This is a genomic window from Chryseobacterium aquifrigidense (genome assembly GCF_006716485.1).
GTDB lineage: Bacteria > Bacteroidota > Bacteroidia > Flavobacteriales > Weeksellaceae > Chryseobacterium > Chryseobacterium vietnamense.
On sequence record NZ_VFPD01000001.1, the window covers coordinates 202,103 to 259,773 of the forward strand.

Annotated in this window: 54 protein-coding genes (2 of these 54 running past the window's edge); 18 read left to right on the plus strand and 36 right to left on the minus strand. The window is 35.9% G+C overall.

Annotated elements, in window-relative coordinates:
- The 4 genes from FB551_RS00950 to FB551_RS00965 all read right to left on the minus strand — a co-directional run.
- Window positions 1-2,496, minus strand: the 5' portion of a protein-coding gene (locus FB551_RS00950; RefSeq protein ID WP_142014107.1) for a M1 family aminopeptidase. The gene continues 747 nt to the left of window position 1, outside the view; the window shows 2,496 of its 3,243 coding nt (coding positions 1-2,496); it begins with the start codon at window positions 2,494-2,496; its stop codon lies beyond the left edge, outside the window.
- A 2-nt stretch (window positions 2,497-2,498) separates the two neighbouring features.
- On the minus strand, window positions 2,499-3,371 hold the full coding sequence (locus FB551_RS00955; RefSeq protein ID WP_142014110.1) for an ABC transporter ATP-binding protein: 873 nt from the start codon (window positions 3,369-3,371) through the stop codon (window positions 2,499-2,501).
- Window positions 3,372-3,555: 184 nt separating this feature from the next.
- Complete coding sequence (locus FB551_RS00960; protein WP_002980904.1) at window positions 3,556-3,759, minus strand: helix-turn-helix domain-containing protein; 204 nt, start codon at window positions 3,757-3,759, stop codon at window positions 3,556-3,558.
- Window position 3,760: 1 nt separating this feature from the next.
- Window positions 3,761-4,276, minus strand: coding sequence for a DUF2975 domain-containing protein (locus FB551_RS00965; RefSeq protein WP_142014113.1), 516 nt, complete (start codon window positions 4,274-4,276; stop codon window positions 3,761-3,763).
- Between the two features lie 335 nt (window positions 4,277-4,611).
- Here FB551_RS00965 and FB551_RS00970 point away from each other — a divergent pair, with 335 nt between their 5' ends.
- Window positions 4,612-4,953, plus strand: a complete 342-nt coding sequence (locus FB551_RS00970; protein WP_047432686.1) for a TfoX/Sxy family protein — start codon at window positions 4,612-4,614, stop codon at window positions 4,951-4,953.
- A gap of 128 nt (window positions 4,954-5,081) precedes the next feature.
- On the opposite strand, the gene FB551_RS00975 is transcribed toward FB551_RS00970, so the two are convergent.
- From FB551_RS00975 to FB551_RS00995, 5 genes are all read right to left on the minus strand, one after another.
- Complete coding sequence (locus FB551_RS00975; RefSeq protein WP_142014116.1) at window positions 5,082-6,179, minus strand: nucleotidyltransferase domain-containing protein; 1,098 nt, start codon at window positions 6,177-6,179, stop codon at window positions 5,082-5,084.
- 315 nt (window positions 6,180-6,494) lie between these two features.
- Window positions 6,495-7,538 (minus strand): reverse transcriptase family protein, encoded by a 1,044-nt coding sequence (locus FB551_RS00980; protein WP_142014119.1) that lies wholly within the window; start codon window positions 7,536-7,538, stop codon window positions 6,495-6,497.
- A gap of 159 nt (window positions 7,539-7,697) precedes the next feature.
- Entirely contained in the window at window positions 7,698-8,024 is a 327-nt protein-coding gene (locus tag FB551_RS00985; RefSeq protein ID WP_142014122.1) for a hypothetical protein, read from the minus strand.
- Between the two features lie 9 nt (window positions 8,025-8,033).
- Entirely contained in the window at window positions 8,034-8,972 is a 939-nt protein-coding gene (locus tag FB551_RS00990; RefSeq protein WP_142014125.1) for a phosphoribosyltransferase, read from the minus strand.
- Between the two features lie 20 nt (window positions 8,973-8,992).
- The gene (locus FB551_RS00995) at window positions 8,993-9,742 is read right to left on the minus strand and encodes a nucleotidyltransferase domain-containing protein (RefSeq protein ID WP_142014128.1); all 750 of its coding nucleotides are present in this window, start codon (window positions 9,740-9,742) and stop codon (window positions 8,993-8,995) included.
- A 266-nt stretch (window positions 9,743-10,008) separates the two neighbouring features.
- Between FB551_RS00995 and cobT the strand changes: the two genes are divergently transcribed.
- Entirely contained in the window at window positions 10,009-11,016 is a 1,008-nt protein-coding gene (gene cobT / locus FB551_RS01000) for a nicotinate-nucleotide--dimethylbenzimidazole phosphoribosyltransferase (protein ID WP_142014130.1), read from the plus strand.
- A 55-nt stretch (window positions 11,017-11,071) separates the two neighbouring features.
- On the opposite strand, the gene FB551_RS01005 is transcribed toward cobT, so the two are convergent.
- The gene (locus FB551_RS01005) at window positions 11,072-12,079 is read right to left on the minus strand and encodes a hypothetical protein (protein ID WP_142014134.1); all 1,008 of its coding nucleotides are present in this window, start codon (window positions 12,077-12,079) and stop codon (window positions 11,072-11,074) included.
- A 164-nt stretch (window positions 12,080-12,243) separates the two neighbouring features.
- Between FB551_RS01005 and FB551_RS01010 the strand changes: the two genes are divergently transcribed.
- Together FB551_RS01010 and FB551_RS01015 are read left to right on the plus strand one after the other, a co-directional pair.
- A complete protein-coding gene (locus FB551_RS01010; RefSeq protein ID WP_226798591.1) occupies window positions 12,244-13,026 on the plus strand; it encodes an adenosylcobinamide-GDP ribazoletransferase in 783 nt (260 codons plus the stop codon).
- Entirely contained in the window at window positions 13,011-13,565 is a 555-nt protein-coding gene (locus FB551_RS01015; protein WP_142014137.1) for a histidine phosphatase family protein, read from the plus strand. The genes FB551_RS01010 and FB551_RS01015 overlap by 16 nt, the downstream gene beginning before the upstream one ends.
- Window positions 13,566-13,930: 365 nt before the next feature.
- Here the strand turns inward: FB551_RS01015 and FB551_RS01020 are convergent, their stop codons facing one another.
- Entirely contained in the window at window positions 13,931-15,685 is a 1,755-nt protein-coding gene (locus FB551_RS01020; protein WP_142014139.1) for a hypothetical protein, read from the minus strand.
- A gap of 295 nt (window positions 15,686-15,980) precedes the next feature.
- The gene (locus FB551_RS23645; RefSeq protein ID WP_374709946.1) at window positions 15,981-16,781 is read right to left on the minus strand and encodes an RtcB family protein; all 801 of its coding nucleotides are present in this window, start codon (window positions 16,779-16,781) and stop codon (window positions 15,981-15,983) included.
- A 738-nt stretch (window positions 16,782-17,519) separates the two neighbouring features.
- Between FB551_RS23645 and FB551_RS01030 the strand changes: the two genes are divergently transcribed.
- The 3 genes from FB551_RS01030 (at window position 17,520) to FB551_RS23140 (ending at window position 19,186) form a co-directional block, all read left to right on the plus strand.
- Complete coding sequence (locus FB551_RS01030) at window positions 17,520-17,855, plus strand: HopJ type III effector protein (RefSeq protein ID WP_047432665.1); 336 nt, start codon at window positions 17,520-17,522, stop codon at window positions 17,853-17,855.
- A 67-nt stretch (window positions 17,856-17,922) separates the two neighbouring features.
- On the plus strand, window positions 17,923-18,942 hold the full coding sequence (locus tag FB551_RS01035) for a helix-turn-helix transcriptional regulator (RefSeq protein WP_142014142.1): 1,020 nt from the start codon (window positions 17,923-17,925) through the stop codon (window positions 18,940-18,942).
- Between the two features lie 106 nt (window positions 18,943-19,048).
- Complete coding sequence (locus tag FB551_RS23140; protein WP_167497810.1) at window positions 19,049-19,186, plus strand: hypothetical protein; 138 nt, start codon at window positions 19,049-19,051, stop codon at window positions 19,184-19,186.
- Window positions 19,187-19,537: 351 nt separating this feature from the next.
- Here FB551_RS23140 and FB551_RS01040 read toward each other — a convergent pair whose 3' ends face one another.
- The gene (locus FB551_RS01040; RefSeq protein ID WP_142014145.1) at window positions 19,538-20,722 is read right to left on the minus strand and encodes a DUF1501 domain-containing protein; all 1,185 of its coding nucleotides are present in this window, start codon (window positions 20,720-20,722) and stop codon (window positions 19,538-19,540) included.
- Between the two features lie 160 nt (window positions 20,723-20,882).
- A complete protein-coding gene (locus FB551_RS01045) occupies window positions 20,883-22,262 on the minus strand; it encodes a DUF1800 domain-containing protein (RefSeq protein ID WP_167497811.1) in 1,380 nt (459 codons plus the stop codon).
- A 394-nt stretch (window positions 22,263-22,656) separates the two neighbouring features.
- Here FB551_RS01045 and FB551_RS01050 point away from each other — a divergent pair, with 394 nt between their 5' ends.
- The 7 genes from FB551_RS01050 to FB551_RS01080 all read left to right on the plus strand — a co-directional run bounded on the left by FB551_RS01050 (window position 22,657) and on the right by FB551_RS01080 (window position 29,532).
- Complete coding sequence (locus FB551_RS01050; RefSeq protein WP_034692268.1) at window positions 22,657-23,220, plus strand: hypothetical protein; 564 nt, start codon at window positions 22,657-22,659, stop codon at window positions 23,218-23,220.
- A 116-nt stretch (window positions 23,221-23,336) separates the two neighbouring features.
- Window positions 23,337-24,386: a glucokinase gene (locus FB551_RS01055; protein ID WP_047432653.1), complete on the plus strand. Its 1,050-nt coding sequence runs from the start codon at window positions 23,337-23,339 to the stop codon at window positions 24,384-24,386.
- A 142-nt stretch (window positions 24,387-24,528) separates the two neighbouring features.
- On the plus strand, window positions 24,529-25,095 hold the full coding sequence (locus FB551_RS01060; RefSeq protein WP_047377096.1) for a YceI family protein: 567 nt from the start codon (window positions 24,529-24,531) through the stop codon (window positions 25,093-25,095).
- Window positions 25,096-25,173: 78 nt separating this feature from the next.
- The gene (locus FB551_RS01065) at window positions 25,174-25,800 is read left to right on the plus strand and encodes a YceI family protein (RefSeq protein ID WP_047432647.1); all 627 of its coding nucleotides are present in this window, start codon (window positions 25,174-25,176) and stop codon (window positions 25,798-25,800) included.
- Window positions 25,801-25,919: 119 nt separating this feature from the next.
- A complete protein-coding gene (locus tag FB551_RS01070; RefSeq protein ID WP_142014148.1) occupies window positions 25,920-26,585 on the plus strand; it encodes an alpha/beta hydrolase in 666 nt (221 codons plus the stop codon).
- 84 nt (window positions 26,586-26,669) lie between these two features.
- A complete protein-coding gene (locus FB551_RS01075) occupies window positions 26,670-28,013 on the plus strand; it encodes an ammonium transporter (RefSeq protein WP_142014151.1) in 1,344 nt (447 codons plus the stop codon).
- A gap of 100 nt (window positions 28,014-28,113) precedes the next feature.
- Window positions 28,114-29,532 (plus strand): L-serine ammonia-lyase, encoded by a 1,419-nt coding sequence (locus FB551_RS01080; RefSeq protein WP_142014153.1) that lies wholly within the window; start codon window positions 28,114-28,116, stop codon window positions 29,530-29,532.
- Window positions 29,533-29,641: 109 nt separating this feature from the next.
- Here FB551_RS01080 and FB551_RS01085 read toward each other — a convergent pair whose 3' ends face one another.
- From FB551_RS01085 to FB551_RS01120, 8 genes are all read right to left on the minus strand, one after another.
- Entirely contained in the window at window positions 29,642-30,484 is an 843-nt protein-coding gene (locus FB551_RS01085; RefSeq protein WP_142014156.1) for a prephenate dehydrogenase, read from the minus strand.
- A gap of 374 nt (window positions 30,485-30,858) precedes the next feature.
- The gene (locus FB551_RS01090) at window positions 30,859-32,103 is read right to left on the minus strand and encodes a hypothetical protein (RefSeq protein ID WP_142014159.1); all 1,245 of its coding nucleotides are present in this window, start codon (window positions 32,101-32,103) and stop codon (window positions 30,859-30,861) included.
- 105 nt (window positions 32,104-32,208) lie between these two features.
- Window positions 32,209-32,949, minus strand: coding sequence for a hypothetical protein (locus FB551_RS01095; protein WP_142014162.1), 741 nt, complete (start codon window positions 32,947-32,949; stop codon window positions 32,209-32,211).
- A gap of 13 nt (window positions 32,950-32,962) precedes the next feature.
- Entirely contained in the window at window positions 32,963-34,099 is a 1,137-nt protein-coding gene (locus FB551_RS01100; protein ID WP_047432626.1) for an SH3 domain-containing protein, read from the minus strand.
- Window positions 34,100-34,225: 126 nt separating this feature from the next.
- Window positions 34,226-35,140, minus strand: coding sequence for a hypothetical protein (locus FB551_RS01105; protein ID WP_142014165.1), 915 nt, complete (start codon window positions 35,138-35,140; stop codon window positions 34,226-34,228).
- A gap of 5 nt (window positions 35,141-35,145) precedes the next feature.
- Window positions 35,146-37,665, minus strand: coding sequence for a M23 family metallopeptidase (locus FB551_RS01110; RefSeq protein WP_142014168.1), 2,520 nt, complete (start codon window positions 37,663-37,665; stop codon window positions 35,146-35,148).
- Between the two features lie 3 nt (window positions 37,666-37,668).
- Complete coding sequence (locus FB551_RS01115; protein ID WP_142014171.1) at window positions 37,669-38,520, minus strand: DUF4280 and LysM peptidoglycan-binding domain-containing protein; 852 nt, start codon at window positions 38,518-38,520, stop codon at window positions 37,669-37,671.
- 1 nt (window position 38,521) lies between these two features.
- On the minus strand, window positions 38,522-39,544 hold the full coding sequence (locus FB551_RS01120; RefSeq protein WP_142014174.1) for a LysM peptidoglycan-binding domain-containing protein: 1,023 nt from the start codon (window positions 39,542-39,544) through the stop codon (window positions 38,522-38,524).
- Between the two features lie 206 nt (window positions 39,545-39,750).
- Between FB551_RS01120 and FB551_RS01125 the strand changes: the two genes are divergently transcribed.
- Window positions 39,751-40,398: a hypothetical protein gene (locus tag FB551_RS01125; protein WP_142014177.1), complete on the plus strand. Its 648-nt coding sequence runs from the start codon at window positions 39,751-39,753 to the stop codon at window positions 40,396-40,398.
- A 7-nt stretch (window positions 40,399-40,405) separates the two neighbouring features.
- Here the strand turns inward: FB551_RS01125 and FB551_RS01130 are convergent, their stop codons facing one another.
- The 9 genes from FB551_RS01130 to tsaE all read right to left on the minus strand — a co-directional run bounded on the left by FB551_RS01130 (window position 40,406) and on the right by tsaE (window position 47,962).
- Entirely contained in the window at window positions 40,406-40,945 is a 540-nt protein-coding gene (locus tag FB551_RS01130; RefSeq protein ID WP_047432610.1) for a hypothetical protein, read from the minus strand.
- A gap of 20 nt (window positions 40,946-40,965) precedes the next feature.
- A complete protein-coding gene (locus FB551_RS01135) occupies window positions 40,966-41,463 on the minus strand; it encodes a hypothetical protein (protein WP_142014179.1) in 498 nt (165 codons plus the stop codon).
- Between the two features lie 109 nt (window positions 41,464-41,572).
- On the minus strand, window positions 41,573-43,846 hold the full coding sequence (locus FB551_RS01140) for a cation:proton antiporter (RefSeq protein WP_082001995.1): 2,274 nt from the start codon (window positions 43,844-43,846) through the stop codon (window positions 41,573-41,575).
- Between the two features lie 102 nt (window positions 43,847-43,948).
- Entirely contained in the window at window positions 43,949-44,338 is a 390-nt protein-coding gene (locus FB551_RS01145) for a hypothetical protein (protein WP_142014182.1), read from the minus strand.
- A 110-nt stretch (window positions 44,339-44,448) separates the two neighbouring features.
- Window positions 44,449-45,159, minus strand: a complete 711-nt coding sequence (locus tag FB551_RS01150) for a LytR/AlgR family response regulator transcription factor (protein WP_047432602.1) — start codon at window positions 45,157-45,159, stop codon at window positions 44,449-44,451.
- The gene (locus tag FB551_RS01155) at window positions 45,134-45,907 is read right to left on the minus strand and encodes a histidine kinase (protein ID WP_142014186.1); all 774 of its coding nucleotides are present in this window, start codon (window positions 45,905-45,907) and stop codon (window positions 45,134-45,136) included. Before FB551_RS01155 ends, FB551_RS01150 begins: the two co-directional genes overlap by 26 nt.
- An 18-nt stretch (window positions 45,908-45,925) precedes the next feature.
- Complete coding sequence (locus FB551_RS01160) at window positions 45,926-46,297, minus strand: DUF4258 domain-containing protein (protein WP_142014189.1); 372 nt, start codon at window positions 46,295-46,297, stop codon at window positions 45,926-45,928.
- Entirely contained in the window at window positions 46,297-47,487 is a 1,191-nt protein-coding gene (locus FB551_RS01165; protein ID WP_047432597.1) for an alanine dehydrogenase, read from the minus strand. The genes FB551_RS01160 and FB551_RS01165 overlap by 1 nt, the downstream gene beginning before the upstream one ends.
- Before the next feature lie 67 nt (window positions 47,488-47,554).
- The gene (gene tsaE / locus FB551_RS01170; RefSeq protein ID WP_142014192.1) at window positions 47,555-47,962 is read right to left on the minus strand and encodes a tRNA (adenosine(37)-N6)-threonylcarbamoyltransferase complex ATPase subunit type 1 TsaE; all 408 of its coding nucleotides are present in this window, start codon (window positions 47,960-47,962) and stop codon (window positions 47,555-47,557) included.
- A gap of 239 nt (window positions 47,963-48,201) precedes the next feature.
- On the opposite strand from tsaE, the gene dnaG reads away from it, so the two are divergent.
- From dnaG to FB551_RS01185, 3 genes are all read left to right on the plus strand, one after another.
- Complete coding sequence (dnaG, locus tag FB551_RS01175; protein WP_047432594.1) at window positions 48,202-50,190, plus strand: DNA primase; 1,989 nt, start codon at window positions 48,202-48,204, stop codon at window positions 50,188-50,190.
- 113 nt (window positions 50,191-50,303) lie between these two features.
- Complete coding sequence (gene clpP / locus FB551_RS01180; RefSeq protein ID WP_027373257.1) at window positions 50,304-50,990, plus strand: ATP-dependent Clp endopeptidase proteolytic subunit ClpP; 687 nt, start codon at window positions 50,304-50,306, stop codon at window positions 50,988-50,990.
- A 306-nt stretch (window positions 50,991-51,296) separates the two neighbouring features.
- Entirely contained in the window at window positions 51,297-52,565 is a 1,269-nt protein-coding gene (locus FB551_RS01185) for an esterase-like activity of phytase family protein (RefSeq protein ID WP_142014195.1), read from the plus strand.
- Between the two features lie 74 nt (window positions 52,566-52,639).
- Here the strand turns inward: FB551_RS01185 and tpiA are convergent, their stop codons facing one another.
- From tpiA to FB551_RS01210, 5 genes are all read right to left on the minus strand, one after another.
- Window positions 52,640-53,398, minus strand: a complete 759-nt coding sequence (gene tpiA, locus FB551_RS01190; protein WP_047432589.1) for a triose-phosphate isomerase — start codon at window positions 53,396-53,398, stop codon at window positions 52,640-52,642.
- Window positions 53,399-53,534: 136 nt separating this feature from the next.
- The gene (locus FB551_RS01195; protein WP_142014198.1) at window positions 53,535-55,661 is read right to left on the minus strand and encodes a S9 family peptidase; all 2,127 of its coding nucleotides are present in this window, start codon (window positions 55,659-55,661) and stop codon (window positions 53,535-53,537) included.
- A gap of 29 nt (window positions 55,662-55,690) precedes the next feature.
- Complete coding sequence (locus FB551_RS01200) at window positions 55,691-56,038, minus strand: tellurite resistance TerB family protein (RefSeq protein ID WP_047432580.1); 348 nt, start codon at window positions 56,036-56,038, stop codon at window positions 55,691-55,693.
- A gap of 136 nt (window positions 56,039-56,174) precedes the next feature.
- Complete coding sequence (locus tag FB551_RS01205; protein ID WP_142014201.1) at window positions 56,175-57,284, minus strand: BT_3928 family protein; 1,110 nt, start codon at window positions 57,282-57,284, stop codon at window positions 56,175-56,177.
- Between the two features lies 1 nt (window position 57,285).
- Window positions 57,286-57,671 carry the 3' portion of a DUF1599 domain-containing protein gene (locus FB551_RS01210; protein WP_142014204.1) on the minus strand. It continues 181 nt past the right edge of the window, so 386 of the gene's 567 nt are visible here — the last part of the coding sequence; its start codon lies off the right edge, out of view; it ends in the stop codon at window positions 57,286-57,288.

The following is a 57,671-nucleotide window of genomic DNA, read 5'->3' on the forward strand; positions in this document are numbered from 1 at the left end:
GTGTTTCTGATGATAAAAAATATTGATGATAATTCCTTTATAGTTCTCACTTTTGATCTCATATTCTGCTGATGAAACGGCAAACCGGAAAGGAATCTGATCTGCTTTATATTTAAAATAATGACGGATGGATTGTGACCATTTCTTTACCAGATCTCCTGTGCCTATGGCTGTTTGGTTACCTTCGGTAGAAACAGTCATAGTAAGATTGATAAAATTCCTTTTTTGTGCTTCAGGAGCTTCCGGTTTCTTCAATTCCGTAAGTTTTCCAAGGTTGAATTGGCTGCGTTGCTTTTCATCCTGAATTTCATTATCCTTTTCGTAACCAATCGTAGGATAATATCTGCTGATCCTCATAAAAGATCCGTTTTCAATAATGGCATTGAAAGACTGATGACCGTTGACAGCAAACCATTGATAAGAGAGTGTAAAATTAAGAGAAGCTGTTTTACCTGGTTGAAGAGGCTGTTGTAATGATACTTCGGTTATATTTTTATGAATCTTTGTCATCTCATTACCAGACCTCATTACAGCAGATTCAATTTTTAAATCCTCATTAAAATTGATCAGAATCTTATTGATGGGCTGGTTAGTTTGATTTTTAAGGGTATATTTTCCAATAATCTGATAAGCATTTTTTGAAGGATACAGTTTAATTTCTGTAGCAATGTCAGTGATGTCAGGTTGTGGAATATTCTCATATTTCCTGTATTTTTTTTCATAGTCTACAGAGTGCAGAATGGCCTGGTTTTCATTTTTTGGAACATAACCTTTCATAAACAATACTCCGGCAAAGATTCCTGAAACGAAGAGAAGAATACTAAAACCAGATGCAATTGCAGGTGTTTTTTTGAATTTTATAGTGCTGTTAAGTATCCATAAAATACTGATAATACCAGTTCCGAATAATAGTCTTTGAGCAAAGGCTTTTTCGTAGATTCCATAGCCGCTGAAATCACTGTAAGTTCCTTTAAAATCTGAAAATATTCTGAAGAGAGGATAGGTGATTAATTTTGCGGAAACGAGACCTGATAATACAAAAACGGCAAGAACAGAAACTCCAAGAGCAATGAATTTATTGGGAATCCTGTCATTAATTAAAAGAATCAATCCTGAAAAGAGCATTAAAGGGAAAGTATTGAAAAGAAAAACACCGAGATAAGCATTCCAGTCGATATGAAAATACTGGTAAGCAGCCTGAAAAACAATTCCCTGAACAATTAAAATTCCGGTAAAGAAAAACAGGAGGAAGCTGATGGAAAGAAAATGTCCGGTTAACCGGTTTTTGGAAAAATAAGTGCTGTTTTCAATAAGATAAAATCCTGAAGATTGGCTTCTCCAATACATATCATTCAGAAAATAAGCTGAAATCAGTAAACCAAGCAGATGAAAGTTTTCCGAGATGGTTGTTGCCATAAGTCCAGACCCGGCATACTTCTGCGGAAGACGGATTCCCTTTTCAATTTCGGCATACATTTCCATCCCAACGCAAAATAACAGCAATATGGAAACAGCAGGAACAGCAACACTTTTAAAGAGATAGGTAAGATCTGTTTTGGCAAAAGAAAGTACAGACCGGAATGAACTCTTCCAGCTAAAATCTGGGTTCACTGTGGAATAATCCGCTTTATTGGTTTCAGATAATGACAGAGCAATTCCTGATATTTTTACTTTTCGTCCGGAAATACCGGAGAAAGAAAACAATCTTAATGAAAGAAGGAGAAGTCCTGTTGAGATCATGAAAAATAGGAGCCTGTTGAACAAAAGATATCCTGTAAAAGGAACCATCTGACTATTTTTATGATGTGCTGTAAGACCACGGGCTTCCATGAAATAAGCAGATAATCCAAACGGATCAATCAATGCTGAAAACTGCTGTGTTTCCAATGACTGCGGAAGACTTCCGGCCATAAAGGGCGAATTGGAAAACAGTAAAATGATCATATAAAAAACATATAGAAGCAGTCCGCCTACGACAACCAGCAGTTTCCTTTTTACAGTGAATGCAATGAAAAACAGAAAGCTACAGACAACCAGACTGTTGATGAAACCAAATATAAACAAAGGATACACATAGTGGATGATCGCAAAACCTTCCTGCATTTCACTTCCGGTGCGCATCACCTGACCTGTTATAAATCCGGTTATCAGTAAAGAAAAGCTTAAAAATGTCTGTAGAAAATACACATAGAATTTCCCTTTCAGATAGGCGGATTTTGACAAAGGAAATGAAAACAGAATACTGTCAAATTTTGAATCCTGATCTTTAAAAAGCAGCTGTAATGCGTAAACAGTCGCTAAAAAAATCACGGCAAGGCTCAGCATTCCGGTCATAAAACCGATGGTGTAAGGAGAGTTTAAATAAATACCTTCTCCTACCGAAAGATTGAACTGGCTTCCGCAAAAAATACCGACAGCTACTAAGAGTAAAGCCACAAGATAGGCGAGCCAGTGCTTGGAAGAGCGTCCGGCTTCGAATAAAAATATCGTATTCATGATTAAGGTTTTTGGGTAAGTGTATGGAAATAAACGTGCTCCAGCAGAGGGGTTACGGCGCTGAAGTCTTTTGGATATTCTTCTGAAAATACAGTGATATGAAGCGCTCTTTCCAATAATTGTCTGCTGATGATTTCATAGCTGGAATCATAACTTTCCAGTTCATTTTTATCAATGGGTTTTGACCAGATTTTATTTTCCAGCTCTGCAATCAGTTTTCCGGGATTTCCTTTTCTGAGAATCTGCCCGTGATTCATCACTGCCATTTCTGAGCAAAGGTTTCTGACGTCTTCAACAAGATGCGTAGACAGAATAACGATAACCTCCTGGCTGATGTCATTGAGCAGAGTATTGAAGCGGTTGCGTTCCTCAGGATCCAGCCCTGCAGTTGGTTCATCTACAATGATTATTTTCGGATCACCTAACAAGGCTTGAGCTACCCCGAAACGCTGTTTCATTCCGCCCGAAAAAGTATGAACTTCTTTTTTAGCAAAATCGGAAAGGTTAACCTTTTCCAGCAGGCTCAGGATTTGATTTTTACGTTGATTCTTATCATTAATTCCTTTCAGAATGGCAATGTGTTCCAACAGATCGTAAGCAGAAACTTTGGGATAAACTCCGAAATCCTGAGGCAGAAATCCAAGATTCTGTTTAATATAATCAGGATTTTTGATGATATCCACTTCATTGAAAAGTATCGTTCCGGAGGTTGGTTTCTGAAGTCCGACAATAGTTTTCATTAAAGAAGATTTTCCGGCTCCGTTCGGACCAAGCAGCCCGAACATCCCGTTTTTAATGTCCAGTGAAATGTCTTTAATAGCCTGGAAGCCATTTTTGTAGGTAAGGCTAAGGTTGTTGATAGATAATGTATTCATAACGTTGTGTTTAGGGAATAGAAGGACAGGCGGCCTTTCAGCAGCTGGTGTAGGGTTTTAAAGTTTAAAGTTTAAAATTTAAGGTTTAAAGTTTAGGATTGGGTATTAGCTGGAAGTTAGAAGCGGGATTTTTACACACCAACCCTCAAACTCTCTAACACGCAACTCGTACCCCGAATCTCGTCTACTCTTTAAATTCAAGAATATCTCCCGGCTGGCACTCCAGGATTTTGCAGATGGCTTCAAGGGTATCGAAGCGGACACCTTTGGCTTTGCCGGTTTTCAGGATAGAGAGGTTGACGGGGGTGATCCCCAGTTTTTCTGCCAATTCTTTACTCTGCATTTTTCGTTTGGCAAGCATCACATCTAAGTTGACTATAATTGGCATTTTAAATAAATAAGTCTTGTTCGTTTTGCAAATGTAGTCCTTGCTTAAAGATATTCGCAAGAAACAGACAGAAAATTCCAAGCATAAAGTGAATAAACACCAGTCCCCATATGATACTTTCTACTTCCACAAAGAAACTCGCGATCATCACCAGTGGAAACGGGATGAAAATATTGTACAGGTAAAATTTCTTAAGCCGCATGATATTTTCCTCAGTAAACAGTTTTTGCTGGAAAAATACTTTGAAAACCCTGGCCGATAAACAGAAAAAGATTCCATAAGCGATAAGAACCGACATAAAAGAAAATATCATGTAAGGGTAATTGTTTTCGATATTCAGAAACGGCTGTTCTGTCAACGGATAATTGATATGAAGGAACTGTCCTTCTTTATAAGGAGTAACCGAAAATCCTGTGATCAGACAGAATAGGGAATACCCAAAAGTGATCAAATATCCCGCCGAAAGTATGGCACAGATATAAAATAAAATCCTTGAAATAATTTTGGTCTGGTTCATGGTAAGAATAGTATAACTATTGCAAATGTATAATTAATTATCGTAAAACAATAATTTATTTAAATAAAATTTTAATTTTTGAATTCTGAATTCATCAATAATATTAAAAAAATAAGGTGTTAATCACAGTTTTTAATTAATTTTAAATAACAAAAAAGTTGATTAACTTATCCCTTTAAGTAATACTCAAAAAATGATTATAGGGTTTTCTTATTGATACCCTTCGACAGGCTCAGGGTGACAAACTGGAATACCATCCGAAATTTTAAGCGCTGTCAGGCTGAGTCTGTCGAAGCCATTATTACTAAAAGGGATAGGTCAAAAAAAAAGAAATTATGGCTTACAGTACTGAACTTGCCGACCGTGTACGTGAACGGCTTTCCATGGAAAATAATATAGAGATCGAGGAAAAGAAAATGTTTAGCGGACTGTCTTTTCTGGTGAACGGAAAGATGTGTATCAACATCAGCCATGACAATCTGATGTGCCGCTACAATCCCGAAATGGAAGATGAGGTTTCGGAAAAAAAAGGCTTCCTGCCGATGATCATGAAAGGGAAACAGTTAAATGGATATTGCTACGTTGAACCCATTGGTTTTAAAAAAGCAGATGATTTTGAATACTGGATCAGAATCTGCCTGGATTATAATCCGATGGCGAAGGCGGCGAAGAAGTGAGTTTTTGGGTTTGAGAGTGAGAGGGGTTGAGAGTTTGAGGGTGAGAGTGTATGTAAGAGTGGGAGAGATGAAGTTCACCAATCCCACCATTCTTCACTGATCATTTATCATTTATCACTGATCATTTATCATTCATGATGATACAGTTTTTCTCTGATCTGAATCAATATTTTTGTTGTTTTCTCAAGATCCAATTGGTTGGGTAGAGTGGAAGTGGAATAATGATTTTCTATAGATTGAATAAGATCTTCTGCCTTTTGCATTACACTTTCATAAGATTGGTTGCCAGCTTTAATATCTAACAGTTCGTCGCGGTTTTCTACACGGACCTTCAGTGAACCGGTTTTAAAAATCTGTTCACAAGACTGCAGCAAACGGATGGTGTGCATCATATTTTTGCTGTCGTAATTTTGTCCATGGGTCTGATTGACATTATAACGGTCTTCATTGCGCTCAGCCACCCATTTCCAATATTCTCTGTAATCTTTGCAGTAAACAGAATAGGCATCAAGGTTACAGAACATATAAGCGACTGGCTTTTCATCTTTAGGAACAGAGGATACAGAAACCTGATTCGCTTCTTCATTCTGGATAATCCCTTTATATCCCAACGTTCCCGATTCATCATAAAATAAAGCGAACATTCCTTTTGTATGGTCAATGTTGATTAATCCGCAATTTTCCTGTGAGAGACCACCCCGTCCTGCGGACACCCCTCCAGAGGAGGGGAATTCATTCAGCCATTTTTTCAAAGGTACAGCACCTTGTCCTTCCAAAATAAAGCAGAAATCCAAAATAGATTTTCTCTCTTTATCAATCGGATTTACAATCTTTTTGTTGAGACCTTTCGCCTTTTTAATCTGCGAAACAGCATAGCCTGCAAATGTATCTTTGCATAGTTTTGACAGAAAATCCTCCGTCTTCAGCAGATCCATCAACGGATGCTTATATTGAATACAATCTTCCGGACTTGCCAGGATTTCCAGAATATTAGGATTGTTTTTCTGCAGCAGTTCTACAAACCTCCCGATTTCATAATACGTAATATCGTTCGTCTCATTGGAAATCTGCGGAATATAGTTTAGCCCAAAGAAATCTTCTTTCGGCAGATAATATACCCCGCGGATATCCGTATCAGAATTCTCTGTCGCCAACCCGAAAGCACGGCTTCCGGAAATGGCTTCGAATAGGAGGAGGTTTTTATTTTTTAGGTCTTGGATGGTCATATGTCATTTTGGAGTAAACGAAGCAAACTCTTTTATGGAAGAGAGGTAGGAAAAAATAAGTCCTTTTCAATGACTTTTAAATCTTTATTTAGAATATTAAGCCAACTTATAAGCTTTAACTTATGCAATTTAAAATAAAAAGATCATATGATCTGAAAGTTTTATATGTACCTAGAAACGTTCGGTATAAGTTGTTTTTTAAGATTTTATTTCTTAAATACCGAAACTGGAATTACTATTAAAGGTAATTTAATATTGTTAAAGTTTTTTAAATATTAAAGGATTATGGATTAGTTCTTTCAAATAAATATAATTCTATAAATCAAATTCTTTTTTATATTTTAAAATACATGCTTTCATTTCTAATAAATTTTTGTCTTGTTTATTTAGATAAAGTCCAAAATTTATTTGTCCTAGAATTTTACTTAAATATTTTTTTTTAGATAATTTTTGTCTTTCTAAATGGCTTTCTATACCAAAGCGTTTAATATAATAGTGAATTTGCCTTAGTTTTTTTCTTTGTTCTTTTGATAATTGTATCTTCTTATTAACTACTACACCAGTAACGATTTGCCTCTGAGAATCATACATTAATTTCTTCTTATTTCTGTTTAAGGTAAATCCAATTTCAAGCAATTTCGTTTCAATAAAATCTTCAACAACATTCTCATCAAAATCTCCCGAAAATGTTAAATCATCTGCATATCTAGTATAACTAATATTTAGATTTTTGGCAAATAAAGAAACTTCTGTATCGAAAGACATCATAATAATGTTAGATAGATAAGGACTTGTTGGAGAACCTTGTGGTAGCTGCTCTTTTAAAGTACATAATTTCGATAATGTTTTTGATACAGTGTTTGAATAACCTAAATTTAAAAAAACCTTTTCTACTTTTTCAAACTTTATCGCGGAGAAAAAATTTTCAATATCTAAGTTTAAAACTTTCTTTTTATTTTTATGAAAACGTAAATTTTGTTTAAGTCCGAAATTCTTTATGTAAGCTTTTGCATATGGGCTGACTTTTACTTGATATAAAATATTATTTAATATCCAATATTGAATTTGCTTGAGGTTAGGTAAAGGTTCCGAAATAAATCTTCGTTCTCCCTTTTTTTTCTTTGCTATAGAAAAATCTCTATAATAAGCATGCGAATGCTTAGAAACAGTAGCCGCTTGAATAATATAATTTTTCTTTATACCTGTAAGATTACTTAAGTGGGTGACATTATAGATAACAGGAAGATTTTTGTCAAAAAGAATCTTTGCATAGTTTAGACATAAAGCGACACTAGATTCAGAATACCCTACATTGTAGGCTTCGATCTTAAATCTTTCAGAATATGTTTTATAATCCATTGCTGTAATCTCAAAGGGGTCAACTGAATGACCCCTATTTGTAAGGCCGATTCAAAAGCGGAGACTCTGGCGTAGCTTTTGAATCGGAACTGCTCGAAATTTATATTCCCTATTATGATAGTCCGACTTCAGACATCATTGTAAAATTACAAAATATTTTTAATCTGGCAAATCATTTTGGGATGGTATAAAAAAATCATCATTTTTATTTTTAATTATATCAGAAACTTGAGGTGATATTAAGTTTTCTATCGAAGAGTAATTCAAAATTTCAATCAAATTTTCTTTTAAAATAAGTCCCTTCTCAGTTATTTTAAACTTATTATCTTCTAGAATTACAGTTTTTTCATTTATTTCAAAACTAATTAATTCTGATATTTTTTCATAAGTATATCCAATATTTTTCAATTGTTCGATATTACCATCTTTTTCTAGAATTAACAATAAAATATATCTTACATTGTCAGGAATTTCAATATTTTTCATTATTTAATTTTATTTATTATAAAAAACTTTTCTACGAGGAAATGGAGCCGGATGTGTTTTATTTTCATACCAAAATATTGGAAGTGTATTATTAGGACTTTTATTAAGTATACATACTAACGCTTCTGAATTTTTATAACCTAGAAAATCTTGTTTAATACTAATAGATTTTGACATTTGTAATAATAATTTTTTCTTTATTTCTAAATCTTCATTTTGTGTATAGAAATCAGTTAAAGCTCTTTTTTTTACAGTATTAGCAAGTGTATCAATCCCAAATTTATTGGAAATTCTTTTAATGCCTTCTTCCTGAGATATTAATGTAATAATTTTCACTTTTAAAGGATTTAAGTTTCCTTCTTTGATATAGAAATTTAAAACTTCATCAGCGGTATCTCCAGTGCCTAGAAAATCATCAATTAATAAAACTAAATCTTTATCTCTATTATATTGCTCTTTAAACTTTAAATAGGAAGATGGAAATAGGAATTTATTATTTCCATGCATATCTCTATATTCAATTTTTATTAAAGATAATATAAAATCGCAACTTTTTTGTACAGGACGTTCAATTTCTTTTTTATGATTGAGTCCTACCCAATTTAAAAATTTATTAATAATTTTTATTTTGTAATTATTTTCAAATTTTATGATAGGGCAAATAAGTGGTAAGAAATATATTTTTCTTGAGTTATCAATTAAATCTTTATCAATTTTTTTATATGATTCCTTGAAAATACCAATTATTTCATTTAAAGATATATTTTCAAATCTTTCTGTTAGATCAAAGAATAAGCTTTTTGATTCTTTCGGTAATATAGAAAGTCTACTAATAAAGTTATTATATTGAGAAATTTCACCATTATTATTTTTTATTTCCCATCCTTTGTTTTTGAAAATATTTTCTGCTCTAGTATACTCAGAAACAGATACATTTCGTTTTGCCATGGTTCTAGATTATTGCGAACCTAATATAATAATATTTTTCTAAAAACCCTCTCCAGCTCACCTTTATCCGCCTTTCCTCCTGATAAACCTTTCGATTTTTCCTCATTTTCAGCGATTGTTTTCTCCAGAAAATCAAATAGTTCCCAATTGTTAGGGTGGTAATAAGATTCTCCTTTGGTCGCTTTTAAGGTGACAAGATCTTCTATTTTCCTTTTGGTAGCTTCATCTGTTAAAACAAGCAGGTCACTGAACAGTATAGGTGGAACCGTTCCTTTTTCTATGATCCATTTCCCTGCTAATGTGGTTCGTAAGCAATAAAAGTAACTTTTTAATTTTACTTCATCAGTTCTGCAGGCTTCCAGATATTTCTTGCTCATACTTAAATAATGATAAGAGACCGCTACAGGAGAAAAGCAGGCATCTGCCAAAGGTTTAAAGAGTTCTACAAACTTTTCATCCGCTTTATAAACGATAGGAGAATAAAACCAACTCAGCAACGCTGCGTTCGACTTAAGTAAAAGGTGAAAAGTCTTTCTCAGATCCCAGCCGGAACCGTCCAGATCATCTTCTGTCATAAATTGTATCGTTTCATCCTTATCCCATGGAGAAAGATACCAGTCTTTTTCATGACGGTATATAAAACGTATATCATAATCACTGTCAGGAGATGCAAAACCCCAGGCTCTGCTCCCTGATTCTACTGCAAGAAGCACTTCTACGCCTCGTGCTGCTTCAACTTCTTTTATTTTTTCAAGTATTTTGGATGTCATTGTTTTTGTATTGATGATGCAAAGTAATGGGTGAAGTGCGCAATGTTCTTACGTTGTTTTTTTGCGAGATTCAGGATTCGGGATTCGGGTTGTGAGGTGTGAGGGTTTGATAGTTATAGAGATGAGAAAGTTTATAAAAGTATGATTTTTAGCTTCCTGCTTCAGGCCTCCAGCTTCCAGCCCTTAAAAACTACAGACAAACACTGCAAAATTCTTCCTATTTTACTAATATTGCATTTTTCCATTTAACATAAGTATCAACATCCATGTTATCATCAGAATTACAGCATAAAATTGATTTTAAAACAAAGCCCTTAGGTGCACTGGGACATCTTGAGCATATTGCCCACAAAATCGGAATGGTACAGAAAACCATTTCACCGCAGTTATTGAATCCTCATATGGTGGTTTTTGCAGCCGACCATGGGATTGCTGCTGCAGGAGTAAGTGCCTATCCACAGGAAGTCACCTATCAGATGGTGATGAATTTCCTGGGTGGAGGTGCTGCCATCAATGTTTTTTGCAGACAGAATGATATTAAGATCAAAATCGTGGATGCCGGAGTCAATTTTGATTTTCCGGATGGATTGGATCTGCTAGATAAAAAGGTTAGAAAATCCAGCCGTAATATTCTGGAAGAACCTGCCATGACCTTTGAAGAATATCAGCAGGCCCTTAAAAACGGAAAGTCTGTAGTTGCTGATATTGCAAAAAAAGGCTGCAATATTATTGGCTTTGGAGAAATGGGAATCGGGAATACTTCCGCTTCTTCTTTAATGATGAGCAAGCTCTTTGACATTCCTATTATCAATTGCATCGGACGGGGAACCGGGTTGAATGATCATCAGCTGGACAATAAGGTCACTATTTTAAAAGAAGCTATTGAAAAATATCCGGCTGAAATGACTGAGGATGAAATCGCACAGACCTTTGGAGGATTAGAAATTGCCCAAATGATTGGAGCCATAGAAGAAGCTTATCATCACAATATGCTGATTATGGTAGATGGATTTATCGCCACTGTTGCTGTAGCTACCGTATGGAAAAAGAATCCCGAAGTATTGAATAACTGTATCTTCTGCCATGTAAGCAATGAAAATGCCCATCCTCAGCTGTTGGGACTGATGAGAGAACAGGCTATTCTCAATCTGAACCTACGCCTCGGAGAAGGAACAGGTTGTGCATTGGCCTATCCGATTATTCAAAGTGCTGTTAACTTCCTGAATGAAATGTCAAGCTTTGAAGATGCCCATATTTCCAACAAATCATCTTAACTTTATATAATAAGAAAGGGGCAATGAAGCCCCTTTTTGTCTTAAAATCAAATACTTAATAAGTATGTTCAACATCTTTCCCTGTAAACATCATTCTTACAGGTTTATTTTGAATAGCATCCTCATTGAATTTATATGAATTGAATATCTGCATCGTAGGAATATATCTGTATAAACCATCATCTACCATATACAGTTTCCCGGTATTGGTGTTTCTTACCAGCTGTGTTCCTGAAGTGATGTCAGCACCTCTTTCTCCGGTATAATCTTCTATATTTACTTTAAAAACCAGATAGGCTTTACCCTGAACAGCAAACAGATTATTGATCACTGCAAAAGATTCGATACGTCTCAGGGTACTTTCAAATACAATGTATAAAGCTCCTGTCGCATTATCCTGGAAAAACTGTCCGTCACGAACCCTATAGGCTTTAGGCTCTGAATCTTTTAAATAGAAAGCGACTCCTTCATATTCATAGCCGTCTTTTCCATCTCCCAGCTCATTCTTGTCTCTGGTGTAGAAGTGTGTTTTTTTATCACCATTGAAGTACCTGTAAATAGGAAAGCTTCCTGGCTCATCACCATTATAGCTGGTACCGAGATTTCTTTTTTCCCAATTGCTTTGTCCCACTAATTCATTAGGATTAGTCGTTAAAACAAGATCATTAGTTCCTGTGTGAAACCATCTTGTAATAACCGGACCGGATCCGTCTGCAGAACCTAATAATCTCTCCTGAAAATAATAGTCCAGGCCAGAATACGATTTAGGAAGTTCGGATGGTAATGGAGAGGTATTGTACAGGTGTTTTTTGGTAAGATTACTGTAAAAACCGTAAATAGGATTTGTTAAATAGAAAGATTTGGACCAGATTCCTGCAGGTGGAGGAGTTGGGGTGTCAGGAGTATCTCTGAAACCTCCTTTGGCTAGCATGTTACTACCAGATGCATTTAAAGCCTGTGCTTCCTTTACATTGTCCAGCTCATCACCGGGAGCTGAACAGCTTACGATGGATATAAGGCATAATCCAGCGAAATACGCTTTTTTCATTTGTTCTTTTTTCATGGTTATTATGGTGCAAAACTAAAAATACTTCAGAAATAAAAAGGATAAATTTCAGGTGATAAGATTCATGTTTTCTATTTTTTTAATCGATCTCTTTATCGTTGTTAAAAGCTTTCTTAATTTTACGGAAATTGATTAATCCAATTTTTGTTAAAAAAGAATAGATGAAAATTCTCAAGAATGAACTGATTTACTTTGCGACAGCATTAATGTTTTTCACAAGAATCCCGGTTCCGTTTACGATTCCTTACTCCAGTGAGATTATGAATAAATCCCAGAAATATTTTGCCTGGGTCGGACTTTTGGTGGGGGTAATCAATGCTGCGGTGCTTTATCTTTTAATGATCCTTTTTAACCTCGAAATAGGAATTGTTGTCATGATGATTTCAAGTGTTCTGCTGACAGGAGCCTTTCATGAAGATGGCTTTACAGATATGTGCGACAGTTTCGGAGGCGGATATGGAATAGAAAAAATTCTGACGATTATGAAAGACAGTAGAGTAGGAGCATATGGAACCATAGGGATTATCTTACTTTTTGCTTTGAAGTTTTACAGTATTCAGGCTTTGGGAATGGCTGATCCGTTGGGTGTTTTATGCATTGTTGTTTTAGGTCATACGGTAAGCCGGTTTATTTCAGGAACGATGATCTACACCCATCAGTATGTCACTGACATTGATGTAAGCAAATCAAAACCTCTGGCCAATAAACCTTTGGATGGAATGGCTTTGCTGGTAGGATTTATCAGTGTGTTAGCTGCTTTTACCCTGTTTCCGGACTGGCATTTGATTTTTGCTTTTGCGCTCGCATATTTAGGGAAAATATATATGGGCTGGTATTTCAAAAAACATATCGGCGGTTACACGGGAGATTGCCTGGGTTCGGTACAGCAGGTTTGTGAAGTTTTATTTTATTTAGGAACAATCATCGTATGGAAATTCATGTAATCCGGCATACTGCTGTGGAAAATCCGGAAAACCTATGTTACGGTTTTGCTGAAATACCTTTACAGAAAGGATATATCAAAGATTTTAAAACGTTGGAAATAGACAAAGATTATGATGTAATTGTTTCGAGTCCGTCTCAACGCTGCTGTCTTTTAGGCGATTTTTTTAAGTTTGATTATCAGACAGATGAAAGACTTCGTGAAATGAATTTCGGGAGCTGGGAGCTCAAAAAATGGACGGATATTCCTGAAGATGAAATTAATCCATGGTACAAAGATTTTGTCAATGTTAAAGCTTCCGGAGGTGAAAATCTTCTCGAAATGCAGACCCGCGTCCTCAGCTTCTGGCAGGATTTGATTTGGAAAAAAGATAAGGAGAAAGTACTCATTATTACCCATGCCGGAGTCATTCGTCTTATCCTTCAGGCTGTGCTTCGGTTTCCCCTGGAAAATATGTTCAGTATTCAGATTGATTATGGAAAGAAAGTGATTATTCACGTGAATGAAGGCGTTTTTTCAGTGAAAAAGGTGAATATATAATGGCTGTTCTTATTCAATAGGAACGGACTTTTAGTCCGTTTAATAAAGATTACAATTTTCAAGCGGCTTTAGCCGAAACTTAAGCTGTTTGTAATAGAATACATTAGGTAATTCTTGAATTTTAGAGGATGGATTCCTACGGAATGACACAATTACAATAACAGTCTATCTGTTCACTTGAATTCACTCGGCGTTATTGTGAAATTACAATTCTGAATACTATTTCAACTGAAGACGTGAAAATTCCCCTCCCTCGGAGGGGTGGCGAAAATTCAAAGAATTTTTGACGGGGTGGTTCTCAACATTTCCCCAACCTTATCATCACAAAAAACGCCACCTGATACCATCAGATGACGTCATAGGATTTATTTAAAAACCCTGATAAAACTATCTTTTTCCAGACTTTCCAGTGAGAAATCAAAATCAGCTTCCGCTTTTTCTGCAGTAATCTCGCCTCCAAGCTCTTTGATAAGCGCATTGAAAGACATCGCTTCATACCATTGCTGGTATAATGCACTTGTTGCCATCGCAGAAATCTGGCTGTTTCCTGAAACATGAGAATGTCCGGCTCCGAAGTTCAACAGTACAAAACATTGCTTTTCGTTCTTAGCTACAAGCATTCCCAGAATCATTTGCTTCTGAACAGAATTACATCTCGCTTCAGCAAAAAGATGGTTGGGATTCATCATATAATCGTAGGAAATATCATCTCCTTTTCCGATCACAATTTTATATCCACAGTTGGCATCTCCGCAGAAAACGTTATTCATGACCAATGTTGGTTCACAAAGCCCTTTATTGGCATAAAGATATTCAACAGCACCGTTAGGAGCAGAAGTCATATCTCCTGAATACATCAGTTGTCCGTTGCCGTGGTTATAAGCGGCATTCCAACCTATTTTTCCTGCGATATTCAATCCTGAAAGATCAAGGTCATTGGCTCCCCAGTGATCTTCCCAATAAATACCTACCGCCAGTCTGTCCGCATAAAAACGGGTTCCGGTAGGGATATTTCCTACAAACATTTTTTCAGAAGTTGGCAACGCAAATTCTATATTCTCAGGGAAATAGAATTTCTTTCCGGAAAGACTTTCATATTTCAGTTTCAGATAATCCATGATAAAATCATAATTGAACTGATTCACATAAGTTTCCTTACCTTTTTTAGTCCATGATTTTCCGTTTCTGACTCTGTAAACAAAAGTATCCTGACCATACATTCTTGAATAACAAGCTGATAATGCTTTGAATAATGCAAACGGTGTTGCATTTTCCAGCCAGTGCCAGTCGCTGTTTTCCAGTAATGTATTGGTAGCATCATTCAAAGGATTTGAAATCAAAGGTTTATGATGCACTTTAGACAGCTTTGATATTTTGTTGATTGCTTTTGGTGCTATGTTTTTATACGCAAGGAATAACGGCTTGAATCTGTTGAAAATTTCTGCCATTTTTTCCATTCCAAAACTTTCAAACAGATATGTCGGATTGAAATTACTCTGCTTAATTAAATTAATCAGATCATCATTTTTGATTAAAAGTGTTGTGTTAGTCGTTTTATAAATGACATAACGGAAAAACTCAACAGGATTTTCAGGATAAATATTATAAAGGTCAGCTATTTTTATAACCGCTTCTTTATTTCTGATATTTTCTTTTCCTGTAAAATCATATTCCAGCTCCGTATGTAAAACAGAAAGCAAATCATCAATGGTTTCTTCTTTTAAAGCAATACCTGATCTTAAAAGAGCAAGACATTTTTCCTGCATTTCTTCTACAGAATAAGCTTTGATAACTTTAAAAGAAAGCTTCATATCGGGAACATTCAGTATTTCATCAGGAATATAAATTTCACTTTGGAAATCACTTCCATAGGTTGAAATATAATGTTTCAGCTGTTCAAAAAATAAATCAATTCTGGAAGTGTTCTTTATTTTATTCCAGGATTTATGAAAGGTTTTATTCAAATCATTACCATTCAGTTTTTCCTTTGCATAATAAGAAATGATCTCACTTTTTGCCCACAGAGCATCCGGTTCAATGATGAAACCATCATCAGAAATAAATGGCTTTTCATCGGATTTTCTGGCTAGTACAGCATTGAATAATTGTAGTGTTTTCATTGTTTTAATTTTAAAAAATAAGTGAGGAGTAGATTCATTAAAAGTGAAGGGTATAGGAACTCCTTTTACCTATAGTTTATAAAAAGCGGGGAGTAATTTATCCAAAAAATATAGGAACTCCGTTTGCCTTATAATTTGTAAAAAGGCGGAAAGTAAATCTGGAAATATAGGAACTTTCTTTGCCTTGAGTTTTTTCTTTAAAATAATTTTTTAGTGCTGTGAAACTTGGGTTGTTGTTTTTATTTAAACCTTACGGGTTTCTAAAACCCGTAAGGTTTGAGTACACTTTTAAAAATTATGCTTTTCTGAATTTCTTCTTTTTCTTCCACGGAGCATTCTTCTGCACGTCTCCTGCCATGATACATCCGTAAGGCATCACTTCATCCAGAACTTCACAAAGTCCGTATTCTTCTATCTGTGCTCTAACGTTCTTCGCACTCTTATAAGCGCTCGGAAGTTCAGAAATATCAACTTCATTGGAGTAGAATCGGATATCCAATCCTGCTGTTTCCTCATTGAAGATTTCCTCGGTTGTCTTATGAGCCAAAGATCTCTTATGCTGGCTTCTGCTGAAATTTCTTCCAGCTCCATGCGGTGCAAAACCTAAGTTTCTTTCGTTCGTTTTTCCCTGAACAATCAATACCGGCTCCGCCATATTCAACGGAATCAGTCTTGGTCCCGTAATATCAGGCATGAATTTATCATCCAGTGGAGTAGCTCCTTTTGCGTGGTAGAACAGGTCTCCATCTTTGAAAACGAAGTTATGTTCGTTCCAATATCTGTTTTCCTTCTCCATTTCCAGCTTGTTCAGCACGGCATCATGAAGAGAAGTATGGTTTTCTTTCGTCCATTGTCTTATCAATTGCAGTGCTTCCCAATAAGATTTTCCTTCTTCAGTATCATAAGGGATCCAGGCGTTTTCTCTTAATGTTTCAGGGGAAATTTCCTGTCTAAAACGGTTGGCAACCTTCATTCCTTTATCATATAAAGCAGCTCCCGGTGCTCTTGATCCGTGATGGGTTACCATCATGGTATTACCTGTATTTTTAGAAATTCCAACGAATAGGAAATGGTTTCCGTCTCCCTGGGTTCCCATATGAGAACGGGCAATGCTGATCAGTTTTTCATCATTTAAGAATACATTTTCTCTGAAAGCATCCATCAGTTCCTGAGACATCGGCATCTGTTCACCTCTTGGTCTTCCTCCATATCCGAAATGCGTTACGGAATGTGCTGCATCCAGGACATCTTTAGGATTGGTTTTTCCAAAATCTGTCAGCATCACTGAACAACAGATATCAGCACTATGGAATCCAGGGTGAATGGCATTTTGAGCCACTACCACACCTCCCACCGGAATCTGACCTTCAGGACCTGTAGGACAGGCATCAGGCATTAAAGCTCCGCCAACCAGAGTAGGGGTTTTCATCAGAACTTTCATCGTTTTGATTACTTTTTCCACATTATCATTTTCACTTTCGTGTTCTGCACGGATGTTGATCATAAAATCTTTAGCCGTTTCATGAAGTGGAATAAGATCAGGTTGTTTGAATTGTACCAGATATTCTGCGATCTGATCTTCATCCAGATTATTCTCATTGATATAGCTAATGGCATCTTTAAACCATTTTGCTGGTCTATATCCTAATTCGATTAAATGATTTCCATTAAATTCCATTTTGTTTCATTTTGATGATGCAAAGTAATATCATTATTGCGCAATAGTTTTGCGTAGATAAAGAAATTTTAATTATTTTTACAAAAATTAATTAAAAAGATGAAAAAAGCCCTTTGGCAGATTCTTAAATAGTATATAATTAAAAAAACAAGGCTTATGGTATTATTAGAACAGTTAAAACATTTCCCGGAAACGATCCAGTTTAATGATGTGATCGCTCATATTGATGAGCATTATGAATTTACTCCTACCGCATTTCAAAACGGTGATACCACTAATCAGGCCGGACAGAACAACGGTTCTTGCAAGGTTTTCAGCTTTGCAAGCATTAAGGATCTGACGAAAGAAGAAACACTTTGGCTGTTTGGTGAGTTTTACAGAGAGGATGTTTTGAAAAATCCTGAAGGAACTGATCATCAGAATATCCGGAACTTTATGAAATTCGGCTGGGAAGGAATTACTTTTGATGACAATGCGTTAAAAGAAAAATAATTGTAAGAAGAGCAGAAAGAAAAAGCAAATTTTTATTTAAAAACACCCAATCATTAAACACTAAGGTATGTCATCCAATAAAAATGCTCTGATCCGGTATAAAACATTAGATAGATGTCTTAAAAATAAATACAGGAAATATACGCTAGAAGATCTTATTGATGAATGTTCAGAAGCATTATTTGAATTTGAGGGAAAAGAATCTTATGTAAGTAAGAGAACTGTTCAGCTTGATCTTCAGAATATGCGGAGCGAAAAGTTCGGATACGAGGCTCCTATCGAAGTTTATGAAAGAAAATATTACCGTTACAGTGATCCGGAATACAGTATTCATAATATTTCTGTGAATGAAAGTGATCTGAAAGCAATGAATAACGCCGTTCAGATTTTAAAACAGTTCAAAGATTTTTCCATGTTCAAAGAAATGAATGGGGTTATTCAGAAACTGGAAGATTCTATTCACTCCACCAGCCAGAAATCTATTATTCATTTGGATAAAAATGAACAATTAAAAGGCCTGGAACATATTGATATTCTGTACGAAAGTATTGCCAATAAAAAAGTACTTAAGATTCTTTACAAAAGCTTTACGGCAAGGGAGTTCAATATTTTTACGGTACATCCGCAGCTACTGAAAGAGTTCAACAACCGCTGGTTTCTGATCTGTCTTTATAAACAGAAAATGTATAATCTGGCATTGGACAGAATGGAAAGTATCGAAACAGATGATAGTCTTGTATATATTGACAAGGAACTGGATGGCGATGAATATTTCAAAGATATTGTTGGGGTAACTGTTTCAGAGTCTATGGATCCGAGGAATGTTATCTTTTGGGTAGATTCGGGAAATGCTCCTTATGTGAAAACCAAACCGCTGCATAAAAGTCAGGAGATCTTAAAGGAAGATCATGATGGAACGCTGTTTAAAATATGTGTTCAGATCAATTTTGAGCTGGAAAGATTATTGCTTGGGTTTGGAGACTCTCTGATTGTACATAAACCCAAAAAACTACGGCTGAAAATGGAGGAAAAGTTTAGTGCAGGCAGTAAAAATTATCAGAATCTGATTGTTCCCGAGGAAAACTAACTTATTTTAAATGTTCTATTTACAAGGCTTTATTGAAGATAATTTATTTTCACATTTTATCTTGGCTTGGAAATTGTATTATTAACTTAACAATACCAAATTAATTATGAAATCAAGAATATTTAAAGCATTAATTGCAATTATAGCACCGCTGGCGATAGAGTATATCGTGAAAAAGATATCTGAGAAAATAGATAAAAAACAGGAAGAAAAAGAGAGCGAAAAAAAGCAGATTACGGCTTAAACGTAAAAGTAGTTTAAATTTAAAATTATTGAAAAGAGACTGTCATAACCAGGTACAGTCTCTTTTTTTGTTAATGGATGTTTTTGATGAATGTTGAAAACCACCCCGTCAAAAATTCTTTGAATTTTTGCCACCCCTCCGATGGAGGGGAATTCTCATGTTTTCAGCTGAGGTATGGGTCAGGATTGTGCATTTGGGAAAAGAAGGCTGGATTCCTACGGAATGACAAGCTGTGTGGATAGATCACCATTCCAATTGTGTCATTCCGTAGGAATCTGAACATACTTATTATCCATTCTTTTGATCCATGCTTCTAAAAAAACTTTTGTGACTTTTGTGGTTCCGGTTTCCCTACACAAAATCATAAATCCCATCTTTCCATCCCAATACTTTGGAAGAGTCTGCCTTAAGCCAGTTTTTAAGGATTGTTGCATATACCTTTCTGAAATCTTCCTTATAAATAAGATCGCCCTCGTTCAGATTCTGAAGGTCAGGAAGTGCATTTAACAGCCCTTTTTTCTTAAGATTTCCGCTGATGAAGAACATTTGATTGGCGGTTCCATGATCTGTCCCATTACTGGCGTTTTGCGCCACGCGACGTCCAAACTCTGAAAATGTCATCAGCAGTATATTTTTAAAGAGTCCGTTGCTCTTCATATCGGCAACAAATGATTTTACCGACTCGTTGATGTCATCAAATAACTTTTTCTGTCTGTCATTCTGATTGACATGCGTATCAAAACTTCCTACAGAAAGATAGTACACCTGAGTATTGATGTCTGATTTTATCAAAGAAGCAACCGTTTTAAAATCTTTTCCTAACTGGGAATTGGGGTAAACCTGCTCTGTTTTTTTAGCTTTGCTTTTTTCAAAAATATAATCAGCATTATTGATGGTTGAGCCTAAAGTCTGATAAAGATAAGAGACCGTTTCATCATCATGATGATGATCGTAGAGAGATTTAAAATACTTTTCCTGGCTGGTCTGATACAGCCTTTTAGGATCTTTAAAGGCAAAAGCTTTGTTATTTTCCCCTTTTAAAGCAAGACTTAGCATGTCATCTACTTCCAGCGCCTGAGTTGGGTGTTCACAGCGATAACATTCTTCATCCAGAAAACGGCCTAGCCAGCCTGTTTCCAAGAATTGATTACTTCTGCTTGCTGACTGCCAGATATCCATACTTCTGAAATGGGACTTATCCGGGTTGGGGTATCCCACGTTATTCATCACAGAAAGCTCCCCGTTATCAAAAAGTTCTTTAAAATAGGAGAGAGCAGGATTGATTCCCGCTTCATCGGTAAGCGGTATAGCATTCTGAATGGCCAGGGTCTTCCTTTCCCTGAAATAAATATCATTTTTAGCCGGAATAATGGTATTCAGGCCATCATTTCCACCTGTAAACTGAAGAACAACCAGAATGTTCTGATCAGGATTCAGGGCCTCATCCAGAGTCATGGCTTTTAAAAAATTCGGCGTCAGCAAAGAAGCGGTAGCCAACGAACTTATTTTGAGGAATTCTCTTCTTTTGATTAACATAATTTTGCTTTTAGGAGTTAAGGTGGCAGGTGGCAGATGAAAGGTTGCAGGTAGTAAGTTATGGGCTGGGCTGCATTACATTTTTTATAGCAGTAAATCAGGGGTAGCCAAGTTATACTGCGCAGCTATTACCTGCTACCTGCAACCTAAAACCTCCTACCTAACATAACTGGTATTCCGGAGTAGACATCAGGTTAATAATATTCATTTTTATACTCTTATCTGAAAAATTCCTTACAGAATTCATGTCCAGACTATGCGTATTCTGCAGAAGATAGTCTTCACAGTTTTTATGGGCGAAAAGCTTTTCAATACGATTCCAGTCGATGGTGATGTTAGGGTTTTTAAAACTTTTGTTTAAAGCTGTCTCCCTGGATTTCATTCCCATATCAATATCATCATCCTGGCGGGGACTGTATTCCAAAGGACGAAGTCCGGACCAGATTTGAGGAATCTGAAGCCTGAGCATCAGAGTAGAGCTGTCGATCCAGGATTTTCCATTCGGCCAGCCCGATACATTGGGTGGATAAAGGAGCATTTGTCCCAATAATTTCTGATAAACGATGAGGTTTTCAGGATTTTGAATTTGCATAGGAAGAATTCGCATGATTCCTGCCATCAGTTCTACAGGAGATTTTATACGATTACCTATATTCTTCTGATTATAAAACCATGGGCTTGAAAATATCTCAGTCATCAGTTTTTTGATGTCATATCCTGAATTGTAAAAGTTTGCACTGAGTGTCTTAACCATATCATGATCTGGTTTTTCATTCACGAAGAATTTATAAATCTTCGTTGTAATAAACTGTGCCGTAGCTTTTTGCTCCAAAATAATATTTAAAACATCACTTCCATCAAAATTACCCGTTTTTCCCAGAAAAGTTTTAGTGCCTTCATCATGAAGATTTTTCCTTTCCTTAAAATTCCCTTCCTTATCATAGCTCCATCCGGTGAAAGCTCTGGCTCCTTCTCTCACATCTTTTTCAGTGTAATTCCCTCTTCCCATAGTAAACAGTTCCATCACTTCTCGGGCAAAATTTTCATTAGGATGATCTTTTTTATTCTGCTGATTATTTAGAAAATTCAGCATCGCCGGCGATTGGCTTACCTCAAAAAGCAGATCTTTGAAATTACCGAGTGCATTTTTCCTGATCGTATTTAAAAGCTGTTTGTTGAACTTTGGATTGATCACTCTTGAAGCAAAGTGTCCATGCCAGAAAAATGCCATCTTTTCCCGCATCTGTTCCTTGCTGTTAACGATGGAGTTCAGGAAATTCAGGTTGAGTTCATTATTTTGTTCCCTGTTGGTCCGCTGCATTTCTTTTTTCTTTTCTGCAGGAGCTGTACTGTTCATATAATCTGCTGCTGAAACCGGATCGGGTGTGTCGTAAGTGATTTCTTTGAAGCTTTCTTCTTTAAATAATTCATTTATTAACGTTTTACTATTTTTATTTTTCAAATCATCAATTTGATTAATACCAACACCAAAACCTGCGCGCCAAAGAAGATGCTTGTTTTTTAATAATGAATCAGCCATTATGGAGAATTTATTTTTGGATGTCATTTCAAGAAAAAGGTTAAAATAATAACGGGTTAAGGATTGTTAATATTATTTTTAGGCTGAAAGCTGGAAGTTATGGTGTAAAGAAAGTAGAAATTTCTCTTTACTTTAATTATAACAGATGTGAGTTTCATATAACAGGATATTGCTTCAACCTTCCATCTTCTTGCTTCCATTTCTTTTTTCTATAATTCACTTTTCGCTGTTGATTTTTTGATAAATTTTGTTAAACAAATATTTAAATTTTGTTAAAATTAATATATTGATATTCATTATATTATGAATTTTATGCGTGTTAAAATCAAAGAAAAATGCTTGCTTGGCATGATTTTTACATCCTCTTGTTTAGTAAAATTTAAAAATTAGAGTTATGAAAATGTTTAAACAAGCAATAGTACTGGCTGGTATTTTAACAGCAGGTATCGCAAGCGCCCAAAGTGCTCAAATGAACAATATGATCAAGGTAGGTGCAAATGTTGGTTTAGCAGTTCCCGCAGATAATCTTTCCGCTGCAGTAGGAGTGGATGTAGCTTACCAGAATTTGATTACACCAGGATTTGGACTAGGTATCGCATCAGGATATACTCACTATTTTGGAAAAGAGAACAACGGATATAAAAACAATGATGTAGGAGTAGTTCCAGTAGCAGCATTAATCAGAATTTATCCAAAACAAACCGGTTTCTATTTCGGAACAGATTTAGGATATGGTTTCTTAGTAGGAGATAAAACGGTTGCATCCAATACTAATGTTGAGAGAGCAAGCGGAGGTTTCTACCTAAAACCGGAGATCGGTTACCACAACAGAGACTGGAATTTCTTCGTACAATACCAAAAGGTTTTTGTAGGAACTAAAGGAGATTTGCCTGGTCAGGACTATAATGTGGGGAATATCGGTGTAGGATTCGGTTACAATATTCCATTAGGAAAGTAGTTAGATTTAATATATAAACAATTATTAACCAAAACCTTTTCACGAAAGTGAAAAGGTTTTTTTGTTCTGTGCAGGATTTACAAAAACAATTATTATATTTGGTAAAATTTGAGGTTATGATTCTGAATCCAAAATTTCCACTTTATTTACCAGGAGTAGAAAACAGTAATAATGATAGTGTTTCTATCATTGGAGCAAGTCTCCGTGAAGATATAACAATCTTAGGCTATTTTGTTTCCGGGAACGGAGGTCTTGAGATAAAAGTAGAAAATAAATATGCAACTAAAGAATATGCTTCCTTTTCAGATATTTTAAAGAAGTTTATTCAGGATAATCAGCTTGAAAATGTAAAACGTCTGGGAATGGCAGTGCCAGGTCCTGTATTGGACGGGAAAAGCAGCCCTGCAAGATTGGGATGGCATTTAGATGTTGCTGAATATGCACGTGATTTCGGGTTTGAAAAAGTAGAAATGCTGAATGACCTGGAAGCTTCTGCCTATGGAATGGCTCTTCTTGAAGATAATCATCTTGAAGCTATTTATACCAGCGGACATCTTGAAAAAGGAAATGTAGCGGTTCTTGCGCCCGGAAACGGATTGGGAGAAGCGGGATATTTCTTTGACGGTAAATACCTGAGACCTTTTGCAACAGAAGGAGGACACTCAGAGTTTTCACCAAGAACCAACGTAGAGGTTGAATTTTACCAGTTCTTAAATAATATCTATGGTATTGTAAGCTGGGAAAATGTACTTTCCAAGTCAGGATTATTCAACATCTACAGATTCTTAAGAGATGTGAAAAGACACCCTGAGCCGGAATGGTTAGGAGAGCGCCTTGCACAGGGAAATTTTGTGGAAGAACTTTATAAAGCGGCTATCGAGGAGAATGTATTGATCTGCAGAATCGCTTTAGATACTTTCCTTGAATTTCTGGCAAGAGAAGCGAACAACTTAACATTAAAATTAAAAGCTACCGGAGGATTGCTGATTGCCGGGGATATTCCACAAATGATCGCGGAATATATCGACAAGGCGAAATTCTATGAGAAATTCAAGATCAGTGACAAAATGGAGGAAATGCTTAAAAATACTCCCATTTATCTGGTCAAGCAAAATCACACTGCATTAAATGGTATAGCACTTTATACAGCTTACTATCAATTATAAAATAAAACTCCGAAGAAATTCGGAGTTTTTTTATGGGATGATATTATTCATGAAAATAATAAATTTTATTGATATACATCAATGAAATCTATCGAATAAGATGCTACCTTTGTCTCGTTAAATAAGTAAACAACTCTATTCAATGAAAAAAATATTTTTATTAGCAGTTTTAGCTGGTGGATTAGCTTTCGGACAGTCAAAAAAAGTAGTAGCGTCTGATGTACACTGGTGGGGATATAAAGTAGCAAAATCTGAGGCTAGCTCTCACGACGGTACTGTAAAAGTAAAGTCCGGAGATATGGTAATGAAAGGAAACCAATTGGTAGGCGGAAGCTTCGTATTGGATATGACTTCAATCAGCTCTACTGACCTTACAGGAGAATATCAGCAGAAATTAAACGGACACCTTAAAAATGGTGACTTCTTTGAAGTTGAAAAATTCCCTACTGCAAGCTTCAAAATTACAGGAGTAAAGAAAAATAACGATAAAGTTTATAACTCTCTTGTAACAGGAAACCTTACTGTAAAAGGAAAAACAAGCCCAATCTCTTTCCCTGCCAAGATTTCTTACAGCAAAGGAGTAGTAAGCCTAGTATCTAATAAATTCTCTTTCGACAGACAGAAATTTGATGTAGCTTACAAGTCTACGATGCAGGATGTTTTTGTGAAAGATGATATTGATATGCTTGTAAAGGTAACTGCTCAATAAATTAATCAAAAAAAGATTATTAAAAGTGTAGAAGTTCTACACTTTTTTTTATTTTTGTTGAATTGTAAATAAAAAAGAATGAAAAGATTACTATTGTTTGCTATGGTGTGCGCAAGCATGTCATTTGTTTCTGCCCAGAAGAAATTTGATAAAGTGTCAAAAGTGACTTCATCAGAGATCAGATGGTGGGGGTATAAAGTGGTAAAAACCGAAGAGACTTCCCACTCAGGAACAGTAAAGCTGAAAAGTGGAAAATTTAACTTTGACCATACGGTCCTGGTAGATGGAGAGTTTGTAATAGACATGAGAAGTATGATGGCGGGTGATGTTTCTGATGAAGATCAGATCAAACTTACCAATGATCTGAAGAGCTCAAACTTCTTTGAAGTAAAAAAATTCCCTATTGCAAAATTCCATTTGACTAAAATTATTCCTTTAGCAAACAGTGAATACAATTCTACAGTGTACGGTGACCTTACCCTTAAAGGAGTGAGAAAAACAATTTCTTTCCCTGCGAATGTATACGTTACTCAGTTCACCACATCTATTGAATCTGCAAAGTTCTCCCTGAACAGAAGAGACTTTAAAGTATTCTATCAGTCTTCATTGAAAGATTATTTCATTAAGAACGAAATGGATATTCAATTCAAAGTGACTACAGAAATGCTGGATAACGAGAACAGAATTCAGAAGAAGAAAAAATAAGATATATTTTTATCAATACAGAAGAGCAGTTCGTAAAGACTGCTCTTTTTTTATGCTTCATGACATAAAGATTAGAAGCTGTCATTCCCTTGTTTCTGTATTTTTCATAAATTAGTGGTATGAAAATTTATATCGTAAGCGGTCTGGGAGCAGACTTTAAGGTCCTTGAAAGAATAGAGTTTCCCAAACACTGTGAATTGATTTTTATAGATTGGCTTATTCCTGAAAAAAATGAGCCCTTTGATGCTTATGTCAAAAGAATGGCGGAAAAAGTAGATGATTCTGAGCCCTTCTGCCTGTTGGGATATTCTTTTGGAGGAATTATTGTGCAGGAGATCAATCAATTGAAACCTGCAGAGAAAGTGGTGATCCTTGGAAGTATAAAATCAGACAAGGAAAAATCCAGATTCATAAGGACAGGTGAGGTTACAAAAATTCCAAGAATACTTCCTGTAGGCTTATTCAACGACAAAGCAGCCAATGTGTATGCCGTGATCCGAAAGCTTTTTGATCCAAAAAATCCTAAACTTCTTCAATATTTTAAAGTAAGAGATCCTTATTACCTGAAATGGTCTGTAGAAAAAGTATCTGAGTGGAAGTTTGATGAAAACCCGAATGTCATTCAGATATTAGGCGATAAAGATATTGTTTTCCCAATCCGTTACTCTAATCCGAATTACGTGGTAAAAGGAGGAACACATCTTTTTCCGGCTACGAAATCCAAAGAAGTTTCCAAAATACTGAAAGAGATTTTTTATGAAAAAATAGAAAATGTAACTAGTTGATATATTTTTTTAGGGGTGATTGTTTTAAAAATGTATTTTTTAAAGAATTTATATTTAAATTTGATAGGGTTAAATATAAATTTTATGAAAGTAGGATTAAAATGGATTGTTTCATTCTCAATAATCACACTCGTTGCAATTGGTGGATTGTTCTGGAATCCGGTTACAGATATTCCTGATACAGGAGAATTTTTAAGTGAAGATAAAATTGTTGGTGCCGATGTTGCCTGGATTTTGGCAGCGGCAGGACTTGTTCTGCTTATGACACCTGGGCTTTCCTTTTTTTACGGAGGAATGGTGGGAAAGAAAAATGTAATTTCTACCATGCTGCAGAGTTTTATTGCTTTAGGAGTGATCTCTATGGTCTGGGTAGTCGTAGGTTTTTCTTTGTCTTTCGGTGAATCTTTAGGCATTACCATTGCTGGCAAACATTACGGTATCATTGGGAATCCGCTCAGTTATCCATTTTTTAGCGGAGTAGGAAATCTTCCGCATAAACTGATGGCTCCCACCATACCATTTATCCTTTTTGCCTTGTTTCAGATGAAATTTGCTGTTATTACTCCCGCGATTATTACCGGATCTTTTGCAGAAAGGGTGCGTTTTATCTCTTATTTACTATTCATCGTTCTTTTCAGCCTATTTATTTATACGCCGCTTTGTCATATGGTATGGCATCCTGATGGTCTTTTGAACAAATATTTTGGGGTAAAAGACTTCGCAGGAGGAACTGTTGTGCATATGAGTGCCGGTTTTGCGGCCCTTGCAGGAGCTCTGGTGGTAGGAAACAGAAAGAATCCTCACCATGAGCCTTCCAACATACCATATGTACTTCTGGGAACAGGAATGCTGTGGTTTGGATGGTTCGGATTTAATGCAGGATCTGCTTTGAGTGCTTCTGCTTCTGCAGCTACAGCTTTTGGGACAACTACCATAGCGTCTGCCTCTGCGATGATGACCTGGATCTTTTTTGACAGAATAAACGGAAGAAGTATTTCAGCTTTGGGTGCATGTATTGGAGCTGTAGTAGGGCTGGTGGCGATTACTCCGGGATGTGGTTTTGTAAGTATTCCGGAAAGTCTTTTTATTGGATTTATTACAGCGATCGTTTCCAATCTGATGGTAAACTGGAAAGTTTTAAAGAAAGTAGATGATACCCTGGATGTTTTTGCCTGCCATGGAGTAGGAGGGATTATGGGAATGATTCTTACCGCTATCTTTGCACATGGTGAAAAAGCAAGTCTGCTTCACGGGGGAATTGATGTTTTTCTTCATCATATGGCAGCCCTGGTTTTAGTTTCTGCTTTTACTTTTTTAGGATCACTCATCTTATATAAATTTACAAACTCACTGATTACATTAAGAGTTTCCGAAGAGTCTGAAAATAAAGGGCTTGATTTGTCTCAGCATGAGGAGTGCCTGCAATAGCTTTTATATTGTGATGATATGTTAATTTCATTAAAAATTTGAAGGTATATTTTAGGATTTATCATGTATCTTTGTTTTTGAGGAAAATGACGAATCATTTATGGAATCAATATCGGTTTTTGAAATTATTAAAGTAGGAATAGGCCCATCCAGTTCACATACAATGGGACCTTGGAATGCAGCAGCAGCATTTATCAGGATTATAAAAAGAGAAAGATCAATAGAAGAAGTTAAAGAGGTTTTTCTTGAATTTTTTGGCTCACTCGCAAAAACGGGGATTGGGCACGGAACTGATATTGCAGGAATGCTTGGATTGAATGGAGAAGATTTTAAAACCATCAATACTTCAAAAATTGATGAAAAGATAGATTACATCAAGAGTACTCAAACCATTAACCTTGGTGGTGAAAAGGTAATTCCGTTTATCTACGGACATCATTTGATTTTAAACATGAAAAAGAGCCTTGATTTTCATCCGAACGGAATGATCTTCAGAGCTGTTTTTGAAGACGAAACTGAACTTGTGCAGGACTTTTATTCTGTAGGAGGCGGTTTCATTGCCAGCCAGGAAAAAAACTCTATCCAAAAGCAGTGTGTACGTACATTGTATCCTTGTCATAAGGCTTCGGATATTGCAAAATATTGTGAAAAACTGGGATTTGATAAGATTTCAGATCTGATTTTTATGAATGAAGAAAGCTGGAGAACTCAGGAAGAAACGAGACAGGAGGCGCTTTATATCTGGCAGCAGATCAAAGAATGTATTTACAAAGGGGTCAATAAAGAAGGAATTCTTCCGGGCGGACTGAATGTTTCCCGAAGAGCCGCAGGAATCAACAGAAAACTGTTAGGAGATAAGATCTATAAAAATAAAGACGAATGGTTCCAGCAGGTAGTAGACGCTGAAGAGAACTTTACGAATATCAACAAATGGATTGCCTGTTTTGCACTGGCAGTGAATGAAGAGAATGCAAGTTTCGGAAGAATTATTACCGCACCTACCAATGGCGCAAGTGGAGTAATTCCGGCTGTATTGATGTATGCGCAGGCATTTACACCATTTACCAATGAGGATGATATTGTACGATTCTTACTTGTAGCAGGAGAAATCGGAACATTATTCAAGAAAAATGCAACCATTTCTGCAGCGATGGGTGGATGCCAGGCAGAAATCGGAGTCTCTTCCGCAATGGCAGCTGCCGGACTTACAGAAATATTAGGAGGAAGTGTAGGACAGGTATTGATGGCGGCAGAAATTGCAATGGAACATCATCTGGGATTAACCTGTGACCCAATTAAAGGGCTGGTACAGATTCCGTGTATTGAAAGAAATACTATGGGTGCAATGAAGGCCATTACGGCAGCCAATATTGCACTGGAAAGCGATCCTACGAAAGCAAAAGTAACATTAGATGAGGTGATTCTGACGATGTGGGAAACTGCCCAGTCGATGAGTGACCGTTTTAAAGAAACTTCTGAGGGCGGACTTGCGATTGCAGTTAACGTTCCGGAATGTTAATATAAATAACACTATTTTAAAAATAAAATCCTTAGCCATTACTGACTAAGGGTTTCTTAATAAAATAAAAGTAAAAACCGTCGGGCTTTTAGTATTGTGTAAAGGATCTTTATCTTAAAATTCCTCTGATTCTGTTGGCGTTGGAAATCAACTCTTGAAGGTATTCATAGTTTTCTTTTTCCAGAGCGGATTTAAATTTTCTGAGCTGAGTGATATGTTCGTTCAGAACATCCAGTACATTTTCTTTGTTCTGTTTAAAAATGGGAACCCACATTTCCGGATGCGATTTGGCAAGACGTACGGTACTTGAAAAACCGGAACTGGCAAGCTGGAAAATCGTTTCTTCTTCACGTTCTTTTTCCAGTACGGTATTAGCAAGGGCGTAAGAGGTAATATGGGAGATATGAGAGATGTAAGCGGTGTGAACATCATGATCTTCTGCATTCATGTAAATCATGTGCATATCCAAGGCATTGACTACCTTTTCAACGGTAGCCAGAGCATCATCAGCCGATTCTTCTTTGTTGCATATCACACCTGCTTTTCCGGAGAAACTTTCAGCAATAGCGGATTTCGGACCATTGTTTTCCGTTCCCCACATCGGGTGAAAGGCTACAAACCTTGATCTTTTCGGGTGGTTTTTTACCGCATGTACAATGCCTGCTTTGGTGGAACCTGCATCCATTACAGTCTGCTGATCAGATACAAGATCCAAAACAGAAGGTAACATTTTCCTGGCAGCATCTACAGGGATAGCAAGAACAATCAGATCCGAATTTTTAATTCCATGCTCAAGATCTACTCCGGCATCGATGATCTTAAGATCCAATGCGTCACTAATATGCTGTGTATTGTTATCGATTCCATAGATGAAGCTGGCCAGGTTTTTCTCTTTTAATTTCAAAGCCATCGAACCTCCGATTAATCCCACTCCAATAATACTTATTTTCATCTTTTTACATTTTTTTAAATAAAAAAACCTCGTCCCTAGGACGAGGTTTTAAATTATATTCATAAGAATCCTATCCCAGAGCTGAGGTAAAAATTCTATAATAATATGTTCCGTTGTTAAAAATCACAGAGCAAAGGTATAAATATTTTTTTAATGAGACGAAATTTTCTTTTCTAAATTGTATAGGGATGGGATGAGTTGGCTTTTGATGATGTTTTTTAGGCTTCTACTATGACTTCTCCTTGTAATATTATTGTCTTTATTTCTCTCTTGTGAAGGACTTTTGTATGATATTAGTATAGTTATTAATAAGAGTAATCTATTCATATGCTAGAGTAATTACTTGAAATCTAATCTAATATCTGTAAATAAAGCTAATCTCCTTGAGGAGACAGTGAGGCTTCATCTTCTAACTGTCCATTTTCAACAACATTCTTTACAGGAGTTAATCCATAATAATTATTTTGTTCAATAATCTTTAATATTTCTGGATGTGCACCTGTTATATTGTAGAACGAAGTTCCTGCCTTTTGCCAAGCACGACTACTATTTAAAGGTTTATATTTATAAAATGCAGGACTTTCTATATTTGCTACATAAGCTATTATTTTTGCTTTTTCTTCAACACTGAATTTTTTAGACGGTGCTTCAGCAAAAATACCATCTTTGTCATCTTTGAATAAATAATTTAGGTAATTGCTCAATGCATATATCAATCTGTCATCATTCTCATTGGTGTTGTTAAAAACATAGCTTAATAAACCCTCCTGAATCTTTAATTTTCCTTGGCAATCTTTAGTGAAAAATATTTCACCTAGTTTTACTGCCTGCCAAAGTTGTCCTGATTCTGTATATGATTTGTATAGATCCTCTATAACCTGCTTATTTATTTTTTCTTCTTTATCATATCCAAAAGTAGTAACCAATTGTTTTAAGAAGTTTTTATCATGTGCTAGTAACCATGCTAAATCAGACTTACTATCATTAAATAGGTATTTATTGCGAGCTGCTATTTTATTTATATTTTCGAAACGTTTTTGTGTTAAATTTTTATCTTCATTCCATTTTGTAATGCTTACCTCATTTTGGATTTTTTTAACATTGTCTTCAAAATTTTTAGATTCGGGAAATACTTTTGAATAATCTGTAATTTCAGGAATTGCAAATAATTCAGTGATAAATTTATTATTTTTAACTATATAATAAGATTTAGGAGTCATTTCATCATCTGAGTTTCTATTATAGGTAATTGACTTATTACAAAGATTATTGCCATCTAAATAAACATATTTAGTAGCCATATCATAATCAATCTTTCGGTTGAAAATATCAAATACTTTTTTAATAAACTCTTCTGTAGATGGAGACCTATAGCCTTTTTTGGATAATTCTGATTCTAATATAGGTATAGAGCAATCAAGATCAGTTTCGTTATAATTATAATTAGGATAATCTGTCTCACTTTTTTCTGCTGAGAAACCTGCCTGAAGTTGAGATTGAAGGCATTGAGGTGTTTCCATAGTTATATTTTTTGAATTATCAATTATTGTCTGTTCTTTCTTTTGACAAGAAGCAATAACCGAAAATGCTAAAATTGCTATAAATAATATACCCTTCATTAATTCAAAGTTTTTACATTCAGTGATTTTATGGTCTCTAATTTATAATAAATTGAAGTGAGCATTCCTAGAAAATCTATCAGATATTCTATACTTATGAATGGCTTATTTTATTAAGTCAATTATTTTATTATTAATCATTTTATTATAATCTCCTTCAAAAAGTCCATTTGTATACTTTTTGTAATATTCTATTTTTGATATTGAAAATTCAAAGTAGGATTTCTCTTCCTTCTCATAATATTTTCCATCTAAATAATTAGGATAATTTTGGTAATCATTATCATTTTTAATAATATACTTACTTGGTATTTCAACAAGAATATTATCTCCTGTTTCATAGATTTTTAAGATACCAGAATAATTAATATCAGATTCTTCATAATCTGGTTTCCAATATAATACCCTTTGTCCCAACGGGTATGAAACTTTATTTTTATACAGATATAATTTCCACCCAAAATGGTTTTCACCATTTATAGGAAAGAAGATGATATAGTTTTTAGAGGTATTTGAAAAATATACAATAGGAGAAGAGGTTTCTAGATCTTCATTATTGATTTTCCTAATTATAGCCTTCTCTATGTCATCAAAAACAAAAGTTATAAGTTCATATCTGTTTTGATCACTTCCTTCAATAAGGGGATTTGAGACAATGAAGTTTTTACAGTTTAATGTATAACTTGTTGATTCTGTACTTTCTTCGTCACAATTGATTTTAGTTAATTGAAGTAGGTTTTTAGTGTTATCTGACTTGCTTGAAACTTCAGATGTTGATGTTTCTCTTGGCTTGTCTGAACATGCAACAAGTATGAGTACAAATACCATTAAAAAGGGTTTCATCATTTGATTAAGTTATTTATTCAGATTTTATCCTGCTTTTATGGACATATCCTTTTTTACCTTCTTTAGAAACCACTAACCACCAATCTCCGTTTTGGTTTAAAACTTCAACTTGTTCACCGGTGTTGATCTTTTGTAAGATTTGGGAAGAAGAGTTTTTCTCCTTCCTTAGATTGGTAAAACCATCACTATCCTGAATGATAAAATTGGTATTGCTTTCTTTTTGATAAATATATTTCACATAGTCTTTTAAAGTAGGTAAATCATAAAATTTATTTTTTTCCAGATTTGATATATATATTGGATTTTTATTTAAATAGCTTTCAATATTACCTTGTATTCCAACTCTTAATTCTCTTTCAAATAAGTAAGATATTGTTTTTTCAGGTTCAAAATATTCTTTTGGAGATGATGATATTTTATTTATTATATCACCTATTCTTAAATAACCATTACCTTCTTTAGCATAAGAAAAGTCTTCAACTTTACCTTTATAAATAATAGTTTCTATGTCGTCAAATATTTGTTTTTTTAATTTTTTATAGCCGTCAGAATCTACAAAAATTAACTGCTCCATATCGGAAAGGCTATTAAAATCGAATTTTTTAAATACTGATTCTACAAGCTTTTTATCCCTATTGTATCCATAGTAAACAACTAAATCGTATAAAAGATTTAAATTGTTTGTTTGCAACCAAACATATGATACAGGAGTATTATAAAATACGTAAGAATTAAAATGATATAACAAGTCAGGATTTATAAACTCTGGTTCGGCAGCACCAGCGTCCTGAATGAAAATAAATTTATTTTCTTTAATAGCTACCTCTGGAAACATTGCCGTACGTAAAGCAATTATGGAATTTTTATAATCTTTTAAATTGAAAGAAAATACATCCAAAATTTTTTGATTAAAGGTATTTTCATCCGGAAATTGAAATTTTCTTTGCTCTAATACTTTTTTCGCTTTGTTGATAAATTCAGGAGACAGGTCATCATAGTTTGATTTTGTGCCGTCTCCTTCATCTGTAATGTTATAAGGTGCGTCTTTTAATGAAATTATATCTTTAATATTACGCAATTGAAGTTTACTTTCTTGTCTGGTGCAAGAAAGTAGAAATGAATACAAAAGAGCTAAAGAAATATTTTTCATTATTTGTGTTTATTTTAGAATCCAGCAATAGGAGTTTTCGGCCTTATTAGAATCCCAGAAATTCTAGATGGCCTAAATTGTAATAATTATTTTTTAAATCCATCTTTTTTGATCTTTAAACTATATTTATTGCATCATTATCCACTCACTATTAGTAGATTCGCCTCCTATTCCCTTTATATAAAATTGATTTTTGTCGTGTTTAATTATAAATTTTGGATCAATACTTACACAATTTAATTGATCACCACTATAATAGACTTCTAGGTGATTGTCTTGTTCGATACCTATATATTTACCTTCACACAGGTTGGACTCTTTATATGTGTTTAAGGATAACAATATATTATTTTTTTTAATGTCAAATTTATATGAAATAGAAGCCATACCTGTTGTTGTAGCTTCTGTTTCTACTGAAGTAGAATGAATACCATCGTAAATTGATGAATTGTTTTTGAGATTTTTAAAGAGCTCTTTCTGAATAAGACTGGTTTCAAAAGCTAAAATATCTTCTGGAATTTTTGAAGTTTCTATTTCTCCTATTTGTTTCCATTTTCTATCTTCATATAAATAAAATGTTGTTTTTGCATTTTGTTTTGGTTCAAATTCTCCAGCTTCCCCTCCAGTATAAGTAATGAATTTATTAGGTAGATATGAGGCAACTACATAATAATCATTTTCTTTAATAAGATTTTTTATCGCTTTTGAATTTTGGGCATCATTTTCAGGGTTAGTAGATTTTGAATAATAACCTTTCAAATTACTAGGATTCCAAAAATATTGAGTTTCATCCGTTTTTCCAATAAAGTCTACGCTGAAAATACCTATTTTTTTATCTGAATAGGTATATGTTGGATAAGGATTGGAGATGTCTGGAATGAAAAAACCAGTTTCTTGGTATTTTACATCTAGAAAATTGATAGTGTTATCATCTTGGACTGTAATTTTAGTAGTTTTAGAATTTTGACTTTTATTTTTTTCTTGTCCATTACAACTTTGTAAAGTGATAATTGCAATGATTATAAAAAATATTTTATTCATGTTTATTATTTAATATGATTTCCTTTTATAGTTTCATCAAATTTTGTTTTCATAAATTGTTCTGGATCGACACGTGTAGTTCCTCCATAGAAAACTCCGTCAGTTGATGCTTCGATGTGAACATGATAATACTGAGGTGAAATATCTTTTGCATTACCAGTATTACCCGATTTACCAAAAGCTTTTCCATGTTTTATTTTCTGCCCTTTTGATACAGAAAATGAATTTAAATGACAGTATCTTATCCAAATAAATTTACCATTTTTATCTTTTGATTTAATAGTAACTATTTTTCCTAAATCACCTTTTGTGTCAAGAGCTTCTACAACTTCTCCACACAGCATTGATTTTAATTCTTTGTCTAATTGTGCTAAGATATCTGTACCTGTATGATAGTATCCTTTTGGGTGTTTGTTATTGTACCGAGGGGTTCTGTGGAATCTATTTTTATTTACATTGTTACTTTGATCATTTAATTTAGGGTTATCTATTACATCAGCATATTCAAAGCATTGTGAACAATCTTCTGGGCATTTGGATGATTGCTTTTCATCTGGTTTTTCAGGAGAATTATTACAAGTAAATTTTTGTGTTTTATTAGTAATTCCATCATTATAACTATTATGATATCTTTCTAAAATTTCGGAACGTTGAATCTTACCATCTCCTTTATTTGTTCCTTTACTTTTTTTATCAACACTTTCATTCTGAGTATATTCAATAGTTCCTTTCTCATATAAAACATAATTATCTGATTGATTTACACCTTTAGGAGCAAATACATGTAAATAAATGTCTTCTGGGGTTTTAATTTTATTTTTTGAAGGTTCAAAATATTTTTTAACATAATCAAGTTGTTTAATTTCTCCCATTGTTGCAAAACGTAATTTTACTTCATGTAATTTATCAAATCCACTACCAGATTTAAATTCTCCAATTGCTTGTAACGCAGATTGTGTAAATTGAATTAATCCAACTGCTCGTGAAGTACGAACTTCTTTCCCTGTTTTTTTATCTTTTTGAACAAGCCAAAAATCATCTTTTGTTATGGCCTTAACATTCTTTAAAGTTTGCCCCATTATTTGGTGTGCTTTAAATGAGCTTGCCGTTTCAACATTCATTACAGCCATTAATCCATTTGCCATTTCTAACTTTCTATTTTCACCCCATAATTCAGCACATATTTGTACTACTTTCTTCCTAAACTCACAACTTACTTTTCCACCCCATATTAGATCTTTGTATTGTTCCTGACATATACAACTTCCTGGCTTATCTGGTTTCTGTGTATTTTGCACCCCCGCCGCACTCTTCACCTTCTCCACCTGCATCAGACCTTCCGAATTTACCCCAAATTTCTGTGATTCTGCAGAAAGATCTTTGGAGATAATTTCGATGAAATAATTTTGTGTATCGGAATCCGGATCGCCGATAGGAGAGTCTATTCCTTTTCCGAAAATGTCTTTGGTAATGACAAATCCTGAAGTATCACATACATCGGCAGGAATTTTAATATTTCCGCTTCTGTAGACTTCATCATTGGAAGTGGTATCATATTCCCAGATAACATACTGGATATGTTTTCCCACCATATTCTTGGAGTGGATTCTTACCCTTACTTTATCACCTACTGCAACTTTGGAAAGCTCATTTCCTTTATCATCAATGAAAACCGCTTCTATAATATTGCCTTTAGGATCCGGCTGTTTGGGACCACCTCCTTGTCCGGCCGGGAATTTTGGGGTGTGTTTATCAGGCTGTGGTTTAGGTTGGGGCTGATTTTGAGGCTGCCCTTTATAATCAGGGTTGGCTACATCTACATTCACCTGGCTGGCTCCCTGAATTTGGCCTGAGTAAGTGGCCGTAACATAATACTCATGATTCGCGCCTTCATTCCTGTCACCCTTCATCAAAAACTGATTGGCCATCTGACGAAGGATTTTTTCATCAGACATCAGAGGAATGGACACTTCCGCAATTCCTTTTTCATTGACCCGAGCCTTATAGCTGCGGGTGTGACGATTATTTTTATTGATATTAGCATCGTGGCCTTTTCCAGGAGCATCATCTTCCCAAAGGTGAAACTCAATTTCTCTATTAAACATCGCTATGCAATGAGCCTGCGCAATAAGAGTATCACGGTAGCTGGCTTTATTGACGTCTTTTGCGCCTCTGTTGAAAAGAATTACCTTCTCTATTTTTGAAACCTTATCACTGGTCGGAATTAATATACAGCTGCCAATCAGTTCTTTGGTGGCAGACATGCCGGGCAAAATTCCTTTTTTAATCTCATAGACTTTCATTTGAAATTCTATACCCAGACCTATTTCTCCGAATCTGTACGTTACTTTTTCACCCTTTTTAGGTTGGTTGGTAATATCTTTCCAGCTTCCGTTTTTCTGTTTCTTGTACAGATACCATTCATAGTCACCTTTCAGACCAAATGAGAGTCCTGAAGGTTTTATTTCGTAGGTATAGGTTGTTCCTACCAGAGGATTCTGATTCCCGATAATAGTTCCTGTCATGGCTTAGCTGTAATAAAGTTCGTCTGTATCTTTTGTATCTTCCTTGAATTCATCAAAATCCACAACGGGATTATAAACCTGCTGTTCCTGCGTATTTGCTTTGGCAACCTGGCTTTTACCGACTTCACTTTGCTGTCCGTGCTTGAGAATAGTTATTTTTCCTCCTGTGCTGCACATCAGTTCTGAGATTTCTGTAACGCAGCTTTTTCCCATCACTTTTACTTTCTCATACGTCTTCTGCCACTTTTCTGCTGGGGCATAAGCACACGGAAGATAGCCTCCTGAAGTTGGCTTGAGTTTGCATTGTCCGAACGGCTGTGCTGCAGGATCCAGTTGAAGGTCATCCTCGGTTACAGCAAGATAATCAGCGTTTCCTTCTTCATCATTCCAGTAGTGCTTCTGATGGCTGGTCACTTTAAATTTTGGAAATTTAAATCCCTGATTACATTGCACAGTTCCTTTCTGCACAACGAAATATTTTCCTTCGTGAGGACTGGAGCCACTGTCTTCTTTTTTATCCTTCTTTTCCTCTTTAGCTGTTTGCTGTTCAGTTTTTCCGGATGGCTGCTCTTCATTTTGTGGAGTTTCTTCCATTGAATTTCCTTCATCGGAGCCTACATCTTCTGAAGATTCCTCCTGAGAAGATAGAGATATATTTTGAGGTTCTGTTTCCTCAGTCATAAACTGGGAATCTTCCGGAATCATAATCGTTTTTCCCGGAACAGGTTCCTGCATGACATCTTCCGGCGGACAGTGGAGATTATGGTAAGTTTTTAAAATACCTTCATTTTTCAGCTTAAACTGCCGGGCCAGTGAACTGAAAGTGTCGCCTTTTTGTGTGACATAATTTTTCATATTATCCTTGTGTTATATTGATGTGATGTTGGTGTATCAATATTCCTTCATGGCTGAGTAAAACCGAGGCTTTAGCCTGAAGAAGATTCTTATTTTTGGTGTGAGTGGTGTATTCTAATATGATATTTCCTGAAGCCGGTTCTGCAGCCTGCTCCTGAAGTCTGATCCCGCGCATGATCTCCTGCGGAGTACATAATTCGGTGATTTTTCCGTTTAAAATAGTCAAAACAGAGTTTTCTTCTTCATTTTTCTGTTCAGGATTGATTTCACAGGCTACCGGAAATGAATTCTGTAAAAAATAAAAGCGTTCTGTCCACTTTATTTTTCTCCGGAACCAGTCTGTTTTAGGAAATAAAGTCTGAAAGAGGAGCGTACTCTGAAATTGCTGTAATAAAAATGCTTCATTGCTGATGTTCCTTTCAAACGAATCCATATAATTTTGAGCCACTTCTCCTATATAAAACTCTTCAATATCTTTACGCTTTTGAGTAAAGTTGTCTGTAATTTTTTTATGATCTGCCAATCCTTTTATCCTGCCTTGTTCATTTAGGACAAATTCAAGAGGCATAATGCTTTTCATACAGGCTAGAGAAAGGCCGCTTACCTTATCATCCGGTTCATTTCCCCCGGTTTTAAAGTCTTTTTGACTGTAGCTAAGCACATACTGACCTTTGTTTTTGTCTTTTCTAAGATTTAAATCAATGGTATAATCGATGTTAACCGGAGATTCAAAAGGGGTCTCAAAAGTTTCATTGATATTATATGTCTGGGCCCAAAAGGAATCAGAGAACCGAGAGGGAAGGCTGCTATTCTTTTCATTTTCCTTCTGAGATTCTGTTTTAAAATGAATAGGGACAAAAATCTTTTTAACGTCATTAAGGTTTTCGAACCAGACTTTATCCATTTTCGGGCAATGAGAATTATGAAACACCTTAAGCTCCTCACTGCTCATACCCAGCCGGGAAGCGATGGAGGTAAGTGTGTCTCCGTTTCGTACCTGATATTGTAAAAAATCAATTTCCATCCAATGTGAATTATCAGATAAAGCTATTAAAAAACTCTGTTGGAAATTAATTTTTGGGATTAAATTTTAAAAATTGTCGTAGAATTACGACATGAAATTGATGGTGTGAAGAAAACCACCCCGAAAACCACCCCGTCAAAAATTCTTTGAATTTTCGCCACCTTTCCAGTGGAATTTTTAATTTTAAAGCTATAAAAAAAGAAAATATGAAGAATAGATTCTTGCATGGAGTTTTCATACTATTGATTAGTTTAGGTTCTGCATATGCTCAGAAGTCTGGTGATCAGGCATCTGTTTTTTTCACTACCAAAGCTCGGGATACTGTAAAGATTGAGGAAATATTGGACGAAAAAGATACTACAGGCAGCAAAAGTTTAAAAAATAGGATAAAACCTATTCAGGCTAATTTTAAAAGTATCAATTCCATAACAACATGGGCTTCTGTTAAAAAGAAGGATATTGAAGAAGAATCTGCAGAAGGTGGGGAGGCAACATTTTATTATACGGATAGAGGTCTGCAAAAAGTAATTGCGAAACATTATGGAGAAATGGGACAGAAGCTGACAGAATATTATCTTCTTAACGGACAACTTTCTTTTGTTTTCGAAAAAGAATATAAATATAACCGACCGCTTTTCTACGATGCTAAAGCAATGAAAGAAAATAATGATACTGAAGCATTTGATTTGAAAAAATCAAAGATTACAATGACCCGGAATTATTTTGAGAACGGAAATATCATTCTGATCAGCAATAATGACATACACGGATCAGGTATCAGTTCGGATTATCCGGCTGAGCAGGAGAAAGAGATCAAAGAAGATTTTAAAAGGCTTCTGAAGCTTGTGAATTAGAGTAGCGTTATAGTTTATCAGCTTTGATAATATTCAGTCTTTCTTCCACTTCATTAATTCTTTTAAGCCAATAGTTGATTCCTTCCTGATTAGTCACTGTTTCTTTAAAAGCATTACGGTTGACGGTCCATAGGTGTGAACTGTTTTTTTGATAATCCAGCTCGCGTTCTTTTTTATTTTCTGGCTCTATCCGGTATCTCCAGAATACCAGCGATTTCATATATTCTGAACGGACTTTTTCTAGATAGTCAATAATAGCCTTCCGGTCCTGGGGAATATATCCCGGTCCGGAGCATCCACATGAATGAAAAGTAATTCCAACCGTATACAAATCACGGATGTGAGCCCATTGCTTGTCATCATTTTTGGGAGGGGATTTAAAATCAAGTCCCATATTGGCCATCAGATTTCCACATTCAGGGCACTTGGCTTCTACAGAGGTCTGAGCATCCCGGTCCACATCTTTCAGGTGGCGGCGTTTGAATGTTTTCTGGCAGTTAAAACAGGCATAATGTCCTTTGTAAACCATCATGGCATATCGGCACATAGTAAAATCTTATTCTTTGGTTATAAGTTATTTTGTATTTGTTTTTCCTCTTCATTATAATTGATTCCCATCAGGCTGGCGGCGCTTCTCGGGTCGTAGACCGACCACACATCTCCCCAGGGAAATTTGAAGGTGCAGCTTGGGTAAGGTTTTTTCTTTTTTTGGGTTGGAGGCTTATTCAGAATTTTCGATAGAAAAGTGTTGTTCCGGTGAAAAACGTTCATTTCTTTTTCTTCTGTCCATTCATTCCAGTCTTTGGCATCACCATTTTCCCATGTGTTCATATGGATAATGTCCAGCTGGTCTTTAAAAAAGCACAGGCTGAAAGATACCTGATATCCCTGTATTTCTATAGCCTTAAAATAATACCAAAAATATCCGGTTTTTACATCCCACAGATTATGATACTTTTCTTTATAAAAATCAGAATGTTTCAGGTGATCAAGACTCATTCCTTTATAAAGTGTGGTAGCAAAGGCTTCCAGCTCTATAACTCCATTTTCACTGTTAATCAGCATGTCCCAAAAAATTGAAGCTATAAATATACCCGTTTTTTCTTTACAGACAACGAATAATATTTACAGCTTCAATAGAAATAGAAATAGAAATATCGGTGTGTATTATGTGTTATGGATTTGATATTATTAATGTGGATGGGATGTCAGACAGCCATAGACTCTTTGTATCGATCAGGTTTTTCCAGCTTTTACTGCTGATAAGCATCAGATCCTGGGAATTCAGGAATTCTTTCTCAATCTTTTTCTCATTGTACAGCGTGATATGATTGGGAGCTACCTGTTCAATACTTCTTATCAGTTCTTTTACCTCAATATTATTTCGGATCTGTCCTGCAGCATCAAGGATGATAATCTGAGAATTATTGTTATTGATCAACCTTTTTGCATATTCAAGAAGGTAGAAATCACTCAGATTAAAGATCGGAACAAATACTTTATCGGCTGCTTTAAAATCTTTTTCCACCAAAATTCCTACAGGAATATTTGTTTTGTCGAGAATCTGAAGCGTAAAATCGTCAAAAGGAGAATTGTTGAATATGTTTCCTTTACCTTTTACCGTGTTCAGTAGTTTTTCAGGATTAATAATCTTGGTGGTAAAACCTAATAACCTTCCTAATAAACTGCCTTCATACATAGATTTTCCAAGCATGATCAGAAGAAGATCATAATGTCCTTTGTTGGTAATGCTGGTAAGATCGCTTTCAATATCAGTAGAGGCTTTGAAGAGCGTAGTGACCTCCAAATTCAGATCGTGGGAGGTTTCAATGACATTCTGAAACTGTGACTCCTCATACTCGTTGATGTCATAGGCATGCATTTCATCTACCGGAGCAATATTCATTGCGGTGATGCTTTTATTGCCGTTCATTTTATGAGTAAAATTGTGTGCAAGTTTCAATAAGGTACTTCCGGATTCCGGCTTGTCAAATGAGAGAAGAACGCGGTATTTGGAATCATTATCCTGAATAGACTCGTCCTGGTTCTTTTTAGATTTAAAAATAAAATTAATGAAATCCAGTGCCGGTCCTGTCATGAAAGTAGTAAAGAGAGCCATGATCACCAGCATTGCAAAAATTTCAGGGCTTAAAACACCAAGGTCATATCCGATGTTCAGCACAATAAGTTCCATAAGGCCTCTTGTATTCATCAGAGCTCCTATCGTTAAGCTTTCTTTCCAGTTTATACCTACAAACCTGGCGGTCAGGGCACTTCCTGCAAACTTTCCAAGAACTGCGGTGAGAATAATAAATCCTGCCGTCATCCACAGGTGGCTGTCGTTAAGCAGGCCAATCTGGGTACGAAGTCCTGTAAATACAAAGAATAATGGAAGCAGAAGCACCAATGCCACATCCTCTACCTTATCAATAAAAAGCGTACGGAACTTTGTATTTTCCGGCATAATAGCTCCTGCCATAAAGGCTCCAAATAAAGCGTGAATACCGATTACTTCAGTAGCATATGCAGATAAGATCAATGTCAGAAAGAAAATAGCCACCATGGGTTTGCTGATCGTATTTTTTCCGGCCTGAAGGTCTCCGATTCTTTTCAGGAAAGGTCTTACAATTTTAATCATTAAAAATACATAAGCAATAGCCATGATAATCACATAGATAGAGCTTGTAAAAGAACCCGCTTTTACAATAGCAATGACTGCTGCCAGAATGCACCATGCAGTAATATCATCTGCAGCTGCACAGGTAATAACAATCGTTCCCAGTTTGGTTTTCTGAAGGTTTCTTTCCTGTACGATTCTTGCCAGGACCGGAAATGCAGTGATACTCATCGAAATGGCTATAAATAAAGCAAAAGACGTAAACTGAATCCCATCCGGAGCAAATTCCTGATAAACAAAATAAGAAAGTCCTATTCCCAATGCAAAAGGAATAATAATACTCGCATGGCTGATGACAACCGCATCATGAGCTTTTTTCCTTAATACACTCAGATCCAGTTCCATCCCAACGATATACATGAACAGGATAAGACCTATCTGGCTCAGAAACTGAAGGTTGCCTAATGATTCTTTAGGAAAAAGAAATGCAGAAAACTCAGGGAAATACATTCCCACAAGTGATGGTCCTAATACAATACCTGCAATCATTTCTCCGATTACGGTAGGCTGTTTTATTTTCATACAAATCCATCCAAAAAGCCTTGCTGTCATAATAATAGTGACAATTTGTGCCAATAATAAGGCAAGCGGATGGTGAAGATTGGTTTTGAATGATTCCAGGAAATTATCCCAGGTAGAGCCGGTGCTGGTGTTAGCAACAATATTTTCCTTTACTTCCAGCGTCTGTCCTTCAATGATGAAATAATACATCAGAGCAGAAAAAACGGCTATGGTCGTGATATAGAAAATTAAATTTTTGTATTTCCCCAAATTCATGATTCCAATATTTTATGCAAATTTGATAAGAATATAGTTATGTTAAATATCCTTTTTTTTTAAATGTAACGAATGTTCTAAAAAATGTAATAAAATCTATCTGAAAGAATAGCCGAGCCCGATTCCTATTTTCCAGGTGCCATTCTGATCGGCTGTTTTCGTATTGTAATAAGCAGGAATCTGAAGGGCAATCTTTTTATAAACCATAGTGAAGCCGGCAGCTAAAGTGGGCATAATAGGGCTGTTTTTAGTTCCCGATGAACGGTCTTCTTTAATTCTCAATGAAGGAAGCATTCCCAATATAAATTTTACGTTTTTGCAAGTAAGGCTTACGTTCGGTCCGGTAAAGTTGATAAATGCACCATGATCTACATATCCGGCTGCTGCTATCCCGTCAAAAAACGAAACCTTTAATTTTGAGGAGGTTTCCTGGGAAAAACACAAGCCGGATATGAGAAGTCCTGCAGCATAGAAACAGTTTTTCATTATAAAATCAATTAATTCTATACAAAAGTAAAGGGATTACTTACTGAAAAAGGGGAGTTGTAATAAAGGGGCTGTATTCTGTAATAAAACCGGAAAGATTTGAAAAAGGGCTATTTTCCGAATAGCTCCATCAGTGAACTTTTATAAGCATCGCCGATCTGAAGTTTCAGAAAACTGTGATCTTCCGTAGGAATAGTAGTGATAATTTCATTGGTTGAAAATACTTTGATGGAAGACAGCGCAATGATTTCTTTTTTGTTGACCTGGGCAAAATCTTTTGACGGCAGCATCTCCAGAAGGTTTTTGAAATTCAGGTTTTTTAAAACGATCGTCGTTCCGTCAATAAGCATAATATCTTTATCCCTGCTGTCAATTTCAGAGGTTTTGATGTAAGAAATCTGTTCTGTGAAGATAACGGTTTTTCCAATGTTGGTATTCCACTCGATGAAAGTCTTTTTAGGCGTACTTTCTACCAGCTCTTTAGCTTTTTCGAAGGCCTGGATTAATCTTTCTTTTTTGATGGGTTTTCTTACATAATCCACCACATTCAGATCGAAAGCTTCGGCTGCATATTCTTTATAAGCCGTTGTGAAGATGATTTTTTTGGAACCTGAAATAATCTCAGCTACCTGAAGTCCTGTCATTCCTGGCATTTCAATATCCAGAATACACAGATTACAGTCGAGATTGTCTATTTCGTTCAGAAAAATTTTAGGATCATTGAATGCCTTTACCACTTCTACATTCTCAATTTGTTCGCATAGAAGTTTTAAATAACTGATAGCCAGTAATTCATCATCCAGAATAACGCATTTTATCATAGAATTCTCCTAAATTGATTTTTAATTCCGCTGTAAAGATTCCGTTTTTTGAGCTTCTTTCCAGCTGATAATAAGTGCTGTAGATCATTTTAAGTCTCTGATCAAAAGACTGGCTTCCAAAACCGCTTTTTTCCTTTTCCAGAATGTTTTTCAGAGAAGCTTTATTGCTGACTTTCATGGTGAACATGCCATTTTCAAGCTCCATATAAATGGAAATAAAAGAATCCTGAGCCAGAAAATCCGTATGCTTGAAGGCATTTTCAATAAGATCTACAGAGATCAGAGGAGCAAATACCTTTTCTTCGTACAAAGCGTCAGATTTATTGATTCTGGATTTAATTCTGAAGTCAAAAAGAGGGTTGATCTTGATTTTATTAATCTCAATCAGGCTTAAAGCAAAATTAAGCTCTTCTTTCGGGCTTACATACTTATTGTTGCTTTCGTATAAAATATAGTCCAGCACATTCGCCAGCTTATCCAGTGACATATACGTCTGATAGGCATGAGACTGCACCGAATTGAGAATATTCTTAAACAGATGCGGATTCAGTTTTGTCCCGATATGTTCAAGACGGACTTCATTCAGACGCTGTTCAATAAGTTTGTTGGTTTCTGATAGTTTGGTATTTCTCTGTTTCAGCTTCTGATTCTGATTAAAAAGATAAATACTGGTGGTCAGAAACAGGAAAATGGCAAAGACTCCGATGAATATCAGATAATCATGAATCATGTAGTAATTGCCGTCCATAGCTCGTAGTTATTGAAACTATTTCAGTTTTTTAAGATTGTTGACCGTCACTGTTTCTTCACATTTTTCATACGTGATCTCGTAAGACGGATTCTTTTCAGGGTAGGTTAAAAGATAATCCGGGCATGGTTTCTTTTGTGCATGACTGCGGTCAAAATCTACTTTTCCGTTGGTAATAATGCTGTCTTTTATAAATTTCTCATCAATCTTGTAGGCAGTCATTGCATTTTTAGCTTCTTCAGAATATTTGAATTCTTTGGAAAGACTTTCAGCAATCACACGGCTGTTCGGTAAATATCCGCTGCAGCTTGCCCCTTTTTTGTTTAAAATAAAAAATACGATCAAAAGCCCTGGAACGAAGCCTATTGCATAAAATTTCAGTTTCTTCATTAGAAAATTAAAAGATTGATATCGTGGTACGTAAGTCCGAAACGGTCGCAGATGATCTTTTTGGTATGTCTTCCTTTGTACATATATAAGCTCTGCTTCATTTCGTTTTTGCGGATCAGCATGTTTTCAAAGCCGCCCTCTTCGTCATAATTTAAAATATAGGAAAGGAAGAAATTCGAGATGGCCTTGGTGGTCGTTCTCGGCATTCTTGAGGTAAGGTTCGGAAGTCCGCAATGGATAACTCCATGTTTGATGATGTAAGGATCTTCCATCGTGGTAAGCTCAGAAGTTTCAATCACTTTACCGTTGTCTATCGTGATATCGATGATGACACTGCCTTTTTTCATTTTCATCACCATATCTTCGGTAACGATAGGCGTCATGTTAAGTCTTGGCAATGCTCCAATCACTACATCGGCACGTCTTAAACTTTTGCTGAGTTCTTTAGGATCAATAATGGAAGTCGGTACACGGCTGTCAACGATGGTGTGAAGTCTTCTCAGTTTTGATAAGGAGTTGTCGAAAACCTTTACGCTCGCACCTAAACCAATGGCTGCTTTTGTAGCAAATTCACCCACAATTCCGGCTCCAAGGATCACAACTTCTGCAGGTCTTACTCCTGTAATTCCTCCAAGCATTAAACCGTTGGATAAGGCTAATAATTCTGAGGCATATAAGATAGAAACGGTTCCTGCAATTTCACCGACTAATCTTACCAAAGCCAGCTGCTTGTATTCATCAACGATAAATTCAAAAGCAATGGCGTTTATTTTTTTCTCTGCAAGCTTTAAGAAATAATCCTTGTCTCTAAGGTTAATCTGAAGTGCTGAAACCAGATAGGTATTAGGTTTCATATACTCAATTTCATCTTCTGTAGGAGGATTCACCTTCAGGATAAGATCCTGTCCGAAAGCTTCCTTAGGATCATTAGTGATCTTCGCTCCTGATTCGGAATATTGTAAATCTGTAAAAAATGAACCTTCTCCGGCACCTGATTCAATAATGATCTCATGACCGTGCTCTACCAACACCTGTACGGCGTCAGGAGTAATGCAGGTTCTCCTTTCGTTGAGACAGGTTTCTTTAGGAATTCCAATACTGAACTGTTTCCCTTTCTTTATAACCTCCAATTTTTCCTCTTTCGGCATTAATTCTTCTTCTGTGAAAGGAGTAAAAATATTTGTACTCATCCTTAAATTAAATTATGTCTTACAGATTGTTTTTTACACTCAATTAATGAGCAAAGATACATAATATTTAATCGAATGAAACTTCTCTGTATTCACCCGTGTTCACAATACTCATTGTGTGATAGTTGAGCCCGTAAAGCTCCTCTTCATACACTTCCGGCCACTCGATAATGCATAGAAAAGAGTTGTCCAGATATTCTTCAATTCCGATATCATAGACTTCTTCAATGTTTTTTAAGCGGTAAAGATCAAAATGAAATACTTTCCCTTTTTCCGTATTATATTCATTCACAATAGAATATGTGGGAGAGTTTACTTCGTCATTGCTGCCCATATTTTTAAGCAGAAATTGTGTGAAAGTAGTTTTCCCGGCTCCCAGATTTCCCTTTAATAAAAGGATATTGTGTTTTAATTCCGGAATGATGCTGTCAACAACTTCCTGCCAGTCTTCGATTGTATTGATAGTGAACTGCATATACTAATTTGTTTTGCAAAAATAATGATTTATGACTTGCGAAGCTACAAATTTAAAGGCAGGAAGATGGAAGCCGGAAGATGGAAGTTATAAACAGTACATTCCGTACATATTCACAAACTCACCAACTCACCAACTCTCAAACTCTCGAACTCCAAACTTTCGAACCCGTATCCCGAAACCGGCACCGAAATTCCCAGCCTCTTCCAACTTCCCCATAAATTACTTAATTTTACAGCATGATTTCCAAACAGACCATTGATAAAATATTCTCCACGATCCGCGTTGAAGAGATTGTGGGTGAATACGTGCAGTTGAAAAGAGCTGGGTCTAACTACAAAGGACTCAGTCCGTTTCATGAAGAAAAATCTCCAAGTTTTGTTGTTTCACCAAGCAAACAGATCTGGAAGGATTTCTCAACCGGAAAAGGAGGGACCGCAATCTCTTTTCTTATGGAGATTGAGAATTTTACCTATCCTGAAGCCCTCCGCCACGCGGCAAAAAAGTACGGAATTGAAATTGAAGAAGATCTTCGTGAAATTTCTGAAGAAGCAAAACATGCCCAGACAGAAAAAGATCTGCTGTACAAGATCCATGAGGTTGCCAACACGTATTTTCAGGAGATCCTGTGGGATGATCAGGAAGGCAGAAGCATAGGACTTTCTTATTTCAAAGAGAGAGAACTCCGGGATGATATTATCAAAAAGTTCCAGCTTGGATATTCTCCGGAGAAGAAGAATGCTTTTACAGCTTATGCACTTGAAAAAGGTTATAATAAAGAAATTCTTGAAAAATCCGGACTTTCCATCTTCCCGGAAAATACTCCTGCAGGAGTGGACCGTTTCAGGGAAAGGGTAATTTTCCCTATTCACAGTTTTTCAGGAAGGGTGCTCGGTTTTGGAGCAAGGATTCTTAAAAATAATGTCAAAACAGCAAAATATCTCAACTCACCGGAAACAGAGATTTATCATAAATCGAATGTTCTTTATGGGTTAAACCAGAGTAAACAAGCTATTTCAAGGAAGAATGCCTGTCTTTTGGTGGAAGGATATATGGATGTGATTTCACTTCACATGTCCGGAATTGAAAACGTAGTGGCAAGTTCCGGAACGTCTCTGACAACAGAACAGATCAAACTCATTAAGAGACTTACAGAAAATGTAACGATTCTTTTTGACGGAGATAATGCCGGTATCAAAGCCAGCTTCCGAAGTATTGATATGTTACTGACTGAGGGAATGAACATTCGTGTTCTGCTTTTCCCAGATGGAGATGACCCGGATTCCTTTGCCAGGAAACATCCACAGGATTACGTTGAAAAGTATATCGAAAATGAAGCGATGGACTTCATCGACTTTAAGGCGGAAATTCTCTTAAAAGATATCGGAAATGATCCGATTAAAAAGGCTGAAGCGATCCGGGATATTGTAAAATCTGTCTCTTTTGTACAGAATGCCCTGAAAAGAGAGGTTTATCTGAAAGAGGTTTCCAATAAATTCGGACTTTCTGAGCAGAGTCTTTTCAATGAGCTGGATGTTCAGAAACAGATCACGCAGAATCAGACGCATCATGTTCAGCAGCAACAAAAGGAAAAAGCTGCAGCTCCGAAAATGGAGATTGTTCCTCTGGATCAGGAAAAAGAAGATCCTTTCCTGTACGATGTATTGTTTATGGAGAACAAACTTGTAGATCATATGCTGATGTTCGGTGATATTATTCTGAAAAGGAGAAATGATCAGAATGAGGAATATGATATTACTGTTATTGAAGAAATTCTTCATCACTTTGAAGAAGAGCAGTATACATTTTTAGTCAAAGAAAATGAAATAATTATCAATCAGGTAAGAGAAGGAATTCAGAAGGATGAGCTTAGAAGTGGAAACTTTTTTGTATCTTTTATGGACGAAGAGATTACCACAAAGGTTGTAGATGCTTTAATCCCGCTGGATGAACTTGAAAACTGGGCTTCCAGAAATATCTATCCTCCTAATTATGGAGATAAAGTGGCAGATCAGATTCAGGGAGATGTTCTGTTACATAAATACAGATATATTGATTATCTGATCAGGGAAACGGCTAAAGAACTTGATCAGTACAGCAGCACAGATGAAGTAAAATATTATGAGCTGATCAAAAAGATTACGCTTTTAAAGCAGGCTTCCATGCGACTGAGCAATATCATCGAATATTCACCGATCAAAGGAATTTATGTGGATAGGAAAAGATAATTTGTAGTCAGATTTTTTTTGATGTTCTGTGACAAAAAGTCCTATAAATTTTTAGGAATAAATATTGTAATTTAAACTTCGAGAATATTTAAAAAATAATACATAATAGAAATATGGACATTAAAAAAGAATTCAGAGATTTCTCTGTAAAACATTTAGGAAACAACGGTTTGGTTACCGATCAGTATATGGGAATGTATGGCCCAACGAATCTTACTCCGTACATCATGGAAGAAAGAAGATTAAATGTTGCTCAGATGGACGTTTTCTCCCGTCTTATGATGGATAGAATTATCTTCCTTGGAACAGGTATTGATGATCAGGTAGCAAACATTGTTACGGCACAGCTTTTATTCTTAGAAAGTGCTGACCCTTCAAAAGATATTCAGATTTATATCAACTCTCCTGGTGGTAGTGTTTATGCAGGTTTAGGTATCTATGATACGATGCAGATCATTAAGCCGGATGTAGCGACAATCTGTACGGGTATGGCTGCTTCCATGGGAGCTGTATTACTGGTTGCCGGAGAAAAAGGAAAGCGTTCTGCGCTTAAACACTCAAGAGTAATGATTCACCAGCCTTCAGGAGGTGCTCAGGGAGTAGCTTCTGATATGGAGATCAACTTAAGAGAGATGCTGAAACTGAAGCAGGAACTTTATGAAATCATTGGTCACCACTCAGGACAAACGTATGAGTGGGTAGAAAAATCATCTGACAGAGATTACTGGATGACTTCTGAAGAAGCTAAAGGTTACGGAATGGTAGATGAGGTTTTACAAAGATCTACTGAGAAAAAATAATTGATTGTAAAATCATAGGAAAACCGCACCCATCTGGTGCGGTTTTTTTGTTGGATTTATATTTTGATCACGCATTTATTACCAGACGCTTAGATTTTTGTGGAATGACAAATTGTTTCGGATACGCCATAATTTCAACTGAAGGGGGAAAAATTCCCCTCCTCTGGAGGGGTGGCGAAAATTCAAAGAATTTTTGACGGGGTGGTTTTAAAGGTCACAATCACTCAACATTGTTAAAATACAATTATCATTCTATTCAAGATCAGTTTATAATCAATCTCTATTTTCGCAGCCATAAAAGTGAATATGAAAAAATTACTATGGTCTGTGGGTATACTGGCTGTATTGGCTTCATGCAAAAGTGATGACGATACCGCAATGATTAATCAGGATATTAATTATTCCAAACTACCTCAGGAATTTCCATTTACAAAACTGACGACAATAAACGGTGTGGACGTTATCAACGGTGGATTTGGTTCCGGTGCAGCCGCTCACCCTACACGGAAAGGCGAATTCTACGTCATTACGGATAGGGGGCCTAATACCGATTTTCAGAATGGTAAAAAGTTTCTTGCTCCTAATTTTACACCAACCATTATGCATTTTAAAATCAATGCTGACGGAAATGTAGAGGTGATCAAATATATTAAACTTAAAAATCCTTCCGGACAGCCTATTACCGGACTTCCAAACCCTGCAGGAATGGGAAGTACAGGAGAGATTGCATATGATGCTTCCGGCAATGTTTTAGGCACAGATCAATATGGTTTAGACAGCGAAAGTATTGTGGCAGCTGCTGATGGAACATTCTGGGTTTCCGATGAATACGGTCCGCATATCGTCCATTACAGTGCTGATGGAACGGAAATGGAAAGAATAAGCCCGGTTGGAGTAAATACCGGACCAAGAAAATTACCTGCTGTTTTAGCCAAAAGAAGAGCCAACAGAGGAATGGAAGGACTCTGCATCACTCCGGACGGAAGAACGCTGGTAGGAACCATACAGTCGATGATGTATGTTCCCAGTAAGGCATTGGCTACCAATAAAACTTTAACGAGAATTGTCACATTTGATATTATTACAGGGCAAACTAAACAGTTTTTATATAAACAGGAAGGAGGAGCTTCTGATTCAGTATGTGATATTACTGCATTAAGCAACAATGAATTCCTGGTGATAGAAAGAGACGGAAATTTCGGTTCTCAGGGCGGCATCAAAAAAGTATACAGAATCAATCTGAGCAATGCAACGGATGTGAACGGATCCGACATCACTGCTGTTGACGGAATAAAAGTCAATGGAAAAGCTTTAGAACAATGTTCATGGGATGAAATTACCAATGCAGGAATTAAAACTGTTACCAAAACATTAGCCGTAGATCTGGTTGCAAAACTGGGCTATGAACATGATAAATTCGAGGGGATTGTTTATTTGGGAAATAATAAACTGGCCGTTTTCAATGATGATGACTTTGGAGTGGTGGATGATGGCAACGGAAATCCAAAAGCCAAAATTTTACCTAAAACGGGTAAAGTAGACAAGGGAACGATGTATGTAGTCGATATTCAATAATTAGATTTTTTTAACGAAAAAGCGGCGGAATCGAAGATTCCGCCGCTTTTTATTATGTTTTTAGCTATTTTATATTAATTAAAAGCCTCAATGATCTTAGAGAAATCTTCTAATTTCAAAGCTGCTCCTCCGATAAGACCTCCGTCGATATCCGGTTGAGAGAAAATTTCTTTAGCATTGTCTGGCTTTACAGATCCTCCGTAAAGGATAGAAATTTCGTCAGCAACTTCCTGCCCGTATTTTGCAGCAATAATATTTCTGATGTGAGCGTGGATTTCCTGAGCCTGTTCAGGGCTTGCTGTTTCTCCAGTTCCGATAGCCCAAACCGGTTCGTAAGCAATCACTACTTTTTTGATCTCTTCAGCAGAAAGCGTAAAAAGAGCTACTTCAGTCTGATTTTTTACGACCTCAAGGTGTTGTCCTGCCTTTCTCTGCTCAAGAGTTTCTCCATTACAGTAAACAGGAATAAGACCTTTATCAAGAGCTAATTTGATTTTTCTGTTACAGTGAGAATCTGTTTCTCCGTGATATTGTCTTCTTTCAGAGTGCCCGATTAATGAACCGGTTGCATCGATAGACTCTAACATATCTGCAGAAATTTCACCAGTATACGCACCGCTTTCATATTCGCTCATATCCTGAGAAAATACACCAATTTCATCTTTTTCAAAAACATCTTTTGCCATCATCAGATACAATGCAGGTGGAGCAATCCAAACCTCACAGTTCGTAGCATTGTTGTTTTTATAGCTTAGTAACTGAATCATTAATTGTTGTGCATCAATTACATTTTTGTTCATTTTCCAGTTTCCTGCAACTATTTTTCTTCTCATAAGATTTAAATATAGATTTATTTATTTTTTAATTTTCTTTTTTGGATAATCTGCGAGACTCTTTTTGCTCTCGCAGATTTGTTTGATTTAGCAGATTAATATAAATCTGCGTTATCTGCAAAATCTGCGAAACTAATTACTTAGTAATCCCTTCCAGTTTAAACATGAAAGCATATACCAAAGCCAGATCCTTCAGATAGTCAAATCTTCCTGAAGCTCCACCGTGGCCATATGCCATATCTGTTTTGAGTAGCAATACATTTTTATCCGTTTTCATATCTCTTAGCTTGGCAACCCATTTTGCAGGTTCAAAATATTGTACCTGAGAATCATGTAATCCTGTTGTTACCAAAAGATTCGGATAGTTTTTCTTCTCAATATTCTCATATGGAGAATAGGATTTCATATAGAAGTAGGCTCCTTTATTGTTCGGATTTCCCCATTCGTCATATTCATTGGTAGTCAATGGAATACTGGTGTCAAGCATTGTGTTAACTACATCTACAAACGGAACCTGTGAAATAACACCATTCCATAAAGTTGGGCTCATATTAGCTATAGCACCCATCAGAAGCCCTCCTGCACTTCCTCCCTGAGCATAAAGGTGTTTAGGTGAAGTATATTTTTCTTTAACCAGATATTCTCCCGCATCAATGAAATCAGTAAATGTGTTTTTCTTTTTCATCATTTTTCCGTCTTCATACCATTGTCTTCCCATTTCCTGACCACCGCGGATGTGGGCAATGGCATAGGCAAAACCTCGGTCCAAAAGACTCAGTCTGGTGCTGCTGAAACTGGCATCCATAGAACTTCCGTAAGAACCGTAAGCGTAGAGTAGAAGTGGGTTGTTTCCATCTTTTTTCAACCCTTTTTTATAAACAATGGAGATTGGAATTTTCGTTCCGTCTTTTGCCGTAGCGAACAGTCTTTCTGTTGTATAATTATCTTTATTGTAACCTCCCAGAACCTCCTGTTGTTTTAAAAGAACTCGTTTTCCGGTTTTTAAATCCTGTTCAAACTGAGAACTTGGTGTAATCATGGAAGTATACCCAAAACGGAAATTATCTGTGTTATATTCAGGGTTATCCAGTGAATAAACGGTATAAGTAGGTTCGTCAAATTTCAGAAATTCCTTTTTCCCTGTTTTTCTATCATAAATTACCAGTTGGGAAAGTCCGTTTTGTCTTTCACTGAATATCAGATAATTTTTAAATGCAGTAACATCCTCCATCAGAACATCTTTTCTGTGTGGAATAAAATCCTTCCAGTTTTCAACTCCCGTTTTATTTAAAGGAGTTTCTACAATCTTAAAGTTAAGAGCATTTTTATTGGTTGTTACCAGAAATTTATCCTCAAGAGAAGTTACATCATAAAGTACATTACTGATCCTGGGCTGAAAAATTTTGAAATTTCCATTAGGATCATTGGCATCCAGATATCGGGTTTCAGAAGAAGTGGTAGCACGCGAGTCGATCAGGATAAATTTTTTGTTTTTTGTTTTTCCTACACTGATATAGTTGGTTTTATCTTTTTCTTCATATACCAAAATATCTTTACTGGAATCTGTTTCCAGTGTGTGTCTGAAAATTTTTTCTGTTAAAAGAGTTTCAGGATTTTTTGAAGTGTAGAAAATTGTTTTGTTGTCATTGGCCCATGTTGCAGAACCAGTGGTGTTTTTAATACCAAGATCCGTGATTTTCCCTGTAGAAAGATCTTTTAAAAATAACTTGTACTGCCTTCTGGAGACATCATCCACTCCGTAGATCATTTTTGTATTATCCGGACTGATGCTGAAGCCGGAAGCTGAATAGTAAGGATGCCCTTCCGCCATTTTATCCACATCCAGAAGAATTTCTTCCGGAGCAGTAAGGCTGCCTTTCTTTCTGCAGTATTTAAAATATTGTTTTCCGGTCTCTGTGCGGCTGTAGTAGTAATATCCATTTCTAAAAACAGGTACAGATTCATCCTTCTCTTTGATTCTGGCTTTCATTTCCTGGAAAAGCTTTTCTCTGAAAGGTTCAGTATCCTTCATCATGCCTTCCCAATAGGTGTTTTCAGCCTTTAAATAATCAACAACCTTGGTAGAATCTTTTCCTTTTTTAAAATAATCAATCATCCAGTAATAAGGATCATTTACCTTATCACCGTGGATTTCTCTGATATGTTCCTGCTTTTCTGCAACAGGAACCTTCATGTCCGGAAATTGCTGGGATTGAAATATAGATGCACTCATTACTAATAGTCCTAGATAAGTTTTTTTCATGGTATTTTTGTTTTGGATCGGTGTTTAGATTATAGTCCCCAAAGATTTTTCAACAGTACGTAGAAAGTATGTTCTTCTTCAGTTACTTTATTATCAGCTTTGATCAACGATTTTGCAAACTGAACAAATTTGACACGTTCATCCTCTGTAGAATCATCATGGAAACATCTCGCATGGAATTCAAAATGATCTTTCCATTCTTCAGGCTGCAAAAGAGCCAGTGTGTCTAATTCATTGTCAAGATTCATCCTGAAAGGAAATTCATCTGCCATATATTGCTGTACCAGCATTCCTTCCTCAGGAGCAAATTCTCCGTCTACAGAAGAAAGAATCATTAATAAGTGATAACCGGCAATTGATTTATTTGATTTTTGCATGAGCTGTTGTATGTTTAAGTTTAGTGTTTAAATTTGATGATTGATGATTGATGATTGATGATTGATGATTGATGATTGATCAACGATTGGCTCTCGTCAAAAAGATCATTTATCGTTCATCATTGATCATTTATAATTAATTAACGTAGTCCTTTGCAGGCTGTTTGTCTACAATTTTTCCATTTTCAAGGATCAGTACAAAAGGATTGCTTCTCGCTATCGTTTTGATGGCAGTCCCGTCCATTAGTACATTTTTGATAGTTTTAAAAGTATTAGGCTCTGTGGAAACACCATAGATAAGAGCCCCTTTCTGGGTATTTACTTTCGCTTCCACTTTCTGAAGCAGATCTGCAGGAACATCTTTTGGATGGTATGAAAACACCAGAACAGCTTTAGGAGCGTTAATGATTTCCTTGGTAACTTCCATTCCTGTAGGATCTTCAATCTTAAATTTTACAATTTCAGATTTATAACCTTCCTTGATCAATACAGATTCATTCTTCCCATCCTCAATTTTCCAGGGAGATCCTTCTGCCCAGTATTCTGTTTTTTTGATATAATCATCCTGATTTACTTTTACAACAGCTCCTGTCTTCTGATTTTTCAGGGTGTAGAAAGTTTTATATTCTGAAGGATTTTTATCAATTTTTGCTTTTTCAGCTTTTATATCAGTCCCTACTTTATAATCACGGAAATCAATGATCGGTTCATGCATAATTCCCTGTGCCATAACGTAGATCATTCCTAAAGAGAATACTGTTAAAAGGATATATTTGAATGTGTTGGAAGACTCTTTTTGAGTAATTCCGTACTCATCTTTTTTACGGAAATCTTTTCTGTACAGAACAAAAAGGATAATCAATCCCACAAGCAGTACAACATCCTTAAGGAAGCTCTGCCAGGGCGTAAATTTGATGGCATCACCAAAACATCCACAGTCTGTTACCACATTGAAATACGCTGAATAGAATGTAAGGAATCCAAAGAAGATACAAAGTGCAATTAATATGGACAAGGTAAATTTAAGCTTTAATTTAAGCAGCAGCATAAATCCTAAGAAAAGCTCCAGTACCACTACAATAATGGAAAACAGCAGGGCAAACTTTTCTAAAAATGGCATGTTGAAAACCGGAGGCGCAAAATATTCTTCCATTTTGAAAGAAAAACCTACCAGATCCACGGCTTTCACAAAGCCTGAAAGGATAAAAATAACAGCAATAATAAAGCGTAATAAACCTTTGAGCATATTAAATATTTTTGGGTTCGAATTGATTTTCTTTTTCCGAGAACTTGATCAGGCAGAAGACCGCATAATTCAGCATATCGAAATAGTTGGCATCAAGCCCCTCTGAAACGATTGTTTTTCCCTGATTGTCCTCAATCTGTTTAGTTCTTAATACTTTTTGATAAATAAGATCCGTGATTGAAGAGATTCTCATATCCCTCCATGCTTCACCATAATCATGATTTTTCCTTTCCATCAAAGCTTTTGCTTCATTGGCATATGTATCATACAGACCTAAAATTTCTTCTTTATTTTCATTGAAATCATTGGAAAGACCTTTTTCCAGCTGGATAAGTCCAATGATAGAATAGTTCACAATCGCGATAAATTCATCTTCCTCACTCTCAT

Excerpts from the sequence above, each read along its gene's own strand:
- FB551_RS00955 (WP_142014110.1), bottom strand. The coding sequence starts at position 3,371 with ATGAATACATTATCTATCAACAACCTTAGCCTTACCTACAAAAATGGC.
- FB551_RS00960 (WP_002980904.1), bottom strand. The coding sequence starts at position 3,759 with ATGCCAATTATAGTCAACTTAGATGTGATGCTTGCCAAACGAAAAATG.
- FB551_RS00965 (WP_142014113.1), bottom strand. The coding sequence starts at position 4,276 with ATGAACCAGACCAAAATTATTTCAAGGATTTTATTTTATATCTGTGCC.
- FB551_RS00970 (WP_047432686.1), top strand. The coding sequence starts at position 4,612 with ATGGCTTACAGTACTGAACTTGCCGACCGTGTACGTGAACGGCTTTCC.
- FB551_RS00975 (WP_142014116.1), bottom strand. The coding sequence starts at position 6,179 with ATGACCATCCAAGACCTAAAAAATAAAAACCTCCTCCTATTCGAAGCC.
- FB551_RS00980 (WP_142014119.1), bottom strand. The coding sequence starts at position 7,538 with ATGGATTATAAAACATATTCTGAAAGATTTAAGATCGAAGCCTACAAT.
- FB551_RS00985 (WP_142014122.1), bottom strand. The coding sequence starts at position 8,024 with ATGAAAAATATTGAAATTCCTGACAATGTAAGATATATTTTATTGTTA.
- FB551_RS00990 (WP_142014125.1), bottom strand. The coding sequence starts at position 8,972 with ATGGCAAAACGAAATGTATCTGTTTCTGAGTATACTAGAGCAGAAAAT.
- FB551_RS00995 (WP_142014128.1), bottom strand. The coding sequence starts at position 9,742 with ATGACATCCAAAATACTTGAAAAAATAAAAGAAGTTGAAGCAGCACGA.
- cobT (WP_142014130.1), top strand. The coding sequence starts at position 10,009 with ATGTTATCATCAGAATTACAGCATAAAATTGATTTTAAAACAAAGCCC.
- FB551_RS01005 (WP_142014134.1), bottom strand. The coding sequence starts at position 12,079 with ATGAAAAAAGAACAAATGAAAAAAGCGTATTTCGCTGGATTATGCCTT.
- FB551_RS01010 (WP_226798591.1), top strand. The coding sequence starts at position 12,244 with ATGAAAATTCTCAAGAATGAACTGATTTACTTTGCGACAGCATTAATG.
- FB551_RS01015 (WP_142014137.1), top strand. The coding sequence starts at position 13,011 with ATGGAAATTCATGTAATCCGGCATACTGCTGTGGAAAATCCGGAAAAC.
- FB551_RS01020 (WP_142014139.1), bottom strand. The coding sequence starts at position 15,685 with ATGAAAACACTACAATTATTCAATGCTGTACTAGCCAGAAAATCCGAT.
- FB551_RS23645 (WP_374709946.1), bottom strand. The coding sequence starts at position 16,781 with ATGGGAACCCAGGGAGACGGAAACCATTTCCTATTCGTTGGAATTTCT.
- FB551_RS01030 (WP_047432665.1), top strand. The coding sequence starts at position 17,520 with ATGGTATTATTAGAACAGTTAAAACATTTCCCGGAAACGATCCAGTTT.
- FB551_RS01035 (WP_142014142.1), top strand. The coding sequence starts at position 17,923 with ATGTCATCCAATAAAAATGCTCTGATCCGGTATAAAACATTAGATAGA.
- FB551_RS23140 (WP_167497810.1), top strand. The coding sequence starts at position 19,049 with ATGAAATCAAGAATATTTAAAGCATTAATTGCAATTATAGCACCGCTG.
- FB551_RS01040 (WP_142014145.1), bottom strand. The coding sequence starts at position 20,722 with ATGTTAATCAAAAGAAGAGAATTCCTCAAAATAAGTTCGTTGGCTACC.
- FB551_RS01045 (WP_167497811.1), bottom strand. The coding sequence starts at position 22,262 with ATGGCTGATTCATTATTAAAAAACAAGCATCTTCTTTGGCGCGCAGGT.
- FB551_RS01050 (WP_034692268.1), top strand. The coding sequence starts at position 22,657 with ATGAAAATGTTTAAACAAGCAATAGTACTGGCTGGTATTTTAACAGCA.
- FB551_RS01055 (WP_047432653.1), top strand. The coding sequence starts at position 23,337 with ATGATTCTGAATCCAAAATTTCCACTTTATTTACCAGGAGTAGAAAAC.
- FB551_RS01060 (WP_047377096.1), top strand. The coding sequence starts at position 24,529 with ATGAAAAAAATATTTTTATTAGCAGTTTTAGCTGGTGGATTAGCTTTC.
- FB551_RS01065 (WP_047432647.1), top strand. The coding sequence starts at position 25,174 with ATGAAAAGATTACTATTGTTTGCTATGGTGTGCGCAAGCATGTCATTT.
- FB551_RS01070 (WP_142014148.1), top strand. The coding sequence starts at position 25,920 with ATGAAAATTTATATCGTAAGCGGTCTGGGAGCAGACTTTAAGGTCCTT.
- FB551_RS01075 (WP_142014151.1), top strand. The coding sequence starts at position 26,670 with ATGAAAGTAGGATTAAAATGGATTGTTTCATTCTCAATAATCACACTC.
- FB551_RS01080 (WP_142014153.1), top strand. The coding sequence starts at position 28,114 with ATGGAATCAATATCGGTTTTTGAAATTATTAAAGTAGGAATAGGCCCA.
- FB551_RS01085 (WP_142014156.1), bottom strand. The coding sequence starts at position 30,484 with ATGAAAATAAGTATTATTGGAGTGGGATTAATCGGAGGTTCGATGGCT.
- FB551_RS01090 (WP_142014159.1), bottom strand. The coding sequence starts at position 32,103 with ATGAAGGGTATATTATTTATAGCAATTTTAGCATTTTCGGTTATTGCT.
- FB551_RS01095 (WP_142014162.1), bottom strand. The coding sequence starts at position 32,949 with ATGATGAAACCCTTTTTAATGGTATTTGTACTCATACTTGTTGCATGT.
- FB551_RS01100 (WP_047432626.1), bottom strand. The coding sequence starts at position 34,099 with ATGAAAAATATTTCTTTAGCTCTTTTGTATTCATTTCTACTTTCTTGC.
- FB551_RS01105 (WP_142014165.1), bottom strand. The coding sequence starts at position 35,140 with ATGAATAAAATATTTTTTATAATCATTGCAATTATCACTTTACAAAGT.
- FB551_RS01110 (WP_142014168.1), bottom strand. The coding sequence starts at position 37,665 with ATGACAGGAACTATTATCGGGAATCAGAATCCTCTGGTAGGAACAACC.
- FB551_RS01115 (WP_142014171.1), bottom strand. The coding sequence starts at position 38,520 with ATGAAAAATTATGTCACACAAAAAGGCGACACTTTCAGTTCACTGGCC.
- FB551_RS01120 (WP_142014174.1), bottom strand. The coding sequence starts at position 39,544 with ATGGAAATTGATTTTTTACAATATCAGGTACGAAACGGAGACACACTT.
- FB551_RS01125 (WP_142014177.1), top strand. The coding sequence starts at position 39,751 with ATGAAGAATAGATTCTTGCATGGAGTTTTCATACTATTGATTAGTTTA.
- FB551_RS01130 (WP_047432610.1), bottom strand. The coding sequence starts at position 40,945 with ATGTGCCGATATGCCATGATGGTTTACAAAGGACATTATGCCTGTTTT.
- FB551_RS01135 (WP_142014179.1), bottom strand. The coding sequence starts at position 41,463 with ATGCTGATTAACAGTGAAAATGGAGTTATAGAGCTGGAAGCCTTTGCT.
- FB551_RS01145 (WP_142014182.1), bottom strand. The coding sequence starts at position 44,338 with ATGAAAAACTGTTTCTATGCTGCAGGACTTCTCATATCCGGCTTGTGT.
- FB551_RS01150 (WP_047432602.1), bottom strand. The coding sequence starts at position 45,159 with ATGATAAAATGCGTTATTCTGGATGATGAATTACTGGCTATCAGTTAT.
- FB551_RS01155 (WP_142014186.1), bottom strand. The coding sequence starts at position 45,907 with ATGGACGGCAATTACTACATGATTCATGATTATCTGATATTCATCGGA.
- FB551_RS01160 (WP_142014189.1), bottom strand. The coding sequence starts at position 46,297 with ATGAAGAAACTGAAATTTTATGCAATAGGCTTCGTTCCAGGGCTTTTG.
- FB551_RS01165 (WP_047432597.1), bottom strand. The coding sequence starts at position 47,487 with ATGAGTACAAATATTTTTACTCCTTTCACAGAAGAAGAATTAATGCCG.
- tsaE (WP_142014192.1), bottom strand. The coding sequence starts at position 47,962 with ATGCAGTTCACTATCAATACAATCGAAGACTGGCAGGAAGTTGTTGAC.
- dnaG (WP_047432594.1), top strand. The coding sequence starts at position 48,202 with ATGATTTCCAAACAGACCATTGATAAAATATTCTCCACGATCCGCGTT.
- clpP (WP_027373257.1), top strand. The coding sequence starts at position 50,304 with ATGGACATTAAAAAAGAATTCAGAGATTTCTCTGTAAAACATTTAGGA.
- FB551_RS01185 (WP_142014195.1), top strand. The coding sequence starts at position 51,297 with ATGAAAAAATTACTATGGTCTGTGGGTATACTGGCTGTATTGGCTTCA.
- tpiA (WP_047432589.1), bottom strand. The coding sequence starts at position 53,398 with ATGAGAAGAAAAATAGTTGCAGGAAACTGGAAAATGAACAAAAATGTA.
- FB551_RS01195 (WP_142014198.1), bottom strand. The coding sequence starts at position 55,661 with ATGAAAAAAACTTATCTAGGACTATTAGTAATGAGTGCATCTATATTT.
- FB551_RS01200 (WP_047432580.1), bottom strand. The coding sequence starts at position 56,038 with ATGCAAAAATCAAATAAATCAATTGCCGGTTATCACTTATTAATGATT.
- FB551_RS01205 (WP_142014201.1), bottom strand. The coding sequence starts at position 57,284 with ATGCTCAAAGGTTTATTACGCTTTATTATTGCTGTTATTTTTATCCTT.